The 57,671-nt window shown below is 35.6% G+C and carries 50 protein-coding genes, 1 pseudogene, 1 riboswitch and 1 other annotated feature (2 of these 53 cut by a window edge); of the genes and pseudogenes, 7 read left to right on the top strand and 44 right to left on the bottom strand.

The window, feature by feature from the left end:
• The 14 genes from D8Q48_RS01375 to D8Q48_RS01310 form a co-directional block, all read right to left on the bottom strand.
• Window positions 1-1,430: the 5' portion of a DNA internalization-related competence protein ComEC/Rec2 gene (locus D8Q48_RS01375; RefSeq protein ID WP_121055148.1), read on the bottom strand. It extends 877 nt beyond the left edge of the window; only the first 1,430 of its 2,307 coding nucleotides appear in the window; its start codon is at window positions 1,428-1,430; its stop codon lies beyond the left edge, outside the window.
• 2 nt (window positions 1,431-1,432) lie between these two features.
• Complete coding sequence (locus D8Q48_RS01370; protein WP_121055146.1) at window positions 1,433-2,362, bottom strand: GerMN domain-containing protein; 930 nt, start codon at window positions 2,360-2,362, stop codon at window positions 1,433-1,435.
• A 29-nt stretch (window positions 2,363-2,391) separates the two neighbouring features.
• Entirely contained in the window at window positions 2,392-3,924 is a 1,533-nt protein-coding gene (locus D8Q48_RS01365; protein WP_172696937.1) for a HAMP domain-containing sensor histidine kinase, read from the bottom strand.
• Window positions 3,824-4,513, bottom strand: a complete 690-nt coding sequence (locus D8Q48_RS01360) for a response regulator transcription factor (protein ID WP_117989177.1) — start codon at window positions 4,511-4,513, stop codon at window positions 3,824-3,826. The genes D8Q48_RS01365 and D8Q48_RS01360 overlap by 101 nt, the downstream gene beginning before the upstream one ends.
• Before the next feature lie 77 nt (window positions 4,514-4,590).
• Complete coding sequence (locus D8Q48_RS01355) at window positions 4,591-5,217, bottom strand: helix-hairpin-helix domain-containing protein (protein ID WP_117989178.1); 627 nt, start codon at window positions 5,215-5,217, stop codon at window positions 4,591-4,593.
• Between the two features lie 110 nt (window positions 5,218-5,327).
• Entirely contained in the window at window positions 5,328-5,759 is a 432-nt protein-coding gene (locus D8Q48_RS01350) for a DMT family transporter (protein WP_117989179.1), read from the bottom strand.
• 63 nt (window positions 5,760-5,822) lie between these two features.
• A complete protein-coding gene (locus D8Q48_RS01345; RefSeq protein WP_191855098.1) occupies window positions 5,823-7,007 on the bottom strand; it encodes an aspartate aminotransferase family protein in 1,185 nt (394 codons plus the stop codon).
• Window positions 6,994-7,884 (bottom strand): acetylglutamate kinase, encoded by an 891-nt coding sequence (gene argB, locus D8Q48_RS01340; protein WP_347562273.1) that lies wholly within the window; start codon window positions 7,882-7,884, stop codon window positions 6,994-6,996. Before argB ends, D8Q48_RS01345 begins: the two co-directional genes overlap by 14 nt.
• 28 nt (window positions 7,885-7,912) lie before the next feature.
• Window positions 7,913-9,136, bottom strand: a complete 1,224-nt coding sequence (gene argJ, locus D8Q48_RS01335) for a bifunctional glutamate N-acetyltransferase/amino-acid acetyltransferase ArgJ (protein WP_118687996.1) — start codon at window positions 9,134-9,136, stop codon at window positions 7,913-7,915.
• A 28-nt stretch (window positions 9,137-9,164) separates the two neighbouring features.
• Window positions 9,165-9,614, bottom strand: a complete 450-nt coding sequence (locus D8Q48_RS01330; protein ID WP_330514157.1) for a GNAT family N-acetyltransferase — start codon at window positions 9,612-9,614, stop codon at window positions 9,165-9,167.
• A gap of 11 nt (window positions 9,615-9,625) precedes the next feature.
• Window positions 9,626-10,666: an N-acetyl-gamma-glutamyl-phosphate reductase gene (argC, locus tag D8Q48_RS01325; protein ID WP_117989182.1), complete on the bottom strand. Its 1,041-nt coding sequence runs from the start codon at window positions 10,664-10,666 to the stop codon at window positions 9,626-9,628.
• Window positions 10,667-10,878: 212 nt separating this feature from the next.
• Window positions 10,879-12,129 (bottom strand): glutamate-5-semialdehyde dehydrogenase, encoded by a 1,251-nt coding sequence (locus tag D8Q48_RS01320; protein WP_117989183.1) that lies wholly within the window; start codon window positions 12,127-12,129, stop codon window positions 10,879-10,881.
• On the bottom strand, window positions 12,101-13,084 hold the full coding sequence (gene proB / locus D8Q48_RS01315) for a glutamate 5-kinase (RefSeq protein ID WP_117989184.1): 984 nt from the start codon (window positions 13,082-13,084) through the stop codon (window positions 12,101-12,103). The genes D8Q48_RS01320 and proB overlap by 29 nt, the downstream gene beginning before the upstream one ends.
• Before the next feature lie 129 nt (window positions 13,085-13,213).
• Complete coding sequence (locus tag D8Q48_RS01310) at window positions 13,214-15,940, bottom strand: TetM/TetW/TetO/TetS family tetracycline resistance ribosomal protection protein (RefSeq protein ID WP_121055144.1); 2,727 nt, start codon at window positions 15,938-15,940, stop codon at window positions 13,214-13,216.
• 254 nt (window positions 15,941-16,194) lie between these two features.
• Here D8Q48_RS01310 and D8Q48_RS01305 point away from each other — a divergent pair, with 254 nt between their 5' ends.
• Window positions 16,195-17,421: an argininosuccinate synthase gene (locus D8Q48_RS01305; protein ID WP_121055142.1), complete on the top strand. Its 1,227-nt coding sequence runs from the start codon at window positions 16,195-16,197 to the stop codon at window positions 17,419-17,421.
• Window positions 17,422-17,484: 63 nt separating this feature from the next.
• On the opposite strand, the pseudogene D8Q48_RS01300 reads toward D8Q48_RS01305, so the two are convergent.
• A pseudogene (locus tag D8Q48_RS01300) lies at window positions 17,485-17,736 on the bottom strand (gamma-glutamyl-gamma-aminobutyrate hydrolase family protein); the annotation flags it as partial.
• A gap of 167 nt (window positions 17,737-17,903) precedes the next feature.
• Here D8Q48_RS01300 and D8Q48_RS01295 point away from each other — a divergent pair.
• Both D8Q48_RS01295 and D8Q48_RS01290 read left to right on the top strand, forming a co-directional pair.
• Window positions 17,904-18,086, top strand: a complete 183-nt coding sequence (locus tag D8Q48_RS01295) for a hypothetical protein (RefSeq protein ID WP_118688000.1) — start codon at window positions 17,904-17,906, stop codon at window positions 18,084-18,086.
• 19 nt (window positions 18,087-18,105) lie between these two features.
• Entirely contained in the window at window positions 18,106-18,366 is a 261-nt protein-coding gene (locus D8Q48_RS01290; RefSeq protein ID WP_117989188.1) for a spore coat protein, read from the top strand.
• A 92-nt stretch (window positions 18,367-18,458) separates the two neighbouring features.
• Here D8Q48_RS01290 and D8Q48_RS01285 read toward each other — a convergent pair whose 3' ends face one another.
• Both D8Q48_RS01285 and D8Q48_RS01280 read right to left on the bottom strand, forming a co-directional pair.
• Window positions 18,459-19,832, bottom strand: a complete 1,374-nt coding sequence (locus tag D8Q48_RS01285; RefSeq protein ID WP_121055362.1) for a radical SAM protein — start codon at window positions 19,830-19,832, stop codon at window positions 18,459-18,461.
• 58 nt (window positions 19,833-19,890) lie between these two features.
• The gene (locus D8Q48_RS01280) at window positions 19,891-20,466 is read right to left on the bottom strand and encodes a manganese efflux pump (RefSeq protein WP_121055140.1); all 576 of its coding nucleotides are present in this window, start codon (window positions 20,464-20,466) and stop codon (window positions 19,891-19,893) included.
• 281 nt (window positions 20,467-20,747) lie between these two features.
• Here D8Q48_RS01280 and D8Q48_RS01275 point away from each other — a divergent pair, with 281 nt between their 5' ends.
• A complete protein-coding gene (locus tag D8Q48_RS01275; protein WP_117989191.1) occupies window positions 20,748-21,317 on the top strand; it encodes a TetR/AcrR family transcriptional regulator C-terminal domain-containing protein in 570 nt (189 codons plus the stop codon).
• Window positions 21,318-21,335: 18 nt separating this feature from the next.
• Here the strand turns inward: D8Q48_RS01275 and D8Q48_RS01270 are convergent, their stop codons facing one another.
• The 4 genes from D8Q48_RS01270 to D8Q48_RS01255 form a co-directional block, all read right to left on the bottom strand.
• Window positions 21,336-23,177 (bottom strand): DUF975 family protein, encoded by a 1,842-nt coding sequence (locus tag D8Q48_RS01270; RefSeq protein WP_121055137.1) that lies wholly within the window; start codon window positions 23,175-23,177, stop codon window positions 21,336-21,338.
• Window positions 23,178-23,511: 334 nt separating this feature from the next.
• Window positions 23,512-24,798 (bottom strand): aminotransferase class I/II-fold pyridoxal phosphate-dependent enzyme, encoded by a 1,287-nt coding sequence (locus D8Q48_RS01265; RefSeq protein WP_117989193.1) that lies wholly within the window; start codon window positions 24,796-24,798, stop codon window positions 23,512-23,514.
• A 374-nt stretch (window positions 24,799-25,172) separates the two neighbouring features.
• Window positions 25,173-27,605 (bottom strand): leucine--tRNA ligase, encoded by a 2,433-nt coding sequence (gene leuS / locus D8Q48_RS01260; protein ID WP_121055135.1) that lies wholly within the window; start codon window positions 27,603-27,605, stop codon window positions 25,173-25,175.
• Window positions 27,606-27,653: 48 nt separating this feature from the next.
• Window positions 27,654-27,889 (bottom strand) — a binding site (T-box leader).
• 51 nt (window positions 27,890-27,940) lie between these two features.
• Entirely contained in the window at window positions 27,941-29,344 is a 1,404-nt protein-coding gene (locus D8Q48_RS01255; RefSeq protein WP_117989195.1) for an alanine/glycine:cation symporter family protein, read from the bottom strand.
• Between the two features lie 2 nt (window positions 29,345-29,346).
• A riboswitch (glycine riboswitch) is annotated at window positions 29,347-29,452 on the bottom strand.
• Window positions 29,453-29,619: 167 nt separating this feature from the next.
• Here D8Q48_RS01255 and D8Q48_RS01250 point away from each other — a divergent pair.
• Window positions 29,620-30,042, top strand: coding sequence for a hypothetical protein (locus D8Q48_RS01250; RefSeq protein WP_117989196.1), 423 nt, complete (start codon window positions 29,620-29,622; stop codon window positions 30,040-30,042).
• Window positions 30,043-30,139: 97 nt separating this feature from the next.
• On the opposite strand, the gene D8Q48_RS01245 is transcribed toward D8Q48_RS01250, so the two are convergent.
• The 4 genes from D8Q48_RS01245 to D8Q48_RS01230 all read right to left on the bottom strand — a co-directional run bounded on the left by D8Q48_RS01245 (window position 30,140) and on the right by D8Q48_RS01230 (window position 36,887).
• Window positions 30,140-31,738 carry a CvpA family protein gene (locus tag D8Q48_RS01245; protein ID WP_118688005.1) on the bottom strand — a complete coding sequence of 533 codons (1,599 nt, stop codon included), beginning with the start codon at window positions 31,736-31,738 and terminating at the stop codon, window positions 30,140-30,142.
• Window positions 31,739-31,785: 47 nt separating this feature from the next.
• Complete coding sequence (locus tag D8Q48_RS01240; protein ID WP_121055133.1) at window positions 31,786-33,231, bottom strand: TrkH family potassium uptake protein; 1,446 nt, start codon at window positions 33,229-33,231, stop codon at window positions 31,786-31,788.
• Between the two features lie 8 nt (window positions 33,232-33,239).
• Window positions 33,240-34,598, bottom strand: a complete 1,359-nt coding sequence (gene trkA / locus D8Q48_RS01235) for a Trk system potassium transporter TrkA (RefSeq protein WP_121055131.1) — start codon at window positions 34,596-34,598, stop codon at window positions 33,240-33,242.
• Between the two features lie 213 nt (window positions 34,599-34,811).
• The gene (locus D8Q48_RS01230) at window positions 34,812-36,887 is read right to left on the bottom strand and encodes an elongation factor G (protein WP_121055129.1); all 2,076 of its coding nucleotides are present in this window, start codon (window positions 36,885-36,887) and stop codon (window positions 34,812-34,814) included.
• Window positions 36,888-37,116: 229 nt separating this feature from the next.
• Between D8Q48_RS01230 and D8Q48_RS01225 the strand changes: the two genes are divergently transcribed.
• Together D8Q48_RS01225 and aroA are read left to right on the top strand one after the other, a co-directional pair.
• Window positions 37,117-38,214: a prephenate dehydrogenase gene (locus D8Q48_RS01225; protein ID WP_118688007.1), complete on the top strand. Its 1,098-nt coding sequence runs from the start codon at window positions 37,117-37,119 to the stop codon at window positions 38,212-38,214.
• Between the two features lie 19 nt (window positions 38,215-38,233).
• Window positions 38,234-39,526, top strand: coding sequence for a 3-phosphoshikimate 1-carboxyvinyltransferase (gene aroA / locus D8Q48_RS01220; protein WP_118688008.1), 1,293 nt, complete (start codon window positions 38,234-38,236; stop codon window positions 39,524-39,526).
• Window positions 39,527-39,625: 99 nt separating this feature from the next.
• On the opposite strand, the gene folK is transcribed toward aroA, so the two are convergent.
• The 19 genes from folK to cbiD form a co-directional block, all read right to left on the bottom strand.
• A complete protein-coding gene (folK, locus tag D8Q48_RS01215; RefSeq protein WP_117989204.1) occupies window positions 39,626-40,444 on the bottom strand; it encodes a 2-amino-4-hydroxy-6-hydroxymethyldihydropteridine diphosphokinase in 819 nt (272 codons plus the stop codon).
• Window positions 40,445-40,517: 73 nt separating this feature from the next.
• Complete coding sequence (gene folP / locus D8Q48_RS01210) at window positions 40,518-41,336, bottom strand: dihydropteroate synthase (protein ID WP_118688009.1); 819 nt, start codon at window positions 41,334-41,336, stop codon at window positions 40,518-40,520.
• The gene (locus tag D8Q48_RS01205) at window positions 41,333-41,860 is read right to left on the bottom strand and encodes an HD domain-containing protein (RefSeq protein WP_118688010.1); all 528 of its coding nucleotides are present in this window, start codon (window positions 41,858-41,860) and stop codon (window positions 41,333-41,335) included. The genes folP and D8Q48_RS01205 overlap by 4 nt, the downstream gene beginning before the upstream one ends.
• A gap of 9 nt (window positions 41,861-41,869) precedes the next feature.
• Window positions 41,870-42,421 carry a GTP cyclohydrolase I FolE gene (folE, locus tag D8Q48_RS01200; RefSeq protein ID WP_347562272.1) on the bottom strand — a complete coding sequence of 184 codons (552 nt, stop codon included), beginning with the start codon at window positions 42,419-42,421 and terminating at the stop codon, window positions 41,870-41,872.
• Window positions 42,422-42,434: 13 nt separating this feature from the next.
• Complete coding sequence (locus tag D8Q48_RS01195; RefSeq protein ID WP_118688011.1) at window positions 42,435-43,817, bottom strand: folylpolyglutamate synthase/dihydrofolate synthase family protein; 1,383 nt, start codon at window positions 43,815-43,817, stop codon at window positions 42,435-42,437.
• Window positions 43,818-43,931: 114 nt separating this feature from the next.
• Window positions 43,932-44,573 (bottom strand): precorrin-8X methylmutase, encoded by a 642-nt coding sequence (locus D8Q48_RS01190; protein ID WP_117989430.1) that lies wholly within the window; start codon window positions 44,571-44,573, stop codon window positions 43,932-43,934.
• 23 nt (window positions 44,574-44,596) lie between these two features.
• Entirely contained in the window at window positions 44,597-45,601 is a 1,005-nt protein-coding gene (locus tag D8Q48_RS17395) for a bifunctional adenosylcobinamide kinase/adenosylcobinamide-phosphate guanylyltransferase (protein WP_243116196.1), read from the bottom strand.
• Window positions 45,602-45,638: 37 nt separating this feature from the next.
• Window positions 45,639-47,162, bottom strand: coding sequence for a cobyric acid synthase (locus D8Q48_RS01175; protein WP_121055127.1), 1,524 nt, complete (start codon window positions 47,160-47,162; stop codon window positions 45,639-45,641).
• Complete coding sequence (gene cobD / locus D8Q48_RS01170; protein ID WP_118688013.1) at window positions 47,144-48,214, bottom strand: threonine-phosphate decarboxylase CobD; 1,071 nt, start codon at window positions 48,212-48,214, stop codon at window positions 47,144-47,146. The genes D8Q48_RS01175 and cobD overlap by 19 nt, the downstream gene beginning before the upstream one ends.
• A 70-nt stretch (window positions 48,215-48,284) precedes the next feature.
• Complete coding sequence (gene cbiB / locus D8Q48_RS01165) at window positions 48,285-49,247, bottom strand: adenosylcobinamide-phosphate synthase CbiB (RefSeq protein ID WP_121055126.1); 963 nt, start codon at window positions 49,245-49,247, stop codon at window positions 48,285-48,287.
• Window positions 49,244-49,855 (bottom strand): histidine phosphatase family protein, encoded by a 612-nt coding sequence (locus D8Q48_RS01160; RefSeq protein WP_279230721.1) that lies wholly within the window; start codon window positions 49,853-49,855, stop codon window positions 49,244-49,246. The genes cbiB and D8Q48_RS01160 overlap by 4 nt, the downstream gene beginning before the upstream one ends.
• Before the next feature lie 11 nt (window positions 49,856-49,866).
• On the bottom strand, window positions 49,867-50,640 hold the full coding sequence (locus D8Q48_RS01155; RefSeq protein WP_118688014.1) for an adenosylcobinamide-GDP ribazoletransferase: 774 nt from the start codon (window positions 50,638-50,640) through the stop codon (window positions 49,867-49,869).
• Window positions 50,641-50,642: 2 nt separating this feature from the next.
• The gene (gene cobT / locus D8Q48_RS01150) at window positions 50,643-51,710 is read right to left on the bottom strand and encodes a nicotinate-nucleotide--dimethylbenzimidazole phosphoribosyltransferase (protein ID WP_121055123.1); all 1,068 of its coding nucleotides are present in this window, start codon (window positions 51,708-51,710) and stop codon (window positions 50,643-50,645) included.
• Between the two features lie 21 nt (window positions 51,711-51,731).
• Window positions 51,732-53,135, bottom strand: a complete 1,404-nt coding sequence (locus D8Q48_RS01145; RefSeq protein WP_121055121.1) for a cobyrinate a,c-diamide synthase — start codon at window positions 53,133-53,135, stop codon at window positions 51,732-51,734.
• Between the two features lie 8 nt (window positions 53,136-53,143).
• Window positions 53,144-54,379: a precorrin-6Y C5,15-methyltransferase (decarboxylating) subunit CbiT gene (gene cbiT / locus D8Q48_RS01140; protein ID WP_121055119.1), complete on the bottom strand. Its 1,236-nt coding sequence runs from the start codon at window positions 54,377-54,379 to the stop codon at window positions 53,144-53,146.
• A gap of 11 nt (window positions 54,380-54,390) precedes the next feature.
• The gene (gene cobJ, locus D8Q48_RS01135; protein WP_022075926.1) at window positions 54,391-55,125 is read right to left on the bottom strand and encodes a precorrin-3B C(17)-methyltransferase; all 735 of its coding nucleotides are present in this window, start codon (window positions 55,123-55,125) and stop codon (window positions 54,391-54,393) included.
• 3 nt (window positions 55,126-55,128) lie between these two features.
• A complete protein-coding gene (gene cobM, locus D8Q48_RS01130; protein ID WP_121055117.1) occupies window positions 55,129-55,890 on the bottom strand; it encodes a precorrin-4 C(11)-methyltransferase in 762 nt (253 codons plus the stop codon).
• Between the two features lie 13 nt (window positions 55,891-55,903).
• Entirely contained in the window at window positions 55,904-56,653 is a 750-nt protein-coding gene (cobI, locus tag D8Q48_RS01125; protein ID WP_121055115.1) for a precorrin-2 C(20)-methyltransferase, read from the bottom strand.
• A protein-coding gene (gene cbiD / locus D8Q48_RS01120; RefSeq protein ID WP_121055113.1) for a cobalt-precorrin-5B (C(1))-methyltransferase CbiD crosses the window boundary here: on the bottom strand, window positions 56,650-57,671 show its 3' portion. 145 nt of this gene lie beyond the right edge of the window; the window shows 1,022 of its 1,167 coding nt (coding positions 146-1,167); its start codon lies beyond the right edge, outside the window; its stop codon occupies window positions 56,650-56,652. Before cbiD ends, cobI begins: the two co-directional genes overlap by 4 nt.

Genomic DNA, 57,671 nt, shown 5'->3' with positions numbered 1-57,671 from the left:
CTTCTTATAGCAAAATATCTGCTTTTCAAACAAATTCTTTGGCTTTCTTTTTTTTCTGTTTCTATAAGATCTTTTCTGCTTTTGGATTTATATTTCTGCTTTTCGGACTGAATATCCCAATATTTCCATATAAAATAACTTATCAATAATACTGTATAATATGCCAGCATTATCCATATTGAGGGTTTTCCTGTCACAATCCTGCCAAACGGAACATCTATCATAAACATACACAATTTTTCATATCCCCATAAAATAGCCTTACACAGTTGTAAAATCAAGTTACCAATTGGATAAAAAATAAATAAAAGTAATATGCCTACAATCCCAACTCCAATTAAAATCGACATACAAGGAATTACAATTATATTTGTTAGCACTGACCATGTAGGGATTTCAAAATAGTAATACATTGTCATTGGAAGAAGCATTACTTGAATAGCAATTCCAGGACAGAATATTTTAGGTATGAATGAAGTTTGTTCAAGAAGCGGATTTATTAATATCATCGCTAAAACTGCACCAAATGAAAATAAAAATCCTGCATCAAACAAATATAACGGCTGCCATAAAACAATTACTACAGTGGCAATTGACAGAGAAGTTAATAAATCGTAATCTCTTCCTAAAATTTCTGCTCCCATTCGTACAATGTACATAATGATAGCTCGAAGACTAGATACTCCGATTCCAATCATCATCGTATATAAAAGCAAAAAGAGTATTCCGATTATTCCCGAAGCCGAAAAACTGAGTCCTAATCTTCTTAACACTTGATACATCCCGATTCCTATAAAAGACATATGCAAACCGGATATTGCAAGAATGTGTCCAATTCCCCCTTTTTGATATAATTGTTTTATAGTTTGATCTAAATCTTTTTTATCCCCAAGTAATATTGCCGCCATACTGTTTCCGGCATCTTTCCCAAGACTATGCAACAACATATTTTTTATAGATTCTCTGATTTCAAACAGTTTCTCTTTCAAATGGTCAGTTTTTTGATTATTTATGTGGATTTTGGTAGACCAGATTTGTGCAGGGATGTGTTGCTTTTGATAATAGAATTTTTGATTAAAATTTCCGGGATTCCGGTTTCCTTGAAAAAAATATATTTTCCCAACTACCTGAATAATATTTCCAACCATAATTGAATCGGAATCTTTTACATTTACAAGAACTCTTTCGCGTTTTATTTTTACCCAGGTGCTTTTTCGATATACCTGTATATCTTTTAGATAATAAACAGAATAAGAAGTACGTTTGTCTATGTCATATACTTTCCCTTCAATTATTACATTTTCATTTTCCAGATAATTTTGTTCTAAATAGGATGGTTTCAAATCTCTGGATATTTGAAACCATCCTACCAAAACAAGTTGAATTAAAAGAATAGCTATCGCTAAAAGACAGCAGGGTCTTTTGAACATTTTTATTCTTCCGCATGTTGTATTAAGTCCAAATCCTGTTGTAATGGTTGAGACAAATCAATTGTATTCATGTATAAAACATTTTTTTCACCATTTACCATAATTTGTACCTTATTTACCGCTGTTCCCTCAATCAGCGAATTTACAATGGAATAAATTGTTATTTCCGGTTTTATGTCGTGTGCACTCGACATAAATTCTGAATCAAAATTCACATAGCAAATATTATCTTTTACTGTCACACTTAATAATGTACAAGTAGAAGATATTGTCGGATGAGCAGTCTCATCCTGAGGACCATGCATCAGTTTCTCTACAATTAGTTTTTCTCTTGAAGTATTTGTACTATATTTTACTTGTTCATTTTGCTTTACAAGTTTATCTCCTGATTCATTTGCAAAATATAATGTAAGCTCCGTCTCTTCATATGAGCTCAATGAACTGCCATTATTTTGGACAAAGTCGTCCTCATTTATAATTCCTGCCGGATTTCCCTTATCATCTTTCAATTCCTCTCCATCAATTGTAATGTAAATACCACTGATTTTAGGGATTTTTACTATAGATTGTGCCAGTGATGCAAGAATTAATTCTTGTTCTACAACCGGTAATTTCAAATAATCATCATTTAAATCTATATAAACAATCATATGTCGAATTTCACATTGTTGTATTTTTATCTGTTCAGGAATTGTAGTGGAATAATTAATTTCTTCAGCTGGTTTTTGTAATTCTTTTATAACATTATTCACTTGTTCTTCAGTCGTTTTTCCCGGAAAATCATAATTAATTTTTACTAATCCATTTCGTTCCCCGTTTACACTGTATATGAACGAATCATCATTTTTTACCTCTGTACGTTTAGCACATCCGCACAACATACATAAAGCAAACAGGAGAACTGTGATATATGCCTTATTTTTTTTCACCATAAAATCCTCCCTGTCAATTTTTACATCTATCAAGTAGAAACATATATAAGCGGAATTCGAACCGTAAATGTTGTACCTTCTTCCGGATCGCTGTAAACTTTAATTGATCCTCGATGCATAATAACAGCATTTCGTGTAATTGCAAGACCAAGACCTGTCCCTCCAATCTCTCTGGAATGAGACTTATCTACACGATAAAATCTTTCAAAAATATGATCTTGATCTTCTTTTGGAATTCCAATTCCTGAATCTGATACCTTTACATAAAAATATTTGTGATCTGCATTCAGTGAAACATGAACCCAGCCTTCATCATAGTTGTATTTAATTGCATTTTCTACCAGATTCGATATTGCAAGTGTCATTTTTACTTCATCAATTTCTGCTGTCACTGGGCGAAAGCTTTCTAAAACAATCTCAATCTGCTTCTTTTCAGCAATTGGTCGAAGTCGTTTTAAAATCAACTCAAGCAGGTCATTTACATTTACTTGTGAAATATTTAAATTCTGTGCCGTTTTATCCATTTTAACCAAAGTTAAAAGATCATTGATAATATCATTTTCACGATCAATCTCTTTTGCAATATCTTCCATAAATTCCTGATACAGTTCAATAGGGACCTGTTCTTGTGTAACAAGAGAATCTGCCAGCACTTTCATCGATGCTAATGGTGTTTTTAATTCATGTGAGACATTAGATACAAATTCTTCTCTTGAATCATCAAGTACTTTCATCCGACCTAACATTTTGTTAAAAGCATCGGATATATCCTTAGTTTCTGTAAACGTATTTTCATGCAATACTTCTACAACATAGCCTTCTGTTACTCCTTCAATATCGGCTGCAATTTTTCTAAGCGGTCTTACAATACAATCTGCTAATAAAATCGCCAATGCAATAACGATCGTCATGATCATTCCTATGATTGCGCCGCCTTTTGTATGAAAGATATGCAGGCTGTCCTCGATTGAATCCGTAGAAACACTTGCAAGCATCACCCCAACGGCTTTTCCGGTATTTTTATCTGTAATCGGAGATGTTACCTCTATAAAATGATTTTTTTTATCATAATAATTTGTACTCTCACCTTTTAAACAGCGAATTACATTTTCTGATACAATAATTTTACCTTCGTCTAATGCATATGTATCCGTCATGACCTTTAATTCTGCGTTTACAAGCATAACTCGTCCATTATAAATATTGGTAAGCTGGGTTAAATTTGCATTGATTACTTCGGATGAATTATCCTCAAGATAATTATAATTGTTCAATTGATCACAAAGAATCGTGCACTGATTCTGTATCTCTGCTGTTTGCAGAGATACTGCACGCGATTCGTATGCCTTAATAATTGCTATATGTGCGACTGTACATGGTATAAGACCTGCACATACAATGATTAGAATAATACGAAATCTCAGACTTTTTATTACTTTTTCTTTTAGTTTGTTTCGAAATCTACCCTTGGAAATAATAACCAACTCCCCACTTTGTATGTACGTATTGCGGCTCGCTTGGATTCTTTTCAATCTTCTCACGTAGTCTACGGATATGTACATCTACTGTTCTTGCATCTCCCGGATAATCTGCTCCCCAAATTAAGTTTAATAAATTTTCCCTACTGTATACTTTATTTGGATTCATCGCGAGTAATTCTAACACATCAAATTCTTTTGCTGTAAGATTAATCTCGCGTTCACCGATAAATACTCTTCTGCTTTCGCAATCTATTTTCATAGTTCCCTTTACTAATAGAGTTTTCGGAGCAGGTTCTTCTCTTTTTGATGTCCGTCGCATAATGGCTTTAATTCTTGCTTTTACTTCCAGAATATTAAACGGTTTTGTAATATAATCATCGGCACCATATTCTAACCCAAGAATTTTATCCATGTCTTCACTTTTTGCAGTCAGCATAACAATCGGCATATCCGAAAATTCACGAATCTGCTGACATACTTGAAATCCATCAAGCTTCGGAAGCATTACATCCAGCAGAACCAGATCATATTCACAATTTTTTGCATATTCCAGCGCTTCTGCACCATCATATGCACAGTCTACTTCCATTCCATCCTGTTCCAGGCTAAAACGGATTCCTTTTACAATTAACTTTTCGTCATCAACTACTAAGATTTTTTTCTTGCTCATTCTACTTCTACTCTTTCCTTTTACTTCCTGTCTTATTCTGCTTTCTTATATTGCAAAATATATTATTATCCTGTTTCCTATAATGCTATCTGATCTTTAATTTTTTCATAGATACCTTCCTTGATTCCCTCTACATTCATCAACTCTTCAATACTCTGAAAAGCACCATGTGAATCACGATATGCCAAAATGCTTTCTGCTCTGGACTCTCCAATGCCGGATAACGTTTTTAGCTCATCTTTTGTCGCTGTATTCAGATGTACCTTTCCATCAGAAGAATCCGTCGATGATGAAGTCGTCATTTCGGAAAAACTACCTGCATTATACTCTTCCTGTGTCGGAATATAAATTTGTTGTCCGTCACTTACATACTCTGCCTGATTGACTGCAGAAAGCGCTGCATCCTCACGTAATCCGCCTGCACAGTCAATTGCTTCGTATATGCGGGCATCTTTTTTTAATTCATACACTCCCGTGTTATTTACAGCACCACATACATAGACATAAATAGATGTTGTTTTTGGCGTGTCATGGATTTCTTCTGTTTCCTTATTCTTTTCAGTTTCATTTAAAGATTGTTCTGTCTCTTGAAGTGTAACTTCTTGAAAAGATTCTCCTTTTTGCTCGCATCCCGTCCCAAAACAGAATACAAATATGCAGAAAGTAATTAGTAATTGTCGTTTCCATAAATTTCTGACTTTCATATTTTCTCCTTACGTTAATGCCGTAAGCCCCTTTATGTCAGATAGAATATTATATCTAATCAGAAAACAAATTACAATAGCATTTTCATTTTTATTTCTATTTACGATTTTTATTTCCATTGAAAAATGGAAATTCCTATCAAAGCTAAAACTAATCCTCCTGTTTTCCGCCAGCTGAAGGGTTCTTTATCCACCCCAAACAGTCCTAATATTTCTATTAAATATGCAACGAACAATTGTGCGATTACAATCAGAAGTGCGGCCTTAGCCGGTCCTAATGCATCCATACTTTTTATAACTGTCAATGTTATACCTGCTCCAATCACACCTCCAAGCAAGAGATATCTAGGCTCAACTTTTCCAATTGACAGAATATCATCCTTTCCTGCAATAAGCCAGCCTAGAATACATACAAGAAATGCTGTTAATTGCACCCATGCATTAGAAACCCACATTCCTGTAGTTTCCGTTACTTTGGTGTTAAATACACCTTGTACACTCATTAAGGCTCCTGACAATAACGCAATTAAAAAACCAATCATCAAAAACATACCTCCACCATCTTCTTTCTTACATGGTATGTCCTGATAATTGGTTTTTATGCACTATTTTGCAAATGCGATTTCTAATTTTTCAATCATTTCATCTATCTGTTCTTTTGTAATTATAAGAGGCGGTACAAAACGAATTGTATTTCCCTTTGCTGTGATAATTAATAGTCCAGCTTCGTGAGCTTTCGTTATTATATCTCCGGCTGGTTTTGTTAACTCAATCCCCTGAATCAATCCTTTTCCTCTGCATTCTTTTACAAAGTCATATTTTTGGACTAATTTTTCCAGACAAATTGAAAGATATTCTCCCATTTCCTTTACATGATCAACAATCTGTTCTTTCTGGAAAATATCAATAACTGTTTTTACAGCTGTACAGGCAAGTGGATTTCCACCATAGGTCGAACCATGGTCTCCTGCCTCCATGGAATATTTTGCAACTTCCTCAGTCATTGCAAATGCCCCCACCGGTATCCCATTTCCAATTGCTTTCGCCATTGTCATGATATCCGGTTTAACGTTATATTCCTGCCATGCAAACATATATCCTGTTCTTGCCATTCCACATTGAATTTCATCGCAGATCATCAAAATATCATTTTTACTACAAAGTTCACGAATACCCTCCATAAATTCTTTTGTTGCCGGATAAATTCCGCCTTCTCCCTGCAGCGGTTCAAGAATGATCGCACATGTTTTATCATTTACCAAAGCTTTAACGCTTTCCAGATTGTTATATTCTGCAAATTTAACACCTGGAAGCAATGGTTCAAATGGGGTGCGATAATGTTTGGTCCCTGTCACCGAAACTGCTCCTATGGAACGTCCATGGAAAGAATTCTGCATTGCTATGATTTCATATCTTCCCGATTCTTTTGTATATGCATATTTTCGTGCGGATTTTAAAGCTCCTTCAATTGCCTCTGTTCCACTGTTAGTGAAAAACACACGATCCATTTCGGAAATTTCATTTAATTTCTTTGCAGCTTCACCACAACTTTCATGGAAATATAAGTTAGACGTATGGCATAACAAATCTATTTGTTTTTTTAAGGCGTCTTTCAATTCTTTATTACTATATCCAAGACCACAAACTGCAATTCCTGCAGCAAAATCCAGATATTTTTTACCCTCTGCATCATATAAATAAACGTCTTCTCCGTGATCTAATACGATTGGAAAACGATTATATACATGTAAAAGATTTTCTTCTGCTTCTGTTATTTTATTGTTCACCATGATAATACTTGCTTTCCTCCCCATCCAAAATAGCTGTGCCAATTCCTTTATTCGTAAATATTTCAAGAAGAACACAGTGTGGAATTCTTCCGTCTAAAATATGTACTCGGGATACACCATTTTCAATTGCTTCAATACAGTTATTTAATTTCGGAAGCATACCACCTCCGATATATCCATCAGAGATTAATTTTTTTGCTTCTTTTACTGTTAATTCAGATATCAATGTTTTAGGATCCTCAGGATTTTTATAAACACCTTCAATATCTGTTAAAAATGCCAGTTTTTCAGCTTTGACAGCACGAGCTATTGCACATGCGGCATCATCGGCATTAATGTTATATGTATTGTATTCATCATCCAGACCAATCGGACAGATGATTGGAAGAAAGTCTTTTTCTAAAAGATCGTATAAGATGTCAGCATTTACTTTTTTAACATCACCGACAAATCCAATATCCTCTCCATTTGAATATTTCTTTTCTACTTTTAAAAGACCGCCATCTTTGCCACTGATTCCAATTGCACGTACGCCAAGTTCTTCGACAAGCTGAACAAGACTTTTGTTTACCTTTCCAAGAACCATTTCAGCTACTTCCATTGTATCTTCATCAGTCACACGTAATCCATTGATAAATTTAGGCTCCATTCCTACTTTTCCGACCCATTTACTGATTTCTTTTCCCCCACCATGTACAATGATCGGTTTGAAACCAACTAATTTTAAAAGTGTAACATCTTCGATTACTTTCTTTTTCAATTCTTCATCTACCATTGCACTTCCGCCATACTTAATCACAATGATCTTACGGTTAAAACGTTGGATATATGGAAGGGCTTCAATTAATACGCTTGCTTTTTCCAAATACTGATTCATATTTTCATTCATAGTGGTTTCTCTCCTTTTAGCTTCTGTAATCTGCATTGATGTCTATGTAACCATGTGTTAAGTCGCAGCCCCAGGCTGTTGCTTGTTCATTTCCTTCTTTTAAGTCTGCAATTGCGGTTACTTCCGGCTCAGAAAGAATCATGGTCGCTTTTTCTTCATCAAAATCAAGTCCTACGCCATCCTTGATAAGCTGAATCTTTCCTGCTGCACTTTCAAAGAACAAGTCAACCTTATCCTGTTCAAAATTTTCACCGGAATATCCCATTGCACATAAGATTCTTCCCCAGTTTGCATCATGTCCTGCAATAGCTGTTTTTGTCAGATTCGAACATACAACAGATTTTGCAAGTACCTTTGCCTGTTTTTTTGATTTTGCACCAACTATTTTGACTTCAAATAATGCTGTGGCGCCTTCTCCGTCACCAGCCATTTTCTTTGCAAGGGTTTCATTTACAAAATGGAGAGCTTCTAAAAACAACTGATACTCTGCTGTACCACAATGGATTTTTGGATTCTTTGCCATTCCATTTGCAAGTACAAGAACGGTATCGTTTGTAGATGTATCTCCATCTACAGAAATCATATTGTAGGTATCTTTTACATCTGTCTTTAATGCCTTTACCAGGGCTTTTTTGGTAATAGCAGCGTCTGTTGTAATGTAAGATAGCATTGTACACATATTAGGATGAATCATACCAGAACCTTTTGCCATGCCACCGACTGTGACTGTTTTTCCACCAATTTCAATTGTGACTGCAATCTCTTTTTCTTTTGTATCTGTCGTCATAATTGCTTTTGCTGCCAAATGTCCTGCCTCTCGAGTAGCCTGTTTTGTATCCGCAAGTTTTTCAATCCCTGCAGTTACTTTATCCATCGGCATCTGCATTCCTATAACTCCGGTAGAACCAATCAGAACTCCATTTGCATCGACGCCCATAACCTCTGAAGCTTTTTTAGCTGTTTCACTGCAATAGCGAAGACCTTCTTCGCCGGTACATGCATTTGCAATTCCTGAATTGACAACAACAACATGTGATTTTACACCGCTTTCCACAACCGTTTTATCCCAGATAACCGGAGCTGCCTTTACCAGATTTGTTGTAAATGCACCTGCTGTTTTACATGGCTTTTTACTATAGATCATAGCCATATCTGTTCTTCCTTGATATTTAATTCCTGCTGCTGCAGAAGCTGCTTCAAAACCTTTTGCAGATGTTACACCGCCATCTATAATCTTCATGTATCTTCCTCCTCATATATAAGTGCATTTACTGTTCATTGAATGCCGTTATATTTTCTTCATTTAATACAAATTCATAATAATTTAAATCTTTTCGTTCAGTCCACTCTATCGTATTCCAAAATGCATTTCCTATATCATTAACAGTAAATGCAATCAATGAGACTTTATTAATCTTCTCCCTTTTTAAAGCCTGCATAGCATATACAACCATTGCTTTTCCAATACCGTGGCGACGATATTTTTCATCCACGCAAACATGATAAAAACAACCACGTCGTCCATCGTGTCCGCATAAAATACTACCCACGATTTTGTTATCTATTTCTGCTACGACACTTGTAGTCGGGTTACGTTTTAAAAAACGTTCTACCCCTTCTTTTGAATCATCAATACTTCGTATTCCAAAACCTTTAATTGTCATCCAAAGTGCATGAACCTGATCAAAATCTTCTATTGTCATTGTGCGGATCATCATCTTCGTACCTCCTATGGAAACATTGGGACAAGTTCCAGTCCTTCTGACTCTTTTAAACCAAACATCAGGTTCATATTCTGAACCGCCTGTCCAGCGGCTCCCTTTACCAGATTATCTATTGCTCCCATCATAATAATTCTGTTTGTTCGCGGATCAATTTTGAAATTAATATCTACATAATTGCTTCCTTCTACCCATTTTGTTTCAGGGCATACATCTTTTTCCAACACTCGGATAAACTTTTCATTTGCATAATATTTATCATATATTGCCTTCACTTCATCATAGGTTACATCTTTTGTTAATTTTGCATACTCTGTTGCAAGAATCCCACGATTCATTGGAACAAGATGCGGTGTGAAATTCAAGACAACATTCTCACCAGATGCATATCCAAGCTGTTCTTCTATCTCAGGTGTATGTCTATGCGTTGCAACGCCATAGGCTTTCATATTTTCATTAACTTCACAATATAGATTTGCAACTTTTGCGCTTCTTCCTGCACCAGATGTTCCAGATTTTGCATCTATGATTAATGTGCTCATATCAATAATTCCCTCTTTTGCAAGTGGGTAAGCAGTTAAAATGGAACATGTTGTATAACATCCTGGATTTGCTACCAGTCTTGCATTTTTGACGTCTTCTCGATTAATTTCACAAAGCCCATATACTGCTTCTTCAATAAATTGTGGGCTTTTATGCTCGATTCCATACCATTTTTCATACGTAGCAACATCTTTGATTCGGAAATCTGCACTTAAATCAATAATTTTTACTTTTGAAAGTATGTTTTCATTTACTAATGATGCACATAAGCCTTGTGGTGTTGCTGTAAAAATAACATCGACCTGCTTTGCAAGTTCATCCATATTATCATCCATACAAGTTGCATCAACAATCTGAAACATATTTTGATAAACAGACGCATATTTTTGATCAATGTAACTTCTTGAACCAAACCATTTAATCTCTGCTTCTTTATGTCCTGTCAAAATTCGAACTAATTCTCCGCCTGCGTATCCTGTTGCACCAATAATTCCTACTTTTATCATGGATCAACCTTCCTTCCTTTATCCTATAATGTTCAGATATTTATCTCTTGCCTCATTGCCTATCAAATGAAAACATTATTATATGCATATTTATTTTGAATTTGTGCATAAGTATACACCTATTATGTATAATATGCAAGAGGGAAAATCAGATTTATTGTTTTATATATAATAACAAAACAATAAATCTAACTTTCCCCCTTTGTTTTTCGCTATTTTCGAATTTGTCCATTTCCGAAAATAATATATTTTGTTGTAGTTAATGCTTCTAGTCCCATAGGCCCACGTGCATGCAATTTTTGTGTACTGATTCCAATTTCTGCTCCAAATCCAAACTCAAATCCATCTGTAAATCTTGTGGATGCATTCACATAAACAGCAGCAGCATCAATTTCATTTTGGAATTGTAATGCATGTTCATAATTCTGTGTAATAATTGCCTCTGAATGTCCTGTATTGTAATGGTTAATATGCTCAATTGCCTGACCCAATGAATCCACAATCTTCATTGAAATTATAGCATCAAGATATTCTGTTCCCCAATCTTCTTCTGTCGCCGGCCAAATATCATCACTGATTTTTTGTGCACGCTCATCTCCACGTACTTCAACACCATGATTTTTTAGGCATTGCACAATTTGCGGGACAGCAAGATCTGCAACTTTCTCATGGATCACAAGTGATTCACATGCATTACATACACCCATTCGCTGAGTTTTTGCATTTTCGATGATCTCTGTTGCCATATTTAAATCAGCACTCTCATCTACATATATATGACAATTTCCTGTTCCTGTTTCGATAACGGGAACAGTGCTGTTATTAACAACATTTGCTATTAATCCGGCACCACCACGCGGAATCAATACATCAATCATACCATGTAATTTCATCATATCTGAAACAACTTCTCGACTTGTATCTTCGACAAATAAAATCAAATCCTGTGGCAGTTTTTCTTTCATCAATCCTTCTTTAATTACCTTTACAATTGCGAGATTCGAATGAATTGCATCACTTCCGCCTCGAAGAATCACCGCATTTCCAGTTTTAAAGCATAAACCAAATGCATCGGCTGTCACATTTGGCCGAGATTCATAAATAATTCCGACAACTCCAAGAGGCACTCTTTTCTTTCCAATTTGAAGTCCGTTTAATCGTGTTTTCATGCCTAAAACTTCTCCGATAGGGTCTTCTAATGCCGCAACCTGGCACAAACCTTCTGCCATTGCTTTTATTCTCGATTCAGTTAACTGCAAGCGATCTATTAAAGATTCCTTTACGCCTTTTTCTTTTGCCGCTTTTATATCTTTTGCATTTTCTTCTAACAAATATACTTTTTGTCGAATCAATTCTTCTGCTACAGTAATAAGTCCTCGGTTTTTTGCAGCTGTTCCTAATTTAGCTCCTTCTCTTGATGCGGATTTTGCACGTCTACCAAGTATTTCCATATAATTTTCCATCATTACCTCCTGCCAAATGCTCTTCATTTTGAATGAATTCTGTAGTTTTATGCTCCTCTGATTTTCCTTCTGATTTCTTAAGATTCTTTACTTGCCGACGAAACTTCGCTCTTTCCGGAGCGAGTTCATTTTCCATCTGTTTTCCATGCTCTTTTGATAGAAAAAGTGTTCCTATTTTTTTTCCTGCCATAATATCATTAATTGCATAAATATTATCCCCATTTGCGATAATCATATCTGCTCCGGCACTGGTTGCAATTTTAGCTGCATTTACCTTCGTCATCATACCTCCGGTCCCAAAATCACTTGCAGAACCTCCTGCCATTGCTTCCAATGATTCATCAATTTCGACTACTGTATGAATAAATCTTGCATTCTGATTCTTTTTCGGATCCGCTGTATACATTCCCTCAATATCAGACATAAGAATTAATAAATCTGCATCAACAAGTTCCGATACATTTGCTGCAAGTGTGTCGTTATCACCAAAATTGCCATATGCCAGCTCGTCTACTGAAATAGCATCATTTTCATTTACGATTGGTACAACATTCATTCGAAGTAATTCATCAAAGGTTTGCCTTGCATTCTTTCGACATTCTTTATTTGTGATAGATTCTTTCGTCAACAGAACCTGTGCTGTCAGTTGGCTATATTCGTTAAATAATTTTTCATAAATCATCATTAATCTTCCTTGTCCTACTGCAGCACAAGCTTGCTTTGCTGCCTCCGTTTCAGGCTTGTGTTCCATACCAAGTGCCTTTCGACCAACTCCGACTGCACCGGAAGATACAACGATTACTTCTTTTCCTTTATTCCTCAAATTAATTAATACTCTTACAAATTTTTCCAATTTATCCAGGTTTATATTGCCTGTTTCTTCATAAGTAATTGTTGTTGTCCCAACTTTAATTACTATTCGATTTTTCTCATTCAGTATTTGCTTTCTATCCATACCAATTCTCCGTTTGTGGATTCCCACCATCCATTCCTTCTATATTATATTTTTCTTTTGCACTTTACTCTGTTAAATTCTACTCTTACAAATTCTTACTCACATTTCTCTATTTGTCAAGTAGTTGTATTATTTTTTCTTTTTTTGTCCTGAAATATTGATTCCCAATCGAACATCTTCCATTTGCCTGGCTGTATCTTTATCCAGATATTGAAACAAATAGTTTCTCTCGAGGGATGTTTCTTCAGAATAATATTGTCTTAATTCTTTATTAGCAAATTCAACCTCTTCTTTTAACTCTTTCGCAGACAAGAGATGGCAGCCTTGTCCTCTTATAATCACTTGTTCTGTGCCATCTGAAGTGGCAACGGTGACAAGATATTTTCTTCCAATTTCATGAGCTACTTTCTCAATATATTGATCTGCAGTTTCAGCTTCTTTTGTATACACAACATGTATATTATGATATTTCTGTATTTCACCAGGAAAACCTTCTACTTTATAAGCATCAAATACTAATATTAATTCACATTTTTTGATCCCTTGATAATTGCACAACACATCTTGTAAACACCCTCTGGCAGCATCCATATTTACTTGTGCCAGTTCATTGAGTTCTTCCCATGCAAATATAATATTGTATCCATCTACTAATAAATATTCCTTTTGTTTCTTCTTATTAGAATACGATTTTGTACTGCTATTTGCTGATATTTTCTCATTTGAAAAATCTTTTCGATAAGCATAACTTTTCCGTGCAGCTTCTCTTTTTCGCCGTGAAGCTTCTACCATCGCATCAAGCTCTTTTTGATCTTCTTCTGTCATTTCCAGATATGTCGATGCACGACGTGCCGCCGCAGTCGGGAAAATCAGTTCTTCATCCACAGATTCCTTTGATTCCAGAGTGCTTTGCAGATGCATATAATTTTCTACTTCATCCCATTTTACAACAAACCCGGCTCCATGTGCGCAAAATACTGAACCGGTCGGATTGTCTAAATCTCGTTCTGAGTCATATCCAACTTCTTTTACTACTTCTTCTTGATTGTGACATGGTTTATATCCTTCCAAAGTACAAGATAAACGTCCACGCCCTTTTGTATAGCTGATCACTTCTGTCTGATAATCACGCATCGTCACAACAGGTGCACTTCCTTTAAGAATTGCCATATCATCATCTAGCATTGGACTGTCAAAAGTTCCATTCATTCGCTGAATATCTGTCATTGCACGTCCGACCATATCCGCTGGAATTTCTAATCTATAGCTATAATAGGGCTCAAGCAAAACATTCTCAGCTTTTTTTAATCCTTGACGCACCGCACGATAAGTGGCCTGCCTAAAATCTCCTCCTTCTGTATGTTTCTGGTGTGCTCTACCTGCTATTAATGTAATATGCATGTCAGTAATTGCTGAACCAGTCAATACACCACAATGCTCTTTCTCTTCAAGATGAGTTAAAATTAGTCGTTGCCAGTTTAAATCAAGTTCATCCTGACTACAATTTGTAAAAAAATGTAATCCACTTCCGGATTCTGCAGGTTCCAAAAGTAAGTGTACTTCAGCATAATGTCTTAAAGGTTCAAAATGACCAACACCTTCTACGGATTGACGAATTGTTTCCTTATATACAATATTTCCTACGCCAAATTCCACTCGTACATGAAAGCGTTCCCATATTAAACTTTTTAACACCTCAATCTGAACTTCCCCCATCAATTGAGCATAGATTTCTCCCAACTTTTCATTCCATATAATATGTAATAAAGGCTCTTCCTCTTCTAATTGACGAAGTTTTTCCAACATAGAATGTACTTCGCAATCCTCTGGCAGCAGAATTTGATAAGTAAGTACAGGTTCTAGAATCGGGATATCAGAATCCTTTTCTATTCCCAGTCCTTCCCCCGGGTAAGTCTGAGTAAGACCTGTAATTGCACATATTGTCCCTTTATCTGCCTGATTTACGGTTTCATATTTTGCGCCAGAATAAATACGAATCTGGTTTATTTTTTCTTCCCACCTATCGTCTTTTTGTTTGTTTTGTCCTGTCAGCAAATCTTTTACTTTAATATTTCCACTTGTCACTTTGATATATGTAAGTCGATTTCCTTGTTCATCTCTGCTTATTTTATATACTTTCGCACCAAACTGCTGTGTTGAAGTATCTGACAGCTCGACTGATTCTGAATATTCTACAATGCCTTGCATAAACTCATCTACACCTATTATCTTCAAAGCAGATCCAAAGTAACATGGAAACAGTTCTCTTCTTTTAATCATTTTGGAAATTTGTTCTGTCTCAATTGTTCCGTTTTCCAGAAAATCCTCTAATACATATTCATTACATACTGCTATAGATTCATTAAACCCATCTATATCTGAGGAACTGAAATCTACACAGTTTTCATTTAATCGCTTTTTTAATTCTTTTATAAGTTTATCTTTGTTCGTTCCTGCCTGGTCCATTTTATTTATAAATAGGAAAACAGGAATTTGGTAACGTTCCAATAATCTCCACAAGGTTTCGGTATGTCCCTGAATGCCATCCGCTCCGTTAATAACAAGAATTGCATAATCCAATACTTGGAGTGTCCGCTCCATCTCTGCTGAAAAATCTACATGTCCGGGAGTATCCAAAAGTGTAATTTTTAAATCTCCGATAGAGAGTTGAGCTTGTTTAGAGAAAATCGTAATTCCCCTTTCTCTTTCAAGTTGATATGTATCTAGAAAAGCATCTCCTTTATCAACACGCCCCAGCTTTCGGATACTTCCGCTTTGATATAGCATGCTTTCTGAAAGCGTTGTCTTCCCGGCATCGACATGTGCTAAAATTCCAATTACAAGTTTTTTATCCATAAGGTATGTTTCCTTCCTTTTCTATTCCCTTCCACAATTTTATCATAGAAAATTTTTCCGGACAACATTTCTCAATACCATAAAGTATCTTTTTACTGCTTTTATGTATATTTGCTTTATATTCTCACCAGTTTATACAATAAAATGTATATTTAACTGTTAAAATGAATTTTTACATATTTTCTATTGCATAATTATAAAAATAGGTGTATAGTAATTTTAAGTTGCTGAAGAAGTATTAGGAGGTAATAAAAATGAGTAAAGAAAAAGTTGTATTAGCATATTCTGGTGGTCTTGACACGACTGCTATTATCCCATGGTTAAAAGAAAATTTTGGTTATGAAGTAATCTGTTGCTGTATCGATTGTGGACAGGGAGAAGAATTAGACGGATTAGATGAACGTGCAAAATTATCCGGAGCTTCTAAATTATATATTGAAAACATTGTAGATGATTTCTGTGATAATTATATTGTACCTTGTGTAAAGGCCGGCGCTGTATATGAAAACAAATATCTGCTTGGAACTTCTATGGCTCGTCCTGCAATTGCAAAAAAATTAGTTGAGATTGCACGTAAAGAAGGTGCTGTTGCTATCTGTCATGGGGCAACAGGAAAAGGTAATGATCAGATTCGTTTTGAACTTGGTATCAAAGCACTTGCTCCTGACATTAAAATTATTGCTCCATGGAGAATGACGGATGTATGGACAATGCAGTCACGTGAAGATGAAATTGCATATTGCCAGCAGCATGGAATTGATCTTCCTTTTGATGCAAAACACAGTTATAGCCGTGACCGTAACTTATGGCATATCAGCCATGAAGGTCTCGAACTGGAAGATCCTGCAAACGAACCAAATTACGATGATTTGCTTGTACTTGGAGTTTCCCCGGAGAAAGCTCCTGATGAAGGCGAATATGTAACAATGACATTTGAAGCCGGAGTTCCAAAATCAGTAAATGGTAAAGAAATGAAAGTTTCTGATATCATCAAAGAACTGAATTGCCTCGGTGGAAAACATGGTATCGGTATCATCGACATCGTAGAGAACCGTGTTGTTGGTATGAAATCTCGTGGTGTATATGAGACACCTGGTGGAACAATTTTAATGGCTGCACATGAACAGCTGGAAGAACTAGTTCTTGATCGTGCTACATATGAAGTAAAGAAAGATCTTGGAAACAAATTTGCACAGATTGTATATGAAGGAAAATGGTTTACTCCACTTCGTGAAGCTATTCAGGCATTTATGGATGTTACACAGGAATATGTAACGGGTGAAGTGAAATTCAAGCTGTATAAAGGTAATATCATCAAAGCCGGCGAAACATCTCCATACTCTCTCTACAGTGAGTCTCTTGCAAGCTTTACAACAGGTGATTTGTATGACCACCATGATGCAGATGGATTCATTACATTGTTCGGACTTCCATTAAAGGTTCGTGCTATGAAAATGCAGGAATTAAAAAAGAATAAATAATTTAGGTTAAAAGGATGACAAATGAGCGTCACATTAGCATATTGTTATAATGTAACGCTCGTTTTATATCATTTCCAGTGCCTCTATCGTTTTGTCTGAAGCTCTCGCACATGCAATCAATCCATTCCCCAAATTTTCAATGGACTGATGGTGATAACTGTTGACATACAATTTCTGTCCGATATAGTTTCTCAATTGGCTGCCTGGCTCTACCATGATCTTATGACTCACTTCACTTCTCTCTTTCGATTGCTGCATATGATCCAAATGTCTTCCCGGCTGCAGAGAGATATCCTGATAAATACTCCCATCGCAAGCTACATTAAATTACAATTCCTATTTTCGGTTCCATTTCATTCCTCCATGTCTGACATGCTCTAGCATATGTCATTTTCTAATGCAATATACCCTGAAATGTATAAGATCTTTTCAATTGAACATACTACGTTTTTGTAATCACAAGCATAAAGGAGGAGTTATTTATGTCAGAATTATCTATTTTGGATTTACAAAATCTTCGTCATCTGATTGGCGGCTACGAAACAACACATTGTAAAATGACCGACTACGCATCCCAGACAGAAGATGCGAAAGTAAAAAAATTATTTCAGGATGCTGCGGATTCTGCAATGAAGAATAAACAGGATTTGATGAAATTTTTATAAACAAGGAGGGAATGTTTCAATGGACGAAAAAGCAATGGTAAATGATGCCCTTGTTGGGGTAAATGGCGAATTAAAAATGTTTGGGGAGATGATTGCACAGACTGAAAACAAAGAATTAAAACAATGTTTGAAGCAAATTCGCAATCAATGTGAAATGTCACAGGAAAAGCTCTATCAGGTAGCTCGCGAAAAGAGTTACTATGTTCCTGCAGAAAAAGCGACACAGGAAGAAGTAGAACATGTGAAATCAATTTTGACTCAGCCGAAAACGTTCTTCTAAGGAAATAAATGTAGTTTGAAAAGAGCATGAAAATCCGAATCAAATTCATCAGATTTTCATGCTCTTTTTATATTTCATTTTTATTTTTTAAATTACTTTTTGTTATTATTCCAAAGCTCTTCTGCTTTCTCTTTCCACTCTGCTGCATAAGCATCGCATTTTGCACATAAATGTTCTACATTTTCAGGAGACTGCATATCTGTCGATTTTGCGCCTGTCTTTTCTACCATTTCTCGTAACTTCTCCGGATTCTCCAGCATTGGACATGGACGAAGATGATTATTATTAAATGGCTGACCCTCGCGATATGCCATAAATAATGGCTGTCTCAATGCATCCAGAAGACTTAATTCTTTAATATTTGCACCTGAATAATGAATAAATACGCATGGTTCAACATCCCCGTTTGGATTGATATGACAGTAGTTACGTCCACCTGCGATACAACCGCCTACAAATTCGCCATCATTTTGGAAATCAAATGCAAAAATCTGTTTGCCGCCTTCCTTACCTCGAATCTCTCGAATTCTATGATACATATATTCTCTCTGTTCTTTTGTTGGAAGTAATTCTACTGCTGCCTCATTCCCAACTGGCATATAATGGAAATACCATGCATAACGACACCCTTTGTCGATAATCATATCAAGAAATTCATCAGATGTAACAGTGTCAATATTGGCTCTTGTATAGCATATAGATGTACCGAATATTTGTCCGTGGGCTTTCAAAGTATCCATGGCTTTCATAACTTTATCAAACACACCTTGTCCACGTCTTCCATCATTTACTTCTTCATAGCCTTCCAGACTGATTGATAATGAAAGATTACCAACTCGATCCATTTCTTCACAAAATGCATCATCGACTAAAGTACCATTTGTAAATGCATGGAAAGCACAATCGTTATGTTTTTCGCATAATTTAATAATATCTGCTTTACGCACAAGCGGCTCTCCACCTGTATACATATAGAGATAAATGCCTAATTCTTTTCCTTGTGTGATAATACTGTCCAGTTCATCATAAGTTAAAGACATTGTATGACCATATTCGGCTGCCCAACATCCGGTACAATGTAAATTACAAGCACTTGTTGGATCTATTAAAAGGAGCCATGGAATATTGCACTGATATTTTTCGCGCATTTCATGCATAATCTTTGTTCCACTCAACATTGCTTCAAATCCAAGATTCATTGCTGTTTTTTTGATTACATTTGGACTTACTTCGTCAAAAATCCGATTAACATACTGCATCCATTTACTGTCCTTGTCACGAATCATTGCCTTTGCTGCCTCATATGATTCTGGTTTGAAACGATCTTTTGCGAAGCTCTCTGTTAAATCTACAATTTTCAAAAGACTCTTCTCTCGCTTTTCAGGATCTTTATTCAAATATTTTAATGTTACGTCTGCTGCAGCTCCAAATGCAGCTCTTGCTGCCTGATGTTTAATTGTTGCCATTTCTTTCACCTTTCCTTTATCTTTTAGTATAAAACCAATTAGAAATATTACTTTTACATTAATACAGTGTGCGAATAATAAATTCAACAGCACCAAAAAGTAAAATACAGCCCCCGATTGTTACAGCAGTCCTTCTAAACTGACATCCCATCCAATAACCAATATACATACCGATAATGACCATTGATATTGTGGTAATCCCAATAATAAATACCAGTAATAAGAAATCTGTTTCTAGAAAGCCAAACCCGATCCCTGCAATAAAGGCATCTATACTTGTAATACAGGCCCATACAACGATTTGTTTTGCTGAAATTATCTCATCTTTTTTTTCTTCGACTGGTTTTTCTTTAATTGCTTTCACAATCATATAGATTCCAAGACCAAGAAAAATTAAAACGGAAAATGTATTTGAATTATGACCTACATCCATTCCCAATTTTGCTGCGAAAGGAATATTTGTCAACAGATTTCCCAGTATCATACTGATAACCTGCCAAAGAGTAAATATACTGCAGATCTTCAATAAATTCTTTTTTCTGATTTCTGACATCATCGCGCCTTTCGATAAAGCATATGCGAAAACATCCATTGTTAATCCAATCGAAATCAGAATAATCTCTAGTAAACTCACAATTTTCGCTCCCTTCTTCTTGATGTGCTTATTGTATCAGAAGATATTATCCATATGTAATATTCAGTCCTTTAAATATGTAACACAGAAAGGACAATTTTCTTAAAACTGTTATAAATCAAGGTACATTTTGAATTATTTGTATCCACATTCTATAATTGATTTTTGAAAAAACAGGATTTTTATTTTAAGAAAGATGTGTTATACTTATATCTCAGATGAAAACATTAAAGGGCTGAATTATTTGATATTTGATATTTTTTGAAGGAGAGTTATTTGATATGGAAGACAAGAAAGAACTGACTAAAGACCTGCTTACTGCATCCTTCAGAGAGCTGGTTCTTCAGATTCCTTTTGAAAAAATTACAATTAAAATGATCACTGATGGGGCTGGTGTTATCCGTCCTACTTTTTATAAACATTTTCAAGATAAATATGAAGTTTTGGAATGGATATTAAAAACAGAAATTAAAGATAAGATTCAAGTATTGATTGATAATAATATGGAAGAAGATATCTTTCGTTTATTATGCAACTGCCTGGAAAAAGACCATGCCTTTTATCGAAAAGCATACGAAATAACAGGACAGAATTCATTTGAGGAATTAATGAGCGACTATATTTATCATTTATTCTTACAAATTTTATCAAAATATCCATTAAAAGCCCCTGATAAGCTGGCTATTCTTACTATTGAAGCTATCGCTCGTTTCTATACTTTTGGATTAGCAGATTCTTTGAAATACTGGATTTGTCAGGACACACCTTTTTCAGGTGAAGAGGTTCACGCCGCTTATAATTATATTATTCGTAACTCTGTACTCGATCTATTAGAGTATCCTCTTAGATAAAATAAGCTCAGTCAGTTTTTAACCCCTGACTGAGCTATTCGTTTTTATGTATGTTTTACTGACATAATCGGTAATTCCATGACCGGTATTCGGGTTTATAAAAGAATATGCTTGGTCTATCATAAATAAACTTAAAAGAATAACACATAACGGAACTGCAATTTGTGTTTTCATTTTTCTTAAATAATTATCTAACATTGGAGCTATCAGATATACAAGAATCATTCCCCCTATGCCAAAGGTTAAAAGACCCTCTGCACAAATTCTACCATCTAGATTTAAAAAGTACCCTTGATAATCCCACCATTTTTTCCCATTAAACAAACATTCTGTATAATACGATGTCATATATTCAATTATCCCCGAAAGTATTACAATTGCTGTAAACTCCAGTATCGGTCTCCTACGCAAGCGATATAATAATGTAAGGATCAATAAGCTTCCAGCACCATAGATAGGAATCCATGGTCCGTGCAACATTCCACGATTTACAAATGTTCCGTCTGCTACCAAATGAAGGCTTACTTCCCATATCCATCCTGTGACACAAAAAGCAAAAAATATCAATATCAAAGAGATTGGTGAATATCTTCGCATATAGTTAATATGTCCGGCCTTTACATCTTTTTCCTTTTCAGGAATAGGAAACAATCTTGATGGATATCCTTTTCCTGTCAAAGCGTCCTGCATCAACCGGAATTTTGCATCCTCATATTGCATTTTCTCAAGTTGAAGCTCTTCTTTCCTTGGATAAAGTGTAATTCCAAGATTTCGCGCCATAAATCCCTTAATTCCCTTCAAATGCTCCGTCTTCTTCGGCAAATAATAATCCATAAATAAAACATCTATATACGCCTCATCCAATGTTAATGCATCCGCTTTTTCATATAAATATAAGTCATTAAGTAATTCTATTCCCTTAACGCAATTCTTTTTTGCCAAAAGTCTTACTTGGACATAAAACTCTGTATACGTTACAATCTTATATGCATTTGTATAAAACAAATCCGATATTCCTAATGTCAAAAAGCCTGCCATATCCCATAATAAAAAAGACATTTCCAATTTAAAGCATTCCCACTTGTATCCCCCCATCATTTTTCGAGATAATGTAATTGCTTCTTTCCAACCAATATCTGGATTTTCTGCTACAATATAGGGAACCAGATAATACGAATATCGTTTGATAACGCCTCCGATAATAGTGCATGCCCAAAGAGTCTGAAATAATACTTTCATCGCCAATGTTACCGCTACTTTACACCACTTCTTTACTTTTGCCAGAAATAAAATTCTTTGAAAAGGTACTTTATCGTATAATCTGCATTCCAGAACCATTCTTCTAAGAATTGTCTGAAGTACATTTTTGATAAACATCCATACTAAAAATAGCACAATAGCGGATAATATTATAAAAAGTGCAATTATAATATTTTTTGACAATCCAAGACTTTCTATTGCACTAAGCAATACTACAAGGAAATAACCTGAAGTAATATTATTTACTAAATCAGCCAGTATTCCCCTGCTTCTTCCAAGCACAATTCCTTTTTGAACTGTACTGTTTTGCGTAATTTCTTCTAATTTAAGATTATTTGCCAGTTTATAGGCCTCATCAATATGTCCATCTAATGCATCATTTAATATATCATCTAATGCTAATCTTGAATTATATTGAATAGCGTTTTTATTTTCTTTTGTTTTGCTATCCATTTCTGTTCGTTCTGTTCGAACAAAATTTAATGTAGATGAAAATTCGGTGCCAAACAGTGCCATTCCAAGACAAAGGATAAGTAACAGCCAATAGTGTTTCTTTACAACCTGCTTTGCACGCTTTTTCATTTCTTTTCTCTTAAGCATATTATCGTGCCTCCAATGTTCTTATATTATCATATTCTTAACCACTTTTCTTCATTATTTTAAAAGAATATCATAAAATAAAGAAAAAGCAGTTCTGCGACTTAAGAACTGCTTTTCAACAATAAATAAATTTGGCTTACATAAATCAAGTCGAACGTCCGTGAGACTTGGCGCGTGATTCTGGTCAGCGAAGCTGACATATTCCTATCAGAATCACTGCGCATCCTCGCGGAGCGTTTATCTCAGTCGGAGATTGGACTCCCACTGAGACAAATTTGTTATTACTCACCACCTGAAGAGGTGGGAGTCTTCTCGACTGAGATAAAACAATATTTTATAAATTGCCAAGTAATTTATCAACACTGACAATCTTAACACTCAATACAAAGATTTCTGCGGCCACTTTCAAATCTTCAAGTGTTGGGTATGAAGGGGCAATACGGATATTGCTATCTTTTGGATCTTTACCATATGGGAATGTTGCTCCTGCTCCTGTCATAACAAGACCAGCTTCTTTTGCTTTTGCGACAATTGCTTTTGCACATCCCTCCATTGAATCGAAGGAGATGAAATAACCGCCTCGTGGTGCAATCCATGATCCGATTTCTAATTCACCAAGTTCTCTATCAAGAGTTTCAAGTACTGCATCAAATTTTGGACGGAGTATATCAGCATGTTTTTTCATGTGTGCTACCATCCCATTAATATCTCCGAAGAATCTGGCGTGACGAAGCTGATTTACCTTATCGTGACCAATTGTCTGAACCTGCATCTGTTTGCGGATTTCTGCAAGATTTTCATCGGATGAAGCAATTGCAGCAATTCCTGATCCCGGAAAACTGATTTTTGATGTAGATGAGAATTTATATGCAAGGTTTGGATTTCCTGCTCTCTCACACTCTTCCAAAATTTCAATCAGCTGATCTTGTTTATCTTCATATAAATGATGAATACCATACGCATTATCCCAATAAATACGGAAATCCTCTGCTGCTGGTTTCAATCTTGCAAAACGACGTACCGTTTCATCTGAATATGTAATTCCTTGTGGATTAGAATATTTTGGTACACACCAGATTCCCTTGATTGCATCGTCTTCTGCAACCAGTTTTTCAACAACATCCATATCCGGACCAGTAGCAGTCATAGGAACATTAATCATCTCAATTCCAAAATGTTCTGTAATTGCAAAATGTCTGTCATATCCTGGTACTGGACAAAGGAACTTTACTTTATCTAATTTTGCCCATGGTGTACTTCCAAGAACTCCGTGAGTCATTGAACGTGCAATCTGATCATACATAACATTCAAGCTAGAATTTCCAAAGATGATAATATTTTGTTTAGGTACTTCCATCATATCAGCAAGAAGCTGTTTTGCTTCTGCGATTCCATCTAATACTCCGTAGTTTCTACAATCAACACCTTCCTGACAGATTAAATCAGTATCACTTGTCAATACATCCATCATTCCCATAGACAGGTTCAACTGTTCTGCAGATGGTTTACCACGAGACATATCCAGATTCAATCCTCTGGCTTTTACCTCTTCAAATTCTGCATCTAACTTTGTCTTTAATTCTTTTAATTCTTCTACGCTTAAATTTTTGTACGCCGTCATCTTTGTATCCTCCAATTTTTTCACTAACTAAATAGTAGTGTATACGATTTTTGATTTTTCTTCAACCTTTTCTTGCAAAAAATATTGTTTTTTTTACATTTTTGGTGTATTTGACAAGATTTATGAAGTTTTCAAGATGATTATATTCAATTTTTTAGCTTATGTTACATATTTACTTATATATATAGAATAATGAATGTGCTTTGCATATACTTATGCCTGCGGCGGTCGCTTGCGATACCTACATTGTACGTTGCAGTGTGCATCCTTAGCGGAGCGGTTTTTATATATTAGGAAATTGCTTTCCTAATATATAAAAAAACAACTCTCACTTTATATAAGCGAGAGTTGTAGGTATTATCTGTTTTTATTATTTATTTCATTACAATGTTAATGATTTTCTTAGGAACATAAATTTCTTTTACAATTGTTCCTGTCAATTTATCTGCAACGGCTTCTTTACCAGCTGCAATTGCATCTTCCTTAGATGCATCTGCCGGAATAGAAATAACAGCTCTTGTTTTTCCATTAATCTGTACAGGAACTTCTATTTCGTCATCTGCCATTTCTTTTTCATCATATACAGGCCAGCCTGCTTTGAAGATTGTTTCTGTATGTCCGAGCTGCTCCCACATTTCTTCTGCAAAATGTGGTGCAAATGGTGAAAGTAATACAGCAATTGTTTCCAATGTTTCTTTGTCAATTCCACCCGTCTTCTTGGCAAGATCGATAAATTTGTTATTATACTCCATAAATCCTGAAATAACAGTATTTAAGCTAAATGTTTCAAGACGAGATGTAATATCATATACAAGTTTGTGACGAAGTTTTACCATCTCTTTTGTAGCTTCAACATTGGCTTCTTTACTATCCATCAATAAATTCCAGAGTCGTTTCAAGAAACGGTTTACACCATCGATTCCTCTATCATCCCATTCTGCATCTAACTCAGGTGGTCCTACAAACAGTTCATACATTCTTAATGAGTCACATCCATAGTCACGCACAAGATCATCCGGTGATACGACATTACCTTTTGATTTACTCATTTTGATTCCATTCTTACCTGTGATCATTCCCTGGTTAAATAATTTATGGAAAGGTTCATCAAAATCAACGACTCCGATATCATTTAAGAATTTTGTATAGAATCTAGAGTATAACAAGTGTAATACAGCATGCTCTACTCCTCCAATATACATATCTACCGGAAGCATTTCATCCGCTTTTTCTCTTGAAACCAGTTCTTTATCGTTATGATTATCTACATAACGAAGGAAATACCATGACGAACCTGCCCACTGAGGCATAGTATTTGTTTCACGTTTTGAATCTGCGCCACATACAGGACACTTACAGTTTACCCACTCATCAATGGCTGCCAGTGGTGATTCACCTGTTCCTGTAGGTTCATAAGATTCTACATCTGGCAAACGAAGTGGAAGTTCTTCTTCTGGAACTGGAACGTTACCACATTTTGGACAGTGGATGATTGGAATAGGTTCTCCCCAGTAGCGCTGACGTGAGAATACCCAGTCACGTAATTTGAAGTTTTCAGTAGCTCGTCCGATACCGCGCTCTTCAATGATATGTGGGGCTTCTTTTTTCAGCACAGCTGATTCCATGCCATTCCATTCTCCAGAGTTGATCATTGTTCCGACAGCCTCTGTATATGCCTCTGTCATATTTTCAATTTCTTGTCCGTCTTTTGCAATAACCTGAACAATTGGAATACCAAATTTTGTAGCAAATGCAAAATCACGATCATCATGTGCAGGTACGCACATAATTGCACCAGTACCATAATCTGCAAGAACATAATCTGACAACCAGATTGGTGTCTTTGCTCCATTTAATGGATTAATTGCATAGCTTCCTGTAAATACTCCGGTTTTTTCTTTGTCCTGCATACGATCTACATTTGATTTCATAGAAGAGTCATAAATGTATTTCTCTACTGCTTCTTTTGTTTCAGATGTAGCTAATGATGCAGCTAATTCATGTTCTGGGGCAAGTACCATAAATGTTGCTCCGTAGAGAGTATCTGGTCTTGTTGTATAAACAGTAATTTTCTCGTCTCTTCCATCAATTGGAAAATCAACTTCTGCTCCGTAAGATTTTCCAATCCAGTCAGCCTGCATCTTCTTTACTTTTTCAGGCCAATCGAGTTTATCAAGATCATTCAGAAGACGATCTGCATAAGCTGTAATCTTCAGCATCCACTGACGCAGATTTTTCTTCGTTACCTCTGCTCCACAACGCTCACACTTTCCATTAACAACTTCTTCATTTGCTAAACCTGTTTTACATGAAGGACACCAGTTGATTGGAAATTCCTTCTCATAAGCCAACCCTTTTTTGAACATCTGAACAAAAATCCACTGTGTCCATTTGTAGAAATTAGGATCTGTTGTATTTACTTCCATATCCCAATCATACAATGCAGCAATTTCATTGATCTGACGTTTGATATTTGTAATATTTGCTTCTGTTGATATTGCAGGGTGAGTTCCCATTTTAATTGCATAATTTTCTGCCGGAAGACCAAATGCATCCCATCCCATTGGATGAACGATATAATATCCCTGCTGCAATTTATAACGGCTCCATACATCAGAGATTACATATCCTCTCCAATGTCCTACATGAAGACCATTTCCAGATGGATATGGGAACATATCCAGACAGTAATATTTTTGCTTTTTATTTCCGTTATCATCCATTCTAGGATTTACCGGATTTTCTTCCCATTTTTCACGCCATTTTTTCTCAACGGCTTTGTGATTATACACAATTTTCTGTGACATTATTATTCCTACCTTTCATATAAAATAAAAGCCTTTTCATCTCCATTATCAAGAGACGAAAAGGCTTACTTCCGTGGTACCACTCTTATTCATCCAACACTCTCTATAATGTCATGTCGGATGCACTCATTATATTCTATAACGGGAATGCCCGCTTCTGTCTACTACATGATTCAACAGAAGAACTCCAAGATGAGTTCAAAGAATTCCATCTTCTGCCTTGCACCAACCGGCAGTTCTCTGTAAGACTTTCTTCTTCTACTAATTCTTATCTTCGTTTTTACAATATTCTTCTTTATTATAAGAACTATTTATATAGAAGTCAAGTCATTTATCTAGGCATTCATTCGATTGAAATAGTCTTTTGTTTCCTTCACAACAACTCCACTTAATGTTAAAAGTGCAATTAAGTTTGGAAATGCCATTAATGCATTGAAAATATCTGCGATATTCCATACTGCTGCAACTGTCATATATGGTCCAAAAAATACACATAAAATATATAACCAGCGATAAGTCTTTACTGCTTTTTGGTTACGGTTAAACAAATATTCCAAACATCTTTCACCGTAATAGTCCCATCCTAGAATTGTTGTAAATGCAAAAAATACAAGACAAAGCATTAATGCAAAGGATGCAAATATAGGTGGAAATGGTAAGCCCTGCTGGAATGCAGCTGTTGTAATCTCGACACCTTCAAGACCTGTATTCCAAGTTCCTGTTATTACAATAGAAAGACCTGTCATTGTACAAATTACAATTGTATCAATAAATGTTCCTGTCATGGAAACAAGTCCCTGACGTACAGGTTCTTTTGTTTGTGCTGCAGCTGCTGCGATTGGTGCACTACCAAGACCTGATTCATTTGAAAAGATACCTCTTGCGATACCTTTCTGCATTGCTACAACCATTGTACCCATTACTCCACCTGCAAGTGCACTTCCTGTAAATGCTGATTTTACTATTGTCACGATTGCACCCGGAATAGCTGTAATGTGTGTAACCATAATAATCAAAGCGAGTGCCACATATAATACTGCCATAAATGGAACAACAATCTGTGAAACTTTTGAAATACGCTGGATTCCTCCGATTACAACCAAACCTACACAAACTGTAAGCACAAGGCATGAAATAACTGTTGCCCAAGAATATGTTCCACCAAACAAATTGACTGTATGAAGCATATCCGGGTCAAAGAAATTCTTAATTGCGGATGCAATACCATTTACCTGTGTAAAAGTTCCAATTCCGAATAATCCAACACCTGCTCCGAAAAAGGCAAATATCTTACCTAGCCATCTCCACTGTTTTCCCATACCATTTTCGATATAGTAAAATGGTCCACCCAGGACATGACCATTTTCATCTATCGTACGATATTTAATAGCCAGCAGGCCTTCTGCATACTTTGTAGCCATTCCAAAAAAGGCTGCAACTACCATCCAAAACAATGCTCCGGGTCCTCCGGCTGCAATTGCTGTTGCTACACCGACAATATTACCGGTTCCAATAGTTGCTGACAATGCAGTACACAAAGCTCCAAAACTTGTTACTTCCCCATGTCCGTCATCTTCATTTTTCACCATGAATTTTAAGGCTTTTCCAAGATGTCTTACCTGCAATAGCCCTAATCGAACTGTTAAAAGAAATCCTGTAATCAGGATTAGAATGATCAATGGAAGTCCCCATACGACCCCATCAAACCATGTGATAAAGTTGTTGATTTGCTCAAACATGTTTATATTCCTCCATCCTTTTGCCTGAGAGATTAACAGCAAATTGCTGCGTACACCTTCGGCGCTCTTCCTTTAGATTTTTTGAAGAGACTCTCCTGAGTTTAGTGCCTTATAGCACTGTAGACAAGAATACCACTCGCCGATAAATATTTCAAGATTTTTTTGAACTTTTATGTTTTTTTGTTGTTCATAATACCCCTTTGGTGTATAATAGTTATAAGAGATTTGAGCAGATTAATACTCAAAAATTTTTCTACATAAAGGAGAGAATTGCCATGGTAAATTTAATCACAGGTCCGAAAGGTAGCGGAAAAACACAGCAAATCATTGAACTTGCGAATGAGAAGGTTAAAACTTCTAACGGTAACGTTGTATTAATCAAAAAAAGTCACAGAGATACATACAGTGTAGACTTTAATGTTCGTGCAATTTGTATGGATGATTACAAAGATATCGAGACATTAGAAGAATTGGTTGGATTCTTATATGGTATGGTTGCAGGTAATCATGATATTGATACGATCTTCATCGATGGAGCATTAAAACAGGCAGATATCACGCTCAACAGCCTTCCAGATTTTCTTCAGAAACTGGATAAAATTTCTGCTACGAACAATATCGAGTTCTTTGTAAGTGTCAGTGCATCCAAAGAAGATATTCCTAATATTGATGATCCGGCATATAAGGTTTTATGTTAATCCTTTCGGATAGAATGAATTACAATTTATCATGACCAGCTAATCGGTCAAAAAAATCCTGCAAGAATTTTTCTTGCAGGATTTTTCATTGTTATTTTTATTTAATATTAATTACGGTATTTGTTTGTTTTCCTTCCTGATATTCTAATGTAATTTCATCTCCAACATTGTATTTAATCACATCAATATAATCTATAACTGAAATATCAAAAATCTCATCTGATTTTTCTAACATCATATAGTAATGAGAATTTCCATCCACTACACCTTGCACAATTTTTGTTATTTTTCCCGAAATAGATTCTGTTTCTTTAACGTTTTCATCTTTAACTTTAATACCATTTTCATACATTAATTGAACATATGCATCTTCACAGGCACTTACCGTATCGCCTATTGCAACAATTTGGTATTTTTGAACATTAACCATCGCATATTTTTTCACAAGTCCGGCATCATCCTTTAAAGCAATAAAATATGTCGGCTCGCTGGAAATATTTAAAAGCAACGGAAATGTAGCCTTATATTTCAGATTCTGTACCTGGCCTTCAGCAGAAGACATTGCCGAATCTTCTGTTGCGCCTTCCACTTCATAAAATTTTGTTTCCATAGTACGTTGATTCATAAGAACAAAACCAACATTAGATTGATCTCCGCTGACAGATGTTACACCTGTATATACCCAGACATCATCATCAATTGCCAGATAATTATATCCACTTGTTGTCATCAAGCAATCTTTCTGTCCTAAAATACTATTAAAGTATCCATGTTTTAGAGTTCCATGATAATTATATAATTCCACAAGTAAATCAGCAGAATAAGCCCGGTCTATCCATTCTGGTGCATCTTCTATTGCATAATCCTGTGTTTCTCCTGTAATTGCGTTACAAAGGACAACTCTTCCTACTGTTACGCCGCCAAACAACCCAATGTTATATTGTTTAACGGGACAGATCCAATATGGAACTCCCTCATCATTCACCTCAAAGCTTAATTCATTAAAAATATAAGTCGGATAATTAAAACGCAAATGACGATAAATATTTCTGTTAAAATGATCACTGGTTGTATACTTCATACCTTCGCTTAATTTGACAAGTTCAGTGTTTTGTGTTGCCATATCGATGCGAATATATGCCGGAATTCCTTCTTTTTGATTCGTAAACCATTTAATTAAACTTGCATAACGAAGCGGAGATACTCTAACAGGCTGATCCTTATAGTTAATCTGGCTATAAAGATCATCAACCTCAAACTGTGAAACCATATCCACCATACTTCCCATTTTACGATTTCCAAGAATCGTTGCAGAGTCTTTATCTAACAAAGGAATCTGATCAAATGATAATTCTTCTACATCTGTAGTAAATTTCCCGGTCTCTACTTTCAATAATTTCTGATATTTCTTTGCGTTTACAATTGGCGAGGACAACAAACTGCCGATTAAATAAACTGCAAGAAGCAAAATTAAAATTCCGGCAATAATCTTAAAGCCTAACAATCTTTTCATTTCAAACTTTGTAGGCTTTCTCTTTGCAAGATAAACCGCTCCTATTAAAACTACTACGATCAGCATGAACATCCATATCTCTGTTGCATGAATATTAATTGCCGGTAATGCTATATAATAATATAATCCTGCCAGAATCAGCACTGCTACTACCGATGCCAGCTTCCATTTTCCTTTTTTCATTTTTTCTCTCCTGCCTTTATCCAACTAAGCTTGTCATTTAACTACTATTAGAATCGTCTTCTCCAAAGTTCTGGCGATAATAACAATAAATATGGGAATATTTCTAATCTTCCAAGTAACATATCCATGCAAAAAACGATTTTAGATAATGCCGAAAACTTGTAGAAGTTTTCAACCGGACCGATTTGTGAAATACCTGGCCCAACATTATTTAAAGTTGTAAGCACAGAACTAAATGTTGTTGCAAAATCAAAATTATTAATAGAAACAAGTAATACTGATGCCATCAGTATCATTATATAGCATATAAAATAAATATATACACCTTTCATAGTACTTTCATTTATTTTCTTTCCGTTCACTTTTACAATCGTAACTGCCTTTGGATGCAACATGTTTTTTACTTGTTTTTTTATGCTTTTTAACATAATTAATAATCGTGAAACTTTAATTCCACCGCCTGTAGATCCGGCGCATGCACCAATAATCATAAGACACAGCAATATTGTTTTAGACAGTTCTGGCCACAGATTGTAATTTGCTGTACAAAATCCTGTTGTAGTAATAATTGCTGCTACCTGGAATGATGCATATCGGAATGCATGTAAAATATTTCCGTACATTCCCACAATATTTAAACTAATAATAGCTATGGAACCTGCAATAATTCCAAGATATGCATGCAGCTCTTCGTTTTTTAATGCTTCTTTCCAATTTCTTAGACGAAGGAGAAAATATAAATTAAAATTAACTCCAAATAAGATCATAAACACTGTAACTACACCATCAATATAAGCACTGTCATAATACGCAACACTGCTATTTTTATTGGAAAAACCACCTGTCCCGGCAGTACTAAATGCGTGTAATAATGCATCAAAGAAATTCATTCCTCCGAACATTAAAAATATAACTTCTGCCGCTGTCAATACAAAATACATTGCATATAAAATTCTTGCAGTATATCTTGCTTTTGGCACAAGTTTATCTGCTTCCGGACCTGGAACCTCCGCTCTCATTAAGTGCATAGAATCATCATCATCAAGAGATGTCAGTACCATAACAAAGACCAGTACACCCATTCCACCAATCCAATGTGTCAGACTTCTCCAGAAAGACATTCCCATTGGAAGGACTTCAATATCTGTTAATATCGTAGAACCTGTTGTTGTAAATCCAGATACTGTTTCAAAAAATGCATCCAGATAATTTGGAATGCTTCCGCTTATATAAAATGGGACAGCACCAAAGAGTGACCATAAAATCCATGCCGCACCAACAATTACTAATCCGTCCTTTGCATATATTCTTTTGTTCTTAGGAACTTTTCTTCCCAGCAAAAAATATATCAATATCAACACTGCACTTACTATCAGAAAACAAAAAGCACTTTTTTCCCCATATATCAAAGATATAACTGCCGGGAGCAATAGCACAATGCCCTCTACTCCCACCATTTTTGCTAATATATACATTATCATTTTCTTATTCATATCAACACCTACAACAAAATATCCTCAATATCGCGGATTTGTCTTTCCATTGTAATTACGATTACATTATCTCCCACCTGAATAGAATCATCTCCGTTAGGGATAATAATGTTTCGTTTACGTGCAATACATGCAATTAGGTTATTACTCTTTAATTGTAATTCTTTTAATGGAACATTTGTATAACGAGTTTCTTTCTTAACGATAAACTCCAATGCTTCAACTTTTTCATCAATAAGCCGATACATTGTTTCTACATTTGCACTTCCCTGTGAATTTTTTCGTGCCCGAACATAACTTAAGATAACATCCGCAGTGACTGTTTTTGCAGATACAATACTGTCAATCCCATAATCCTCTACCATCTGTGCACGTTGATCTTCATTTACTTTTGTTATAATTTTTCCTACATTCTGACTCTTTGCAAATAATGACAAAATGATGTTTTCTTCATCCATACCAGTCAGAGCTACAAATGCGTCTGCATCTTGAACGCCTTCCTCCATGAGCAGATCATGGTCTGTTGCATCTCCACAAATGATAGTAGCTTTTGGGAGCATCTCGCACAAATCTTCACATCTTTTTTTATTCAACTCAATAATCTTCACCTGCATTCCCAATCCGCATAATTGTAATGCAAGATAATAGCTTACACTTCCGCCGCCACAGATTAGAACTTTTTTAATTTTGCTTCTTCGACTTCCAAACACTTTAAAAAACAGTCCAATTTCCTTATGCGAAGCTGCCACATGAAGACGATCTCCTTCTTGAATTACATATTCTCCGTCTGGAATAAACACATCGGATCCTCGTTCTACCGCACAGACTAATACTTTAATCTGATACTGATTATTAATCTCCGCAAGAGACATACCTGCAAGCTTATTCCCCTTACCGATAAGAAATTCAACAAGTTCTACTCTACCTTTTACAAATGTTTCAACCTTACTGGCATCAGGGAACAAAAGTACACGTGAAATTTCTCCGGCTACTGCAAGTTCTGGATTTACTGCCATACTTAATCGTAAGTCTTCTTTAAGCAAGTCAATCTGTTTATAATAAATTGGATTTCTCACTCGCGCAATAGTATGTTTTGCACCAATCCTTCTTGCAATGAGACAACTAAGCATATTGCACTCATCTGTTGAAGTACAGGCAATTACCAGATCCGCCTCCGGTACACCGGCGTTTTTTTGCACTTCTGCATTTCCTCCCTCACCAGGAATACACATAATATCCAGTCGATTCATTGCCTCCATTAGTTTTTCTTCGTTACTGTCAATCAAAACAACATCATATTCTTCTGCGGAAAGAGCTTTTGCAAGCTTATACCCAACCTTCCCATCACCAATAATGACAATCTTCATTTTTCTTTTCCTCTACTTTTTTCTTTAGATTTCATCTATCTGAACAGTAGATGAATTATAGCACTTTTATATTGAAAGTACAATGATTTTATACAGATAAAACGTATTTATAAGTGTACAATCTTATTTTATAAACTTTTTTACACTATGGAAGGGAGTGGCTCACTTCCATAGTGCCACTCCCTTCTACTATTTTTATGATCTTCTTTTATATTATGCTTCCTGTGCTCTTGCTGCAATTTCTTTCTCCTGAACATCTGAAGGAGCCTGCTCATATCTAGAAAATGTATATTCGTAATTTCCTCTTCCACCTGTCATGGAACGAAGCACTGTACAATAACCAAACAGCCCTGTCATCGGAATATCTGCTTCGATTACCTGTTTACCTCCTGCAACAGGATTCATACCAAGCACTCTACCTCTTCGTTTATTCAAATCTCCCATAACATCTCCTGTGTAACTATCAGGAACTGTTACTTTCAAGGATGCAATTGGCTCAAGAAGAACCGGACCTGCTTCCATAAATCCTTTCTTAAATGCCTGGATTGTAGCTGTTTTGAAAGCCATCTCTGATGAATCTACAGGATGATAAGAACCATCATATAAAACTGCTTTAACTCCAACAACAGGATATCCTGCTAAAGGTCCTTTTAATACAGATTCCTGCAATCCTTTTTCTACTGCCGGGAAGAAGTTCTTTGGAACAGCTCCTCCTACAACTTCTTCTTCGAATACGAATGGTGTCTCAAGATCTCCGGATGGGCTAAATCTCATCTTTACATGTCCGTACTGACCATGTCCACCTGATTGTTTTTTGTACTTTGAATCCACATCGGAATTCTTTTTGATTGTCTCGCGAAATGCTACTTTTGGTGTTTCTAATGTGATTTCTACTTTATATCTTGCAGCAATCTTGCTTGCAGCAATTTCCAAATGCTGCTCGCCCATACCATACAACAGAGACTGATGATTTTCACTGTCATTAACAGCTTTTAATGTTACATCCTCTGCCATCATTCTGGATATTGCCTGAGATACTTTGTCTTCATCACCTTTATTTTTTACACGATATCTCATATATGTATAAGGTACAGAATAATCTGTCTTCGGATACAGTACTTGTGTATTTTTTGTAGCAAGTGTATCTCCGGTAGCTGTATTAGAAAGCTTTGCAACTGCTCCTATATCGCCTGCAAACAATTCTGATACTTCGGTTGGTTTATTTCCACACATAACGTAAAGCTTACCAGGTTTTTCTTCTGCGTCTGAATTAGGATTATATAATACATCATCTCCTTTTAATACTCCGGAGCATACTTTAATAAATGAATATTTTCCAATAAATGGATCTACCATAGTTTTAAATACATAAGCTGTTTTTGCTTTTGAAAATTCATAATTAGCCTCAAAAATATCATTCGTTGTACGATTAATACCAACACAAGTTCTTTTATCCGGACTTGGGAAGAAGCGAACAATATCAGACAAAAGATTCGCAACACCCTGAGCCTGTATATTTGATCCCATCGCTACCGGTACAATTGTTCCGTCCATTACTTCTGTACGCATAGCTGCACGAATTTCTTCGATAGAGAACTCTTCTCCATTAAAATAACGATCCATAAATTCTTCACTTGTCTCTGCAACAGCTTCCATCAAGGAATCTCTTAATATCTGAAGGTTTGGCAGACAATAATCTGGAATCTCACATTCCTCTCTCTGACCTATTTCTGTGTAACGTCTTGCTGCATTCTTAATTACATTAATATAACCTACTAATTTTTCATTTTCACGAATCGGCTGGAAATGTGGTGCGATTTTTTTACCATACCGTGATGTAAGATCTTCTACTACCTGTCGAAAACTTGCATCGTCCACATCCATCTCTGTTACATAAATCATTCGTGGAAGATTGTATTTATCGCAAAGTTCCCATGCTTTTTCAGTTCCAACCTGTACACCCGCTTTACCTGATACAACGATAACTGCTGCGTCTGCTGCACTGACAGCTTCCTCCACTTCACCTACAAAATCAAAATATCCCGGAGTGTCTAAAATATTAATCTTTGCTTTTTCCCACTCGATTGGAATCAAACTTGTTCCGATTGAAAAACCACGCTTCTGTTCTTCTTTATCAAAATCGCTTACTGTATTGGATTCTGAAACCTTTCCCATGCGAGTTGTTGCTCCTGATACATAAAGCATTGCCTCCGCAAGACTTGTCTTTCCACTGCCTCCATGTCCGAGTAATACCACGTTTCTAATCTCGTCTGTTCTGTAAACCTTCATGTTGCTGCCTCCTTGTATGTTTTTATGCATGTCTTTTCTCGTTCTTATTCCGCATACATATGATATGTGAATATTGTACTAAACTTTTTTCAATATTACAACCTTTTTATATATTTTACACAATGTTTTTTCCGTTCTTCTTTTTTTAAGATCTACTCTTCTTTACTTTTACGCGTTAAAATGATAATATACTTAAATATATGCATATATATAAAGAAGGAGAGCTATTATGAAAGCAAAAAAAATTGGTTTTGTTGGTCTTGGGTTGATTGGTGGTTCTATTGCAAAAGCAATTCGCCAATATTATCCTGACTATGAACTTCTTGCCTTTGACAAAAATAAAGAAACACTTGCACTTGCTGTTCAAGAAGAAATTATCCATACTGTTTCTTCTTCTATTGATGATAATTTTAGAGATTGTGATTATATTTTTTTATGTGCACCAATTTCTTTTAACAATGCTTATTTAAGCCAATTAAAGGATTATATCTCATCAAATTGTATTTTAACAGATGTTGGAAGCGTAAAAACATCTATCCACGAAGAAATCATTCGACTTGGATTAGAAGAAAATTTTATCGGAGGACATCCGATGGCAGGTTCTGAAAAAAGTGGTTTTGTAAATTCAAAAGCAATTCTTATTGAGAATGCTTACTATATCCTTACCCCTTCAGCAAATGTTTCAAGAGAAAAAGTGGAAGCCTATAAGACATTTGTTTCTTCATTAAAGGCATTGCCTATTGAACTCGATTATCACCAGCATGATATGCTTACCGGAACTATCAGCCATCTTCCGCATATTATTGCTTCGAATCTTGTAAATTTCGTTAAAAAAACTGACACAGATGATGAGTTAATGAAGATGCTTGCAGCCGGAGGATTTAAAGACATTACAAGAATCGCGTCCTCATCACCAATTATGTGGCAGCAGATTTGTTTAAAAAACAAAGAACCAATTTCAAAAATCCTCGGTGGTTTTATTGATTCTTTATCTGAAACGAAAAAATTAATTGACCAGTCTTCTGAACGGGAATTATATTGTATGTTTGAAAGTTCCAGAGATTATCGCAATTCGATGCCTAATAGTTCAGCGGGACCTATCAAGCGTCAATTTTTATTGTATTGTGATATTGTGGATGAAGCCGGTGGAATTGCAACAATTGCAACGATTTTAGCGACGAATCACATCAGTATTAAAAATATTGGTATTATTCATAACCGAGAATTTGAAGAGGGTGTTTTATTAATAGAATTTTATGATCAGGATTCTTCTGTGCAAGCTGCGGCACTACTGAAGAAATATCATTATATCGTATATGAAGTTTAGCCAAGGGAGGTATTACAATATGGAATTAGCTAAAATCACGGGGCTTCGAGGAGAAGTAAATATTCCTGGGGATAAATCTATTTCTCACAGATGCATTATGTTTGGTTCTATTGCCAGTGGAACCACTGAAATTTCGAACTTTTTGCAAGGAGCAGATTGTCTTGCAACGATTAATTGTTTTCGTAAAATGGGAATCGAAATTGAAAATCAAGCAGAAAAGATTATTGTACATGGAAAAGGACTCCATGGATTAACTGCACCAACGGAAATTCTGGATGTCGGAAATAGTGGAACTACAACTCGTCTTATCTCTGGAATTTTGGTCGGACAACCTTTTGAATCCAAACTCTCTGGTGATAATTCATTGAATTCCAGACCTATGAAACGTATTATGGAGCCTTTAACAAAAATGGGAGGGCATATTTCTAGCATTTTAAGAAACGGCTGCGCTCCCCTCTATATTGCTCCCGGAAATCTTTATGGAATACATTATGATTCTCCTGTTGCTTCTGCCCAGGTAAAATCAAGCATCTTGTTAGCTGGATTATATGCTGACGGAGAAACTTCTGTCACTGAGCCTTCTCTTTCTCGCAATCATACGGAATTAATGCTTAAAGAATTTGGAGCAGATATTCGTTCTCAATATGATTTAAACACAAGTAAAGCAACTGCATTTATTCGTCCTTGCAGTGAACTTTATGGACAAAAAATTATGGTTCCAGGAGATATTTCTTCCGCTGCTTACTTTATTGCAGCCGGGCTTCTTGTACCGGATTCAGAAATTCTGATAAAAAACACAGGAATCAATGCAACCCGGGCAGGCATTTTAAAAGTATGTGAAGATATGGGTGCAAATATTACTTTGTTAAATGAGCGTACAGAAGGTGGTGAAGCAATTGCAGATATTCTTGTTCGGACAAGCAATCTTCATGGTACTACTATTTCAGGGGATATTATCCCAACGCTAATTGATGAAATACCGATTATTGCCATTATGGCAGCTGCTGCAGAAGGCACGACTATAATAAAAGATGCAGCCGAGTTAAAAGTAAAAGAGACGAATCGTATAGAAACTGTTGTTGACAATTTAAAAGCTATGGGATGCGATATTATTGCCACAGATGACGGAATGATCATTCATGGAGGAAAGCCCCTCCATGGTGCAACGATCCACACCTTACTGGATCATCGTATTGCAATGGCATTTAGTATTGCGGCATTAATTGCAGAAGATACCACTCGAATTCTCAACAGTAAATGTGTCGATGTCTCTTATCCTACTTTTTATGATTCATTCGAAAATTTATTATAATTTTTTATTTTATAGCCTTTCGATATAAAATAGCGCATAAAAAGAGAATCATTTTTGCCTGGCAAATTATGATTCTCTTTTTTAGGTATAATCTTACTATTATTTTAAAGATAATTTTGATAGCATTTCACTTACTGTCCACCCATATACAGGATGTCTCTTGTACGGAGCTATCTCGCATAATGGTTTTAACACAAAATCTCTGTTTTGCATATCAACATGTGGAACGCAAAAATCAGGTTCCTGTATCACACAATCATCATAAAATAAAATATCCAGATCTAAAGTACGTGGACCCCAATGTATTTTCCGTTCGCGACCGGCATCCTGTTCAATTCGATGCAATTCGTCTAATAATTCATGTGGAGTAAGCAAAGTACGCATCTTTAGGCAACCGTTTAAAAATTCATCCTGATCTGTAACCCCATATGGCTCTGTAACGAGATACTCTGAAACCTTTGTTACCTTGCAGTTTTCTAGTAGATCTAATGCAGTAACTGCTTCATCAAGAAATTGCCGTTTATTTCCAATATTAGATCCCAATGCAATATATACTGTGTGCCAGCTTCTGTCAATCTCTACAGACACTGTTTCAAGTGGCAGTCCAATCGGTGCCCACGGTTTCTTTATTTCAATTTTTACCCTTTCAAGATGAGTCACCTGAAGAAGTAATTGTTCTGCTAAACTTTCTGCCAATCGTTCTAACAATTGAAATGTATGCTCTTTTACATATTTATCAATAAACTGACTTACTTCGCCATAATGAATAGACGCTGTCAGCTCGTCTGTTTTCCCTGCTTTACGTGTATCTGTATATAGAACTACTGATACAAGAAATTTCTGTCCTAACTTATTTTCCTCTGGAAATACTCCATGATTTGCAAATATTTCCAAATTTTCAATTTTTATTTTGTCCATTATGTTTAAATAATCTCCGTTAATTTTATAATTAATCTTTTATATTTCCACACATGAAGAAAGTAATTTATTTTTAATTAACCTCATGTTTTCTCATGATTGCTTCTGTCATTTTGATTGCACGATAATTTGCCTTTACGTCATGGACTCTTACAAAGGAGCATCCCTTCATCATTCCAATAACTGTTGTCGCAAGAGTGCCTTCTTCTCTTTGATCGGCCGGAAGATCCAGTGTCAGACCAATCATAGACTTTCGAGACGTCCCAAGAAGAACAGGATATCCTAATGTTTGAATGGAATCTACATGTTTCATCATCTCTAGATTCATCTCATATGTTTTTCCAAAGCCGATACCCGGATCTAACATAATCTTATCGTCTTCTATCCCTGCCTGTTTTGCCATTCGAATGGTTTCTTTCAGATCATCCAGAACATCTTCAATAAAATTGCTATACTCTGTATTATCGCGATTATGCATCAGGCAACAAGCAGTCTGATTTTTAGCAATCACTCCCGCCATTTTCTCGTCGTATTTTAGTCCCCAGATATCATTAACTAAATCTGCTCCTGCCTGAATCGCCGCCTCAGCCACATTGCTTTTATAAGTATCTATTGATATCGGAATATCAAATTCAGTCTTTAATTTTGCAATTATCGGTACAACACGTTCGATTTCTTCTTCCTCTGATATCTGTATATGTCCCGGTCTTGTAGATTCTCCTCCGATATCAAAAATATCTACACCATTTTCTGCCATTTCCTTGGCATGATATAGCGCCGAATCTAACGAATTATATTTTCCACCATCTGAAAATGAATCTGGTGTTACATTTAAAATTCCCATGATATATGTATGATGCTTTGTATCAAATTTTTTTTGACCTATAATCATATTTCAATCTCCATATTCTTTTTTTCTATTGTCCAATTGCATTCTTTTTCTGCAAGGCAGCTATAACATGCTCTTGATTTTTTATCTGCAGTATATAGCAGCCAGCTTAATATATCGGATAGGTTTGTGTTTTTAGCCTGGTCTATACACACGTTTTGTTGAACTCTGTGACTTTGAATCGCAGTAAGAATCCCTTGTTTTTCTTCTTCTGTAAAAGTTAATGCAGGAAGATCCTGAAATATGATTTCCGCAATTTCTACGGATGCTTTTTCGTGTGGATATCCTTCTTCATACTGTCTGTATTTCCCAATATCATGCAATAAAGCCATTCCATAAATAACCGGTTTACGAATTCTAAAATCCTGCTCTAGATTCAAAATCCACGCAATGCGAGCAACATCAATAAAATGTTCCATTGCATGTCGGCAAAATATTCTTCCTTCTTCCGCTTTTTGCAGACGCATGTAACACTCCTGGTATAATACATGTTTTCGAATATATTCTATTTCTATTAATTCCTTCATTTTTAATGCCTACCGCAACATTCTAAAAAATGTATCTTCTAATTCTTTATTATTCTCAAAAATTCCTCTTTTGACAATTGTCACAGTCTGACTTCCCGGTTTTTTTATTCCACGCATTGTCATACACATATGCTCAGCCTCAATCATCACCATAACACCTTTTGGATTCAATTCTTTTTCCAGTGCATCCGCGATTTGCCCTGTCAATTGTTCTTGCAACTGAAGTCTTCTTGCAAAAACTTCTACTGTTCGGGCTAGCTTGCTCAACCCTACAACTTCACCGTTTGGAATATATGCGATGTGTGCTTTCCCATAAAAGGGAAGTAAATGGTGCTCACAAGTAGAATAAAATGTAATATCTTTTTCTAATACCATAGCATCATTATCTACATGAAAACGTTTTTTTAGATGTTCTGAAGCATCTTCTTCTATTCCACCATATATTTCTTCGTACATTCTTGCAATACGATCTGGTGTTTCCACTAATCCTTCACGAGTCACGTCTTCTCCGATTCCTTCCAGTAATAGACGAACTCCTTCTTTTACCTTTTCGTGATCTATCATTTACTCATCCTCATTTTTCAATCTTTTCTGCTTTTCCAACAAGTCTCATTACATCTCCAAGATACGATAATGATCCAAATGCAACAATAATATCATCTTCTTTTGCCTGACACATGGCAATATCAATTGTATCTTTCAATGACGGCATACTGCAAACTTCATATGATTCATCTGATTTTTTTAAAGATTTTTCTTTTGTGGCAGTTGCCTCCCAATTTTTTTCAATTACCTGTTTTAATAAGTCTGCATCCAATGTTCTATCCTTATTCGGAAGATTAATTGTATATACTTTTTTTGCTAACGGCAACATAATTTGTACAATTTTTTCATATTCTTTATCTTTGAAAACACCCATTATAAAGATAAAATGTTTTTGAGGAAAATATCTTTCTAATGTTTTTTTCAATTGCTTTGCAGCATCTTCATTATGTGCTCCATCAACAATAAACACCGGATTTTCATGTATGCAAGTAAATCTACCCTTCCACTTCGTTTTTAGGAAGCCATTTCTAATAGTTTCCATCAAATATTCGCTTTTTTTCGATATTTTCTCATATTTATTTTTTGTCTGTTCAATTCTTTGTAATGCCAGTAAAACCTCGCATGCAGTTATAGCATTTTGAATCTGATATAATCCTGCCAAAGGAATATGAATATTTTCAAATTGTTTATAAGAAAATATCTGTCCATAATAAGATTCATCTAAAACTTGTACTTTATCAGGCTCTGCGAATTGTATCGGTACATGATTTTTATCTGCTGCTTCTTTTAATACCTTTCTTACTGCTTCTTCTTGTGCTGCTGAAACAACAACACATCCAGGCTTTATGATCCCTGCTTTATTCTCTGCGATTTCTTCTAATGTATTTCCTAAAAACCCCATGTGATCTCTGCTTATATTGGTAAACACAGCCACTTTTGTATTGGAAATAATATTTGTTGCATCTAAAATGCCGCCCAGACCAGTTTCCAATACTACATAATCGCAATGCTCTCTCTGAAAATATAAAAAAGCTATTGCGGTCTCAACTTCAAATACGGTCGGACTAGCCTTTCCGTTTGTCTCCATACGCACAATAGCTCTCTGAACTTCTTCAACTAATTCTGTAAATACTTTTTCCGAGATCCAATTTCCATTTATCTGGATTTTTTCCAAATAGCCAATTACTGTTGGTGAAACATATCTGCCAACACGAAATCCTGTCTCACTTAATATTGTAGAAATATATGCAAGCACAGACCCTTTTCCATTGGTTCCCGCAATATGTATGAACTTCAAATCATTCTGCGGATTTCCCAGCTCATACAACAGCTCTCGAATCGTATCCAAGCCAAGTACACTTCCGTATTTCGACACTTCGTCCAAATATACCCTTGCTTCTTCGTAGGTCACGTTTCTTGTTTCCTTTCAATTTATGATTGCTTTCGCTGTTGTTCATCATATCACTTATACTATATTCTAACAAGTAGAATTTTTCACCTAATCTTATCTGTTTTTTGCTTTATCTCACAAATCTTCATCTAACATATAAATAAGTGCATTACAAATACATGCTGCAATATTACTTCCACCTTTTCTTCCCCTGGCAATAATATAAGGCGTGTCTTCCAATTTTAAGATTAACTCTTTCGATTGAACTACATTTACAAAACCAACCGGAACTCCAATAATCAGTTCGGGATCAATGATTCCTTTTTCAACTTGTTCATACAAATGTATCAGTGCTGTAGGTGCATTACCAATCGCATATATCAACTTTTTATTAAGCTTTGCTGCCTTTTCCATACTTGCAACGGCTCTCGTAGTACCGTTCGCTTTTGCCTGTATTGCAACGTCTTCATCCGACATAAAACAAAATACTTCTCCACCATATTTTGCAAGTCGTTTTTTGTTGATCCCCGATTTTCCCATCTGTGTATCTGTTACTATGGATGCACCCTGTCGGATTGCATCTAACGCTTTTTGAACAGCACCCTTTGAAAAAATTAAATTTTTTGCATAATCAAAATCTGCACTTGTGTGAATGCATCGTTTCACAATTGGTTCTGTTCCGGGAATCAATTGTGTATCCCCTAGTTCTTCTGTGATAATCTCAAAACTTCTTCTTTCAATATCTTTTGGTAGTACCTGTTCTAGTTCTATAGCCATTTTTTCACCTGTTTTCTTTCTGATCATTTCAGCTTTTCGCCAATACCACAAACTACTCGCGTCACTTTGTCTGCCTGTTTTGCAAGAGTGGTACAGATTCTTCCAACCTGTTCTCTATAATAACGTTCAAACGAATCAACTGGCACAAGCCCATATCCAACCTCGTCACAAATTATTACTTTTTGTATATCTTTCGCAAAAATTTGATCTGTTATTTCTTTGATATCTAATTTCTCATTCTTTAAAATTCGTTTTATATAAATTTCAAAGTGATAAATTCCGATTGCGTTTTGAATTTTTTCAAAAGAATCCATTTCTCCGTCTGCCCATTGTATTTGAGGATAAAGTTTTTTTGCATATTCTAGTTTTCCTTGATATGCACCACCAATAATTAAATGCGATCCTGCTTTTTCGTTCATACACTTCACCTTTTCATTTTTATATAAAACTGCCTGTCCATATATTACTTCTGCTACTTCTACTGCTGCTTTACTCAGTTCACAATTTACTTTTCCTAAAACCTGCTTATACATCAGCATTTCATTTGAATAAACTGTTGATTCCGAAAAGACTTCATTTGTTACAATAACAATATTTTCGTAAATATCGTTTAACTTTTCCACGCCATTTAAAATGTAATCCGTGAGTTTTTCGACTACTTCGTTATTGGATAATGCGGGATACTGTTTTTTTAAAATTGTATTTACACCTGTTTCATCAAACAACTCATTTGCAACAAGATTTGACATACATTCTAATAGTACAATTTCTTTTTTATCCGAGTTTTTTTGAAATTTCATATTCTCAACAAATTCTGACAAATTTGTAAAACATTCTTCTGTCTGAAAATTTTTCTTTGCTCTCATTTGTCTATGTCTGTTTATTTTTTCTTCGGTTTCCCTTCCATATGGAATCATTGTAGCAAGATAAACTTTCGAACTGTTTGTTTTTTTACTTAATTCACAGAGTTTGTTTTCTGCATATTCTGATTTTCCGCTTCCACTTCCTCCTGTTATAAGGTATAACATAACATTTTGCTCCTGATTTATTTGATAATTCTATCTATTAGCACGATTTCACTATTTTCGTAATATTTAAAATCTTATATATTGCACTCATATCCAGATTTTCACGAATAATGGCTGCAAGCTTATCATACTGTTCTTCTTTATATGTGGACATATCCACAGCCTCTACTTCATTGATATTTAATCCTTTTTGTTTCAATAATGCAATTATAAGTTGCCTTGCAACTTCTGGTTTGTCAAAAATCCCATGTACATAGCTTCCATATACAGTTCCTTTTGCAGCCCCATCAAGTGTTAAAGTATTCTGCACGATATCATTTAATTTCAAAATACCTTGTGTATCATTCAAATAACTCGTTTTTCCCATATGAATTTCATATCCTTCAATTTCAATTCCTTTTAATTCCGAAAGCATTCCGGGAACTTCTTGAAATGTTCCTTTCACACGAGTTCTTTTCTTTTCTTTTTGAAATACTGTTTTTATTGGAAGCAATCCAAGTCCTCGGATTTTTCCCGCTCTCTCAACCCCATTTGGATCTTCTATTTCTGTTCCAAGCATCTGGTAACCTCCACAAATACCAAATACCAGTTTGTTATGCTTTGCATGTTTCTGGATTTTCATCTCAAGACCATTTTGCCGCATCCACAAAATATCTTCCATTGTATTTTTACTTCCAGGGAGAATTACTGCATCAGGATTTCCAAATTCTTCAGCACTATTTACATAACGGACAGAAACCATATCCATACATTCTAACGCCATCATATCTGTGAAATTTGATAACCTTGGAAAACGGATTACTGCAATGTCAATTAACGACACCTCTTTTTTATTCTGGATTCTTTCCGACAGACTGTCTTCTTCATCAATGTCTAGATGAAAATACGGAATTACCCCGAGTACCGGTTTATTTGTTCTGTCTTCTAACATTTTTAATCCTGGATCTAATATTTTTTTATCTCCGCGGAATTTATTGATAACAGTCCCTACAATTCGGTCTTGCTCTTCTTTTTCCAAAAGTTCTATAGTTCCAACAATCTGTGCAAAAACGCCTCCACGGTCAATGTCTCCAACTAATACTACCGGCGCATCCGCAAGCTTTGCCATTCCCATATTTACAATATCTTCTTGTTTTAGGTTTATTTCTGCCGGACTTCCTGCCCCCTCAATGACGATAATATCATATTCTTTATTAAGTTGCTCATAGGCCTGCATAATTGCAGGAACATATTCTTTTTTATGGCGATAATATTCCATAGCAGACATATTCCCCATCACTTCTCCATTTATGATAACTTGCGAGCCTGTATCACTGGAAGGTTTCAATAAAATCGGATTCATCAAAACAGAGGGCTTAATCCCTGCCGCTTCAGCCTGCATCACCTGTGCCCTTCCCATTTCAAGACCTTCTTCTGTAATATACGAGTTCAACGCCATATTTTGTGATTTAAACGGAGCCACTTTATATCCATCCTGTGCAAACACTCTGCATAATCCTCCCGCAAGAATACTTTTTCCTGCATTCGACATTGTTCCTTGTATCATAATAGATTTTGCCATTTTCTTACCTCTTCTCTTAAAGCTGTTAGTAATCGATTATTTTCTTCTTTTCTTTTTATTGCTATTCGATAATACCCTTTTTTTAATCCGATATAATTCTGACAGTCACGGATCAAAATATTTTTTTTAAGTAATTTTTCGTACAAAGACACTTTTTCTTCATAATATATTAAAATGTAATTTGCATCCGATTTGATATAGGATATTCCGATGGATTCTAACTCTAATTCCATTCTTTTACGTTCTTTTGTAATATATTGTCTGGTTTTTTCAACACGTTCTTCATCCTCAATTGCGGCAAGTCCTGCCGCTTGAGCTACTGTCGATACACTCCAAGGTTGACGTACCCTCTGCATTCTTTCCAGTAAAGAATTATCACTGCACAATATGTATCCCAGTCTTAATCCGGGTATTGCATGCATTTTAGTAAATGCACGTAAAATAACTAATTGAGAACAATTTTTTACCTCTGTTTGCATAGTTGATTCTTTGGGATTTTCTAAAAATTCATAAAAACATTCATCTAATATCAAACGAATCTGGTATTTTACGCATTTTTCTAATATCTGCATTAGTAAATTTTTAGGGATTTTTTTTCCAGTCGGATTATTGGGAGAGCATAAAAATACAACATCTAAATCTGAAGTCAAATTCAAAAGAATGTTCTCGTTTACTTCAAAATCATCTTTTGTATACAAGTATGCATGCCGCACATCACACTCAACTGTTCGTAGTGCCTGCTCATATTCTGAAAATGTTGGTGCTGTAACTAATGCCTTTTTTGGTTTTTCTGCGAGTACATAGGAAAAGATTAAATCTGCAGCCCCATTTCCACACAGTATATATGGCTCTGGCAATTCCAAATAATCTGCTATCTTTCTAACCAATGCACGGCACTTATTGTCCGGATAATGATGAATCTCTTTTAAAGCATTTTGTGCAGCTGTGATTACATTTTCACTAGCACCAAATGGATTAATATTTGTCGAAAAATCTAATATTTTATCATATTCTTTATAGTTATAAATGTCTCCTCCATGTACATATTGCATTTTTATTCCCTCTTAGCACGCCTTTTTCCTTTGTATAATTGTATACAACCATCCTATATGCAATTACACTCTATATTATATAGAATAATAGTTTAATTGTTCCGAATATTATCATTGTAACAATTGCTGTAACATACATCAAACGATTTGTTTGACAAATATCCTCAATACGTATTGAACGAATCGGTTCTCCAATATACGGTTTCTTATATAACTTTCCAAAATACCACGCATCACCGGCCAATTGTATATCCAATGCTCCCGCACATACCGCTTCTGTTTGCGCCGAATTTGGACTACTGTGATTGTAACGATCTCTTAAAAAGATTTTCCATCCGTTTTTCCAATCTAGTCCACATAAAAATGATGCCAAAACCATCACAATTGCCGAAATTCTAGCCGGAATATAATTTACAAGATCATCCATTTTTGCTGCTATTCTCCCTATATATAAATATTTTTCATCTTTATAGCCCAACATAGAATCCATTGTATTAATTACTTTATATAACATTCCAAGAGGAGCACCACCTATTAACATATAAAAGAGGGGAGCAATCACGCCATCCGATGTGTTTTCTGCTATTGTTTCAACAGTTGCTTTTGTTATTCCTTCACAATCTAACTTTGCTGTATCTCGTCCAACAATCATTGATACCGCTTTTCTTGCTCCCTCTAAATCACTATCTTTCAATTTCATATATACTTTCATGCTTTCTGTTTTCAACGATTTAGCTGCAAGCAATTGATAACACCAGAACATCTCCAGCAAAAATGCCACAATTTCATTTTTGCTTTTCAAAATTTCTAACACTCCATATGGGATTCCCGTAAATAAAATTACAACTATTCCCCATAACACTGCCCCACCTATCAATAATCCGGATTTTGAATTTCGGCTTATTTTACGGACAGCTTTTTCTAGTAATGAAATAACATTACCCATAATACGAACCGGATGGTACAACCATACCGGGTCTCCAAACAGAAAATCTAAACAAAACCCTCCAATACAGGCTACCAATGAAATCATAGCTTTTTAATCCCCCTCAACACTTTCTTTTGCCCCTCTTTCCATTCTTTTTCATCCAAATACATCTGATAACCTTCTCCATTTTTTAATAACCAATCGTAAAACTCAGAAGCTTGTTCTGAAAATTGTGAAAGGACAGCCATAATAGAACCTCCATGAATAACAAAACAAACACATTTTTTATGTTGTTTTATCGCTTGAAATATGGATTCTTCAAATCCATCTCTGCATCGCTTTAAAAAGCTTTCACGACTTTCTCCTTTTGGAAAAGGTAAAGTTCCATTTGATTCCAACCATGCCTGATATTCCGGAAATGCTTGTAATTCTTCATGATTTTTGTTTTCAAATAACCCAAAATCACTTTCTTTAAGCTTAGGCTGTAATTGTAATGCAATATCCGGAAAATATATTTTTGCGGTTTCTACACATCTTTTTAATGGACTTGAAATAAGCATATCCGGTAACTGACATTTTTTTAATTCATTTTGCATTTGCTCAATTGTAGCGAGCTGTGTTTCTTTTTTTATCAAAGACTCATCGGTTGTTCCGATATATCTATGCTCTACATTTCCTTTTGTTTTCAAATGACGAATCAAATAAATTTCCATTTTTTCTCCTGTCATACTAAAGCGTACAATCTTGTTCCTAATACAATTACTCCCAACATGAGCAATTCAAAGACTTGTAAAAAATACCCTGCCAGATCTCCCGTAATGCCTCCAAATTGTTTCTTACATAAGATTTTATAATATTGAAAGAAAAGCGTTCCTGCCACGAACAGAGTTATAGCATTTCGGGGATTGTATACTAGCATACAACCAGTACTTATCACTATCCAGCAATACATTATCATTTTAACACGATTTTTTTGTGCAGCATCTTGAAAGGTTTTGGCTAAACCGCTATTTTTTGCAGTTTGAAATGTTACAACAGAATAACCGCTCAATGCTCTAGATAGAACATAACTCCAAGAAATCAATGGCAGCATTTCAACACTTACTTCGCTCCACAATGCAATATTGCACAATAGATAACATCCCATCCCAATAATTGCAAATGCACCTGAATTCGAGTCTTTCAATATTTGTAGTTTCTTTTCTTTATCACCCCAGGAACTGAGTGCATCCATTGTATCCAAAAAGCCATCAAGATGTATTCCTCCGGTTATCATTATTGGCAGTAAAGTCATGATTACAGAAAAAAACAAACTGCCAAACGTACTTTTTATAAGTAATGTACCGATTATCTGCACACATACACCAATCACAATTCCAATCACCGGGAAAAAGCACATTGTATATTTCATATTTTTATCATTCCATTCCACCTTCGGCATCGGAATTTTAGAATACATGGAAAATGCAATGATTATTGATTCAAACAAATTTTTCATAACTATTCCAAAACCTCATATTGTTCTACTTTAATATCTGCAAATGTTCCCATTTGTCGATATACCTGCAAACCCATATCTAATAAAGGCATTGCTGCTACTGCACCGCTTCCTTCTCCCAAACACATATTACAATCTAAAAACGCAGATAGTTTTAACTCCTCAAGAAGCATTCGCCCGGCAGGTTCATTTGAAACATGTGACGCAATTATATAGTCTCTGGTTTCTGGAATCATTTTCACTGCACATAAAGCAGCTGTTGTAGAGATAAAGCCATCTAAAACAATTGGTACATGGTACATTGCACCTCCAAGACATACCCCTGTCAATCCGGCGATATCAAGGCCACCTACACAAGCTAATACCTCTATTATGTTTTGTGGATCAGGTTTATATTTATTAATTGCCGTTTCAATCGTAGTAATCTTTCGTTGCAATCCCTCAGATGAAAGACCGGCTCCTTTTCCCGTTACTTCTTCCACTGATTTTTGCAATAATATTGCCGTAACAGCACTGCTTGTAGTTGTATTTCCTATTCCCATTTCGCCAGTTGCCAGAATATCATAGCCTTTTTGCTTACATTCTCTGACTGTATCAATACCAATCTGAATTGCTTTCCATACTTCTTCTCTGTTCATAGCAGGTTCTACTGCAAAGTTTTTGGTCCCATAGCTGACCTTTTTTTCCTGAACAGTTATAGAACTTACATCTGTGATCATTCCGATATCAACCGGTATTAAATCAACGCCCGCTATATCGGCCATAATATTTGTACTTGCCGCATGATGCATAAAATTATCCGCTACAATTGCTGTCACTTCCTGCCCGATCTGGGTTACACCCTCTGCAACCACCCCGTTATCAGCACACATAATGATCAATCCCTTTTTATCCAACTGATACTCTGCTGTCTTTTTCATTCCAGCCATGCGTACCACTACATCTTCCAGTTTACCAAGACTGAACAATGGTTTTGCAACTGACATCCATCTCGCTTTTGCAGCTTCCATACTTACTTTATCTGCTTTATCTATTTGTTTTCTTAATTTTTCTATTGTTAGCGTTGTCATTTTTTATCTTACTTCCTCTATCTAGTTCGTCTGATTCACTGTAATATCCCATTCTTTACAGGCATCTATAAAACGCTCTACAAAGTTTGGATTAGACCGAAAATAAAGGTGTGGAAATCCTGCAAATAAATTATCTCTCATATGAATACAATTCCAACTTCTTTTTTTATCCGGCTTTACCGCAAGACAATCTGTTCCATTCTGTGTACTGTCCCAATAATGAAACTCATGAGCTTTCATTATTTCATCCTTTTTTAAAAATTTTCCGTTTTTCTCTGCCTTTAAAGTAATATATCCAAATCTCCCTAATCTGTCCGTTTTAAATGCTTCGGCTTTTATTACATTCGTCATCTTAATTTTCATTCTCTCTGGATTTTCCAGTGTTTCATGCAAATATAAAAACCCTCCACATTCTGCAATTGTTGGCATACCCGCATCTATTTTGCTTTGAATATCTTTTCTCATAGATATATTTGCTGATAATTTTTCTGCATACAATTCCGGATATCCCCCGCCTATAATCAATCCTTTTATATTTTCAGGCAGTTTTTTTTCTACCAATGGACTAAATTCTACCAATTCGCATCCTTTTTCGCGAAGCATTCGTAAATTTTCTTCATAATAAAAGCAAAATGCCTCATCTCTGGCTATTCCGATTCGAACTCTATTTTTTACAATACTCTTTTCATCCAACGAATTTTTTATTACTGTTTCTATCTGTGGTGCCTGACATGCTATTTGTAAAATCTGTTCCAAATCTACAGTACTTTTAATAAGCTCACCAGCTTCATGTAGCTTTTTCTGAATATGGATTATATGTTCTGGCAGCTTCAATCCTAAATGACGGCTTTCCAATTGAAAAGCTTCATGTTCCGGAACATATCCCACTATGGGTATATCATAACCACATTTCAACAATTCGGTTTCAATGAGTTGCTTCATACGTGGATATATCATTCCTGATATACGATTTAAAATAATTCCCCTTATCTGCTGATCTTTTCGAAACTCTAACATTCCCAGAATAATAGGAACAACGGATAATGCCATTCCCTTACATGGGACAACTAAAATAGCCGGTATAGATAAGCTTCTCGAAACATCATAGGAACTTGCCTGATCGGACTCTAGTGCAAGGCCGTCATAATACCCCATAACCCCTTCCGTTATAACAATGTCTCTATTTTTTCCATGGTTCACAAATAACTCTTGCAGAGAGTCTTTCGTACTGAAAAAAAGATCCAGATTCTCGGAAGGTACTTGAAGTACCTCCCTATGAAACATTGGATCTATGTAATCCGGTCCACATTTACATGCGGCCACATCTATATTTTTCTGCTTCAGTGCGGATAAAATTGCACATGTAATTGCCGTTTTACCACTTCCACTGGAGCTACCGGTTATCATTATTCTCGGTATTTGCATAAGCTATTTTAGCCTTCCTTTCTATCCGTCACAATATAAATCGGATTCTGTCCAAGCATCATATGATATTGTCCGAGTGTCTTCGCTTTTGATACGCAGACCTGTATAATTTCAGGATTTTGTAGTAGCCGTTCTTTTGTTGCCTCCATTATTTCTTTAATTGTTTCTAATGTAATTGCATTCAATACGATGGTTACTTCGGGATTTCTATCTCTCACAGCTTTTAATATAGCTTTTAAATTTCCTGATGTTCCTCCAATAAAGACATGCGTTGGTTTTTCTAATTTGTTCAGTACATCCGGCGCTACTCCCTCAATAGTTGTAACCCAGTCTGTACAAAACTTTTTCTTATTTTCTTCTATTAATGATATTCCTTCTGGATTCTTTTCTATTGCATACACCCGGATTTTTTCTGAACATAACGCTGCCTCAATTGAAACTGAACCTGTTCCTGCCCCAATATCATACAATACAGCATCCTCTGTCAACCCTAATTTACGAAGACTGATTTCTCGTATCTCCTCTTTGGTCATAGGAACTTTTCCACGTACCCATTCTTCCTCTGGAATTCCCTTATACTTCCAACTTTGTGGTCTTGTATTTTTTATCATTACAGTACATAGGCCTGATAAATCTTCTATTGTCAATTCAGAACCTTTCCGAATTACTATTAATTCATTTTCATAAGACAAATTTTTACCTATATAAAATAGAGTATCGTCCAAATGATATTTTTTTACTTTCTTACAAACTTCTTCTGCAATATCATTTCCACCAAGAAGTAAGAAGGTTTTATTATGATTTGCAATAGTCTGGATGTAATTTTGCTTTTCACCATGCGCACTTATAATTTTGGCATCATCCCATGATGTATGCAACTTTGCTGCCAGATATACAACAGACGAAATACCAGGAATCTGATATACCTGTATACACTGCTCATCATTTCCCAATTTTGTTTTAATTACATTTTCCAGTTTCTTTGCTCCGCTATAAAATCCTGTATCTCCAGATAAAACAATCCCTATATTCTGATATTGTAAATGTGTATCCAGCCACTGACAAATTTCATCTGGTTTATAAGAGCAAAATTGAGGTTTCTTATATTCTTGAACAGATTCCAGCATTCTGGATGCTCCTATAATACAATCGCACTGCTCTAAAATGCTCTCTGTTAATAATGTTCGTGTATTTCTCGAACCCATTCCTATCCCAATCAAATAAATCTGTCTTGTTATATTCATTTTTATAATCCTTATCTTGTTACATTATATCCTCTAGGTGTGACCATTTTATGATTTAAACACATTGTTTGGACATTTCCTATAAACACCGTTGTAAACATATCCGTCTCCGTATGTTCTAACTCTTCCAGTGTAAGAATCTGGCTTGTTTCTTCCTTTCTTCCTATATTTCGGACCAAACCACAAATAGTCTCTGGTTTCTTGAATTCTTTCATAATCTTGCAAGCTTTTTTCAGATAATCGCTACGTTTTTTGCTGGAAGGATTATAAAGACAGATAACAAAATCAGCCATTGCAGCTGCTCTTAATCGAATCTCAATTTTATCCCATGGGGTCATCAAATCACTTAAACTGATCACAGCAAAATCATGCATCAGCGGTGCTCCTAAAACTGCTGCTCCGCCAATTGCTGCAGTAATACCTGGAACGATTTCTACATCAAGCTCTGGAAATTCTGAACCTATCTGAAGCATTAGCCCGGCCATTCCGTAAACTCCTGCATCGCCGCTGCATACCATGGCTGTTGTTTTCCCTTGCATTGCTTCCCCAAATGCCATACGACATCGTTCAACTTCTTGTTTCATCGGAGTACTTTTATATATTTTATCTGGAAATGTATCCCGAATTAAATCTAAATACACTGGATAGCCAACAATTACTTCACTTTGTTCTAAAGCGGTATAAGCTTCTCCTGTCATCTGCTTTCCGGCCCCTGGTCCAAGACCAACCACATAAATTTTTTTCATATATCAAGACTCCTTTCTTCCCTTTCTAAATTCAGTTGTAAAATCAGGGTGGTATAACTCAGAGCGTTGATATTCACTGTTTAATATACGGCCAACAACAATAAGTGCTGTTTTTGTGATTCCGTTTTCTTTTGCTGTTCTTGCTAATGAGTCTATTGTACAATGATACACTTTCTCTTCCGGCCATGTTGCTTTATAAACAATTGCCGCAGGAGTATCCGGTGAATAGCCGCCCGCTATTAGTTCTTTTTGCAACTCCAAAAGCATGCCTGTACTTAAAAAGATTGTCATCGTTGCCTGATGTGATGCAAAGGAACGAATTGATTCTCTTTCCGGAACAGGTGTACGCCCTGCCATTCTTGTAATAATCACAGACTGTGAAATACCGGGCAGTGTATACTCCGCATTTAATGCCGCTGCTGCTCCACAGAAAGAACTTACTCCGGGACATACTTCATATTTAATTTGTTCCCTCATAAGCCAATCCATTTGCTCTTTAATCGCGCCATAAAGGCATGGATCTCCTGTATGTAACCGCACAATTTCTTTTCCTTCATGAGCTCCATTAACCATAACATCCATAACTTCTTCTAATGTCATTTTCGCACTATTATAGACAATACAATTTTCTTTTTTGTTATTCAATAGCTCTGGATTGACAAGTGAGCCCGCATATACAATAATATCTGCTGTTTGAAGAAGCTTTAATCCTCTAACTGTAATTAAATCTTCCGCTCCCGGGCCTGCTCCTACAAATGTTATCACGTATCTTCCTCCTCTATTCTTTAGCTTCTTTTATAATCATTAATGAATAATACCCCGCTGTTTCTGGTATATCGTCTATCGTTCGATATATTTTTTCATTTTTCATACCACAATTTTCTACCATTTCAACCTGATAATTTTCATTCTTTATTAACTGTTTTACTTTTGCTAACTGTTTTCCAGTTTTCATCAATATTTTTGTTCCTGGTAATCGCAGACTTTGCTCAATTTCATAGGATGCCGGAAGAATATGAAGCTCATCTCTATTTTCAACCAAGCCTATATTCAACCTTGCCGCAGCACTGTAAAATGAAGGTACCCCAGGAATTAACTGTGTTTCATAATTTTTATCCTGAAGATGTTTGTGAACATATAAAACCGTTGAATAAACAGTAGGATCACCTAATGTAATAAAAGCAACTGATTTTCCTTTTTTTAGATTTTCTATAACTTTTATTGCATCTGCTTCATGTATCAATTTTAATTTCTGCATATCTTTAATCATCGGCATCGGAAGCAACAATAATTCTTTTTCTTTTAGCTCAGGTATGGCTTCCAAAGCTATTTGGTAAGCTACACATTCTTGTAAAGCCGCCTCATATTCTGCTTGTTCCTCGAAATTAATGATTATAGGTTTTTCTATATATTCCTTTGACAAAGCAATAGCAATCACTTCGCATTCTTTCATTACACGAAGTGCCTTTATTGTCAATAATTCTGGATCACCTGAACCAACACCTACTCCATAAAATTTTCCTTTCATTCTATTTTATACCCCTGTCGTTTCTGATCTTGTATATATTTAAGAAGTTCTGGAACCTGTGTTGTTCTTCCTAAAATTCCATCTTCCTTAGAAAAGAGAATTGCACCAATTTGCAATTCTTCACCGGCTCGATTTTGCAAATAAAATTCAACCCGTTTCATAACCGATTCCATAACTGTCTCTAATAAGTTTTCTCTTTTTAATATCTCAATCGCTTCCGTTGTTGTAATACAATTCATTAATTCCTGTATAACCGCTCTATCGGCACCACATAATGCTGCATGTACAGATAAAACTTCCATTCTGCAATCAGCCTGTCTAGAATGGGTGTTCATTACTCCTGCTGCAACTTTTATCAATTTACCGATATGTCCGACAAACAACAGTCCTTTCATATCCAAATTTACTGCATCATCAATAACATCTCCTACATAATTACTGTATTTTACTGCTATATCCGCATCAAACCCTAATGAATCATTTAAAAAGTCAATTCCATAATTTCCTGGTACTGCATAACACCAATCGAAACCATTTTCCTTTAACATTTTCATTTCAAGAAAAATCGTATCTGTTAATGCCTTTTCGCTCATAGGCTGCACAATTCCCGTTGTTCCTAATATGGAAATTCCTCCTTCTATCCCCAATCGTGGATTAAATGTTTTTTTTGCAAGTTCAACCCCCTCTGGTACAGAAATAACAATGGATAAGCCTTGATGATAATCGTATTTTGCACATTGTTCTTTTGCCTCTTTAATTATCATTTCACGAGGAACTTTATTAATTGCTGCCTGACCAATACTTTGTTCCAGCCCTTTCCTTGTCACACGCCCTACACCTATACCACCATCAATGATAATTTCTGTTCCGAATCGTTTTTCAACTCTTGCATACACACAAATGCCATTCGTCACATCCGGATCATCACCACTATCTTTTTGTATACCACAACTCACCCAGTCTCTCGCTATTGAAATATCTTTTACTTCTAAATAGAGCTCTGTTTGATTTGGTGTGA

This window comes from Ruminococcus sp. B05 (assembly GCF_003628495.1).
GTDB classification, from domain to species: domain Bacteria; phylum Bacillota; class Clostridia; order Lachnospirales; family Lachnospiraceae; genus Schaedlerella; species Schaedlerella hominis.
Note: the sequence above shows the minus strand (reverse complement) of the source record. Positions and strands in the feature narration are given on the sequence as shown.

Coding starts and splice junctions, on each gene's coding strand:
- D8Q48_RS01370 (WP_121055146.1), bottom strand. CDS start 2,362: ATGGTGAAAAAAAATAAGGCATATATCACAGTTCTCCTGTTTGCTTTA.
- D8Q48_RS01365 (WP_172696937.1), bottom strand. CDS start 3,924: ATGTACATATCCGTAGACTACGTGAGAAGATTGAAAAGAATCCAAGCG.
- D8Q48_RS01360 (WP_117989177.1), bottom strand. CDS start 4,513: ATGAGCAAGAAAAAAATCTTAGTAGTTGATGACGAAAAGTTAATTGTA.
- D8Q48_RS01355 (WP_117989178.1), bottom strand. CDS start 5,217: ATGAAAGTCAGAAATTTATGGAAACGACAATTACTAATTACTTTCTGC.
- D8Q48_RS01350 (WP_117989179.1), bottom strand. CDS start 5,759: ATGATTGGTTTTTTAATTGCGTTATTGTCAGGAGCCTTAATGAGTGTA.
- D8Q48_RS01345 (WP_191855098.1), bottom strand. CDS start 7,007: ATGGTGAACAATAAAATAACAGAAGCAGAAGAAAATCTTTTACATGTA.
- argB (WP_347562273.1), bottom strand. CDS start 7,884: ATGAATCAGTATTTGGAAAAAGCAAGCGTATTAATTGAAGCCCTTCCA.
- argJ (WP_118687996.1), bottom strand. CDS start 9,136: ATGAAGATTATAGATGGCGGTGTAACATCTGCAAAAGGTTTTGAAGCA.
- D8Q48_RS01330 (WP_330514157.1), bottom strand. CDS start 9,614: ATGATGATCCGCACAATGACAATAGAAGATTTTGATCAGGTTCATGCA.
- argC (WP_117989182.1), bottom strand. CDS start 10,666: ATGATAAAAGTAGGAATTATTGGTGCAACAGGATACGCAGGCGGAGAA.
- D8Q48_RS01320 (WP_117989183.1), bottom strand. CDS start 12,129: ATGGAAAATTATATGGAAATACTTGGTAGACGTGCAAAATCCGCATCA.
- proB (WP_117989184.1), bottom strand. CDS start 13,084: ATGGATAGAAAGCAAATACTGAATGAGAAAAATCGAATAGTAATTAAA.
- D8Q48_RS01310 (WP_121055144.1), bottom strand. CDS start 15,940: ATGGATAAAAAACTTGTAATTGGAATTTTAGCACATGTCGATGCCGGG.
- D8Q48_RS01305 (WP_121055142.1), top strand. CDS start 16,195: ATGAGTAAAGAAAAAGTTGTATTAGCATATTCTGGTGGTCTTGACACG.
- D8Q48_RS01295 (WP_118688000.1), top strand. CDS start 17,904: ATGTCAGAATTATCTATTTTGGATTTACAAAATCTTCGTCATCTGATT.
- D8Q48_RS01290 (WP_117989188.1), top strand. CDS start 18,106: ATGGACGAAAAAGCAATGGTAAATGATGCCCTTGTTGGGGTAAATGGC.
- D8Q48_RS01285 (WP_121055362.1), bottom strand. CDS start 19,832: ATGGCAACAATTAAACATCAGGCAGCAAGAGCTGCATTTGGAGCTGCA.
- D8Q48_RS01275 (WP_117989191.1), top strand. CDS start 20,748: ATGGAAGACAAGAAAGAACTGACTAAAGACCTGCTTACTGCATCCTTC.
- D8Q48_RS01270 (WP_121055137.1), bottom strand. CDS start 23,177: ATGCTTAAGAGAAAAGAAATGAAAAAGCGTGCAAAGCAGGTTGTAAAG.
- D8Q48_RS01265 (WP_117989193.1), bottom strand. CDS start 24,798: ATGACGGCGTACAAAAATTTAAGCGTAGAAGAATTAAAAGAATTAAAG.
- leuS (WP_121055135.1), bottom strand. CDS start 27,605: ATGTCACAGAAAATTGTGTATAATCACAAAGCCGTTGAGAAAAAATGG.
- D8Q48_RS01255 (WP_117989195.1), bottom strand. CDS start 29,344: ATGTTTGAGCAAATCAACAACTTTATCACATGGTTTGATGGGGTCGTA.
- D8Q48_RS01250 (WP_117989196.1), top strand. CDS start 29,620: ATGGTAAATTTAATCACAGGTCCGAAAGGTAGCGGAAAAACACAGCAA.
- D8Q48_RS01245 (WP_118688005.1), bottom strand. CDS start 31,738: ATGAAAAAAGGAAAATGGAAGCTGGCATCGGTAGTAGCAGTGCTGATT.
- D8Q48_RS01240 (WP_121055133.1), bottom strand. CDS start 33,231: ATGAATAAGAAAATGATAATGTATATATTAGCAAAAATGGTGGGAGTA.
- trkA (WP_121055131.1), bottom strand. CDS start 34,598: ATGAAGATTGTCATTATTGGTGATGGGAAGGTTGGGTATAAGCTTGCA.
- D8Q48_RS01230 (WP_121055129.1), bottom strand. CDS start 36,887: ATGAAGGTTTACAGAACAGACGAGATTAGAAACGTGGTATTACTCGGA.
- D8Q48_RS01225 (WP_118688007.1), top strand. CDS start 37,117: ATGAAAGCAAAAAAAATTGGTTTTGTTGGTCTTGGGTTGATTGGTGGT.
- aroA (WP_118688008.1), top strand. CDS start 38,234: ATGGAATTAGCTAAAATCACGGGGCTTCGAGGAGAAGTAAATATTCCT.
- folK (WP_117989204.1), bottom strand. CDS start 40,444: ATGGACAAAATAAAAATTGAAAATTTGGAAATATTTGCAAATCATGGA.
- folP (WP_118688009.1), bottom strand. CDS start 41,336: ATGATTATAGGTCAAAAAAAATTTGATACAAAGCATCATACATATATC.
- D8Q48_RS01205 (WP_118688010.1), bottom strand. CDS start 41,860: ATGAAGGAATTAATAGAAATAGAATATATTCGAAAACATGTATTATAC.
- D8Q48_RS01190 (WP_117989430.1), bottom strand. CDS start 44,573: ATGGCTATAGAACTAGAACAGGTACTACCAAAAGATATTGAAAGAAGA.
- D8Q48_RS17395 (WP_243116196.1), bottom strand. CDS start 45,601: ATGTTATACCTTATAACAGGAGGAAGTGGAAGCGGAAAATCAGAATAT.
- D8Q48_RS01175 (WP_121055127.1), bottom strand. CDS start 47,162: ATGGCAAAATCTATTATGATACAAGGAACAATGTCGAATGCAGGAAAA.
- cobD (WP_118688013.1), bottom strand. CDS start 48,214: ATGCAATATGTACATGGAGGAGACATTTATAACTATAAAGAATATGAT.
- cbiB (WP_121055126.1), bottom strand. CDS start 49,247: ATGATTTCATTGGTAGCCTGTATTGGAGGGTTTTGTTTAGATTTTCTG.
- D8Q48_RS01160 (WP_279230721.1), bottom strand. CDS start 49,855: ATGGAAATTTATTTGATTCGTCATTTGAAAACAAAAGGAAATGTAGAG.
- D8Q48_RS01155 (WP_118688014.1), bottom strand. CDS start 50,640: ATGAAAAATTTGTTTGAATCAATAATCATTGCATTTTCCATGTATTCT.
- cobT (WP_121055123.1), bottom strand. CDS start 51,710: ATGACAACGCTAACAATAGAAAAATTAAGAAAACAAATAGATAAAGCA.
- D8Q48_RS01145 (WP_121055121.1), bottom strand. CDS start 53,135: ATGCAAATACCGAGAATAATGATAACCGGTAGCTCCAGTGGAAGTGGT.
- cbiT (WP_121055119.1), bottom strand. CDS start 54,379: ATGAATATAACAAGACAGATTTATTTGATTGGGATAGGAATGGGTTCG.
- cobJ (WP_022075926.1), bottom strand. CDS start 55,125: ATGAAAAAAATTTATGTGGTTGGTCTTGGACCAGGGGCCGGAAAGCAG.
- cobI (WP_121055115.1), bottom strand. CDS start 56,653: ATGAAAGGAAAATTTTATGGAGTAGGTGTTGGTTCAGGTGATCCAGAA.